At 54.3% G+C, this 57,671-nt stretch carries 44 protein-coding genes and 3 pseudogenes; 22 read left to right on the top strand and 25 right to left on the bottom strand.

Translation table 11 applies throughout. The annotated features are described in order from the left end of the window. Positions 1-33: 33 nt before the first annotated feature. From GOB86_RS08350 to GOB86_RS08340, 3 genes are read right to left on the bottom strand one after another with little or no spacing between them, the layout of a single operon-like run. Entirely contained in the window at positions 34-1,101 is a 1,068-nt protein-coding gene (locus GOB86_RS08350; RefSeq protein WP_165991886.1) for a tartrate dehydrogenase, read from the bottom strand. A 46-nt stretch (positions 1,102-1,147) separates the two neighbouring features. Then, the gene (locus GOB86_RS08345; protein ID WP_165991885.1) at positions 1,148-2,317 is read right to left on the bottom strand and encodes an amidohydrolase; all 1,170 of its coding nucleotides are present in this window, start codon (positions 2,315-2,317) and stop codon (positions 1,148-1,150) included. Between the two features lie 7 nt (positions 2,318-2,324). Further along, positions 2,325-3,803, bottom strand: coding sequence for an aldehyde dehydrogenase family protein (locus GOB86_RS08340; protein WP_165991884.1), 1,479 nt, complete (start codon positions 3,801-3,803; stop codon positions 2,325-2,327). 245 nt (positions 3,804-4,048) lie between these two features. Between GOB86_RS08340 and GOB86_RS08335 the strand changes: the two genes are divergently transcribed. From GOB86_RS08335 to GOB86_RS08275, 13 genes are all read left to right on the top strand, one after another. Further along, entirely contained in the window at positions 4,049-5,428 is a 1,380-nt protein-coding gene (locus GOB86_RS08335; RefSeq protein ID WP_165991883.1) for an aminotransferase class III-fold pyridoxal phosphate-dependent enzyme, read from the top strand. A 55-nt stretch (positions 5,429-5,483) separates the two neighbouring features. Next, a complete protein-coding gene (locus GOB86_RS08330) occupies positions 5,484-5,783 on the top strand; it encodes a (2Fe-2S)-binding protein (RefSeq protein ID WP_165991882.1) in 300 nt (99 codons plus the stop codon). After that, on the top strand, positions 5,768-7,153 hold the full coding sequence (locus GOB86_RS08325) for an FAD/NAD(P)-dependent oxidoreductase (protein ID WP_165991881.1): 1,386 nt from the start codon (positions 5,768-5,770) through the stop codon (positions 7,151-7,153). Before GOB86_RS08330 ends, GOB86_RS08325 begins: the two co-directional genes overlap by 16 nt. Next, positions 7,150-8,316 (top strand): NAD(P)/FAD-dependent oxidoreductase, encoded by a 1,167-nt coding sequence (locus GOB86_RS08320; RefSeq protein WP_165991880.1) that lies wholly within the window; start codon positions 7,150-7,152, stop codon positions 8,314-8,316. Before GOB86_RS08325 ends, GOB86_RS08320 begins: the two co-directional genes overlap by 4 nt. 182 nt (positions 8,317-8,498) lie before the next feature. Further along, the gene (locus GOB86_RS08315) at positions 8,499-9,167 is read left to right on the top strand and encodes a haloacid dehalogenase type II (RefSeq protein ID WP_165991879.1); all 669 of its coding nucleotides are present in this window, start codon (positions 8,499-8,501) and stop codon (positions 9,165-9,167) included. Between the two features lie 106 nt (positions 9,168-9,273). After that, on the top strand, positions 9,274-10,875 hold the full coding sequence (locus tag GOB86_RS08310) for an ABC transporter substrate-binding protein (RefSeq protein ID WP_165991878.1): 1,602 nt from the start codon (positions 9,274-9,276) through the stop codon (positions 10,873-10,875). A gap of 2 nt (positions 10,876-10,877) precedes the next feature. Then, positions 10,878-11,834, top strand: a complete 957-nt coding sequence (locus tag GOB86_RS08305) for an ABC transporter permease (RefSeq protein WP_165991877.1) — start codon at positions 10,878-10,880, stop codon at positions 11,832-11,834. Beyond that, positions 11,831-12,643, top strand: a complete 813-nt coding sequence (locus GOB86_RS08300; RefSeq protein WP_165991876.1) for an ABC transporter permease — start codon at positions 11,831-11,833, stop codon at positions 12,641-12,643. Before GOB86_RS08305 ends, GOB86_RS08300 begins: the two co-directional genes overlap by 4 nt. Further along, complete coding sequence (locus GOB86_RS08295; protein ID WP_165991875.1) at positions 12,640-14,442, top strand: ABC transporter ATP-binding protein; 1,803 nt, start codon at positions 12,640-12,642, stop codon at positions 14,440-14,442. Before GOB86_RS08300 ends, GOB86_RS08295 begins: the two co-directional genes overlap by 4 nt. Positions 14,443-14,466: 24 nt before the next feature. Next, positions 14,467-15,927, top strand: coding sequence for an NAD-dependent succinate-semialdehyde dehydrogenase (locus GOB86_RS08290; RefSeq protein ID WP_165991874.1), 1,461 nt, complete (start codon positions 14,467-14,469; stop codon positions 15,925-15,927). A gap of 78 nt (positions 15,928-16,005) precedes the next feature. Next, positions 16,006-16,503 carry an Lrp/AsnC family transcriptional regulator gene (locus GOB86_RS08285; protein ID WP_086646813.1) on the top strand — a complete coding sequence of 166 codons (498 nt, stop codon included), beginning with the start codon at positions 16,006-16,008 and terminating at the stop codon, positions 16,501-16,503. Beyond that, entirely contained in the window at positions 16,500-17,384 is an 885-nt protein-coding gene (locus tag GOB86_RS08280) for a GNAT family N-acetyltransferase (RefSeq protein ID WP_242012562.1), read from the top strand. The genes GOB86_RS08285 and GOB86_RS08280 overlap by 4 nt, the downstream gene beginning before the upstream one ends. A gap of 41 nt (positions 17,385-17,425) precedes the next feature. Continuing rightward, positions 17,426-18,355 carry a 2-hydroxyacid dehydrogenase gene (locus GOB86_RS08275; protein ID WP_165991873.1) on the top strand — a complete coding sequence of 310 codons (930 nt, stop codon included), beginning with the start codon at positions 17,426-17,428 and terminating at the stop codon, positions 18,353-18,355. A 136-nt stretch (positions 18,356-18,491) separates the two neighbouring features. Here the strand turns inward: GOB86_RS08275 and GOB86_RS08270 are convergent, their stop codons facing one another. The 16 genes and pseudogenes from GOB86_RS08270 to GOB86_RS08195 form a co-directional block, all read right to left on the bottom strand. Further along, positions 18,492-19,775, bottom strand: a complete 1,284-nt coding sequence (locus tag GOB86_RS08270) for an NAD(P)/FAD-dependent oxidoreductase (RefSeq protein WP_165991872.1) — start codon at positions 19,773-19,775, stop codon at positions 18,492-18,494. Positions 19,776-19,796: 21 nt separating this feature from the next. Continuing rightward, positions 19,797-21,125: an MFS transporter gene (locus GOB86_RS08265; RefSeq protein ID WP_165991871.1), complete on the bottom strand. Its 1,329-nt coding sequence runs from the start codon at positions 21,123-21,125 to the stop codon at positions 19,797-19,799. A gap of 12 nt (positions 21,126-21,137) precedes the next feature. Next, entirely contained in the window at positions 21,138-21,848 is a 711-nt protein-coding gene (locus tag GOB86_RS08260) for an HAD-IA family hydrolase (protein ID WP_165991870.1), read from the bottom strand. Positions 21,849-21,872: 24 nt separating this feature from the next. Continuing rightward, positions 21,873-24,413: a TonB-dependent receptor gene (locus GOB86_RS08255; RefSeq protein WP_242012561.1), complete on the bottom strand. Its 2,541-nt coding sequence runs from the start codon at positions 24,411-24,413 to the stop codon at positions 21,873-21,875. A 382-nt stretch (positions 24,414-24,795) separates the two neighbouring features. Beyond that, entirely contained in the window at positions 24,796-25,485 is a 690-nt protein-coding gene (locus GOB86_RS08250; RefSeq protein WP_165991869.1) for a cupin domain-containing protein, read from the bottom strand. A gap of 222 nt (positions 25,486-25,707) precedes the next feature. Next, positions 25,708-26,884 (bottom strand): annotated as a pseudogene (locus GOB86_RS08245) (MFS transporter). Between the two features lie 1,438 nt (positions 26,885-28,322). Continuing rightward, on the bottom strand, positions 28,323-29,594 hold the full coding sequence (locus tag GOB86_RS08240) for a tryptophan 7-halogenase (protein WP_165991868.1): 1,272 nt from the start codon (positions 29,592-29,594) through the stop codon (positions 28,323-28,325). Next, positions 29,591-30,310 carry a 3-oxoacyl-ACP reductase FabG gene (fabG, locus tag GOB86_RS08235; RefSeq protein WP_165991867.1) on the bottom strand — a complete coding sequence of 240 codons (720 nt, stop codon included), beginning with the start codon at positions 30,308-30,310 and terminating at the stop codon, positions 29,591-29,593. Before fabG ends, GOB86_RS08240 begins: the two co-directional genes overlap by 4 nt. Next, positions 30,310-30,762 carry a phosphotransferase gene (locus GOB86_RS08230; protein ID WP_165991866.1) on the bottom strand — a complete coding sequence of 151 codons (453 nt, stop codon included), beginning with the start codon at positions 30,760-30,762 and terminating at the stop codon, positions 30,310-30,312. Before GOB86_RS08230 ends, fabG begins: the two co-directional genes overlap by 1 nt. Next, on the bottom strand, positions 30,756-31,442 hold the full coding sequence (locus tag GOB86_RS08225; RefSeq protein ID WP_253544030.1) for a beta-ketoacyl synthase chain length factor: 687 nt from the start codon (positions 31,440-31,442) through the stop codon (positions 30,756-30,758). Before GOB86_RS08225 ends, GOB86_RS08230 begins: the two co-directional genes overlap by 7 nt. Positions 31,443-31,546: 104 nt before the next feature. Further along, entirely contained in the window at positions 31,547-32,737 is a 1,191-nt protein-coding gene (locus tag GOB86_RS08220; protein ID WP_165991865.1) for a beta-ketoacyl-[acyl-carrier-protein] synthase family protein, read from the bottom strand. After that, complete coding sequence (locus GOB86_RS08215; RefSeq protein ID WP_253544028.1) at positions 32,734-35,070, bottom strand: MMPL family transporter; 2,337 nt, start codon at positions 35,068-35,070, stop codon at positions 32,734-32,736. Before GOB86_RS08215 ends, GOB86_RS08220 begins: the two co-directional genes overlap by 4 nt. Beyond that, positions 35,067-35,642, bottom strand: a complete 576-nt coding sequence (locus GOB86_RS08210; RefSeq protein ID WP_165991864.1) for a LolA-related protein — start codon at positions 35,640-35,642, stop codon at positions 35,067-35,069. The genes GOB86_RS08215 and GOB86_RS08210 overlap by 4 nt, the downstream gene beginning before the upstream one ends. Next, positions 35,639-36,541 (bottom strand): LpxL/LpxP family acyltransferase, encoded by a 903-nt coding sequence (locus GOB86_RS08205; RefSeq protein WP_165991863.1) that lies wholly within the window; start codon positions 36,539-36,541, stop codon positions 35,639-35,641. The genes GOB86_RS08210 and GOB86_RS08205 overlap by 4 nt, the downstream gene beginning before the upstream one ends. Next, entirely contained in the window at positions 36,525-38,183 is a 1,659-nt protein-coding gene (locus GOB86_RS08200) for an AMP-binding protein (protein WP_165991862.1), read from the bottom strand. The genes GOB86_RS08205 and GOB86_RS08200 overlap by 17 nt, the downstream gene beginning before the upstream one ends. Positions 38,184-38,188: 5 nt before the next feature. Beyond that, positions 38,189-38,476, bottom strand: coding sequence for a phosphopantetheine-binding protein (locus GOB86_RS08195; RefSeq protein ID WP_338421520.1), 288 nt, complete (start codon positions 38,474-38,476; stop codon positions 38,189-38,191). A 28-nt stretch (positions 38,477-38,504) separates the two neighbouring features. Here GOB86_RS08195 and GOB86_RS08190 point away from each other — a divergent pair, with 28 nt between their 5' ends. After that, positions 38,505-39,170, top strand: a complete 666-nt coding sequence (locus tag GOB86_RS08190) for a COG4648 family protein (protein ID WP_165991860.1) — start codon at positions 38,505-38,507, stop codon at positions 39,168-39,170. Here the strand turns inward: GOB86_RS08190 and GOB86_RS08185 are convergent. Then, the gene (locus GOB86_RS08185; RefSeq protein WP_165991859.1) at positions 39,121-39,861 is read right to left on the bottom strand and encodes a glycosyltransferase family 2 protein; all 741 of its coding nucleotides are present in this window, start codon (positions 39,859-39,861) and stop codon (positions 39,121-39,123) included. The two genes, GOB86_RS08190 and GOB86_RS08185, sit on opposite strands and share 50 nt — an antisense overlap. A gap of 108 nt (positions 39,862-39,969) precedes the next feature. Here GOB86_RS08185 and GOB86_RS08180 point away from each other — a divergent pair, with 108 nt between their 5' ends. Further along, positions 39,970-40,713 (top strand): class I SAM-dependent methyltransferase, encoded by a 744-nt coding sequence (locus tag GOB86_RS08180; protein WP_165991858.1) that lies wholly within the window; start codon positions 39,970-39,972, stop codon positions 40,711-40,713. Positions 40,714-40,797: 84 nt separating this feature from the next. On the opposite strand, the gene GOB86_RS08175 is transcribed toward GOB86_RS08180, so the two are convergent. Then, positions 40,798-41,112 carry a hypothetical protein gene (locus tag GOB86_RS08175; RefSeq protein ID WP_165991857.1) on the bottom strand — a complete coding sequence of 105 codons (315 nt, stop codon included), beginning with the start codon at positions 41,110-41,112 and terminating at the stop codon, positions 40,798-40,800. A gap of 221 nt (positions 41,113-41,333) precedes the next feature. Here GOB86_RS08175 and GOB86_RS08170 point away from each other — a divergent pair, with 221 nt between their 5' ends. Further along, positions 41,334-41,810: a YaiI/YqxD family protein gene (locus GOB86_RS08170; protein ID WP_165991856.1), complete on the top strand. Its 477-nt coding sequence runs from the start codon at positions 41,334-41,336 to the stop codon at positions 41,808-41,810. Positions 41,811-41,921: 111 nt separating this feature from the next. Here the strand turns inward: GOB86_RS08170 and glsA are convergent, their stop codons facing one another. Next, entirely contained in the window at positions 41,922-42,983 is a 1,062-nt protein-coding gene (gene glsA / locus GOB86_RS08165) for a glutaminase A (RefSeq protein WP_198912031.1), read from the bottom strand. Between the two features lie 1,262 nt (positions 42,984-44,245). On the opposite strand from glsA, the gene GOB86_RS08160 reads away from it, so the two are divergent. Both GOB86_RS08160 and GOB86_RS08155 read left to right on the top strand, forming a co-directional pair. Continuing rightward, entirely contained in the window at positions 44,246-47,452 is a 3,207-nt protein-coding gene (locus tag GOB86_RS08160; RefSeq protein WP_165991855.1) for a cellobiose phosphorylase, read from the top strand. Next, positions 47,400-48,332 (top strand): IS5 family transposase, encoded by a 933-nt coding sequence (locus tag GOB86_RS08155; protein WP_070324350.1) that lies wholly within the window; start codon positions 47,400-47,402, stop codon positions 48,330-48,332. The genes GOB86_RS08160 and GOB86_RS08155 overlap by 53 nt, the downstream gene beginning before the upstream one ends. Before the next feature lie 28 nt (positions 48,333-48,360). Here GOB86_RS08155 and GOB86_RS08150 read toward each other — a convergent pair. Next, positions 48,361-49,269 (bottom strand): annotated as a pseudogene (locus GOB86_RS08150) (oleate hydratase); the annotation flags it as partial. A gap of 443 nt (positions 49,270-49,712) precedes the next feature. After that, positions 49,713-51,587 carry a methyl-accepting chemotaxis protein gene (locus GOB86_RS08145; RefSeq protein ID WP_165991854.1) on the bottom strand — a complete coding sequence of 625 codons (1,875 nt, stop codon included), beginning with the start codon at positions 51,585-51,587 and terminating at the stop codon, positions 49,713-49,715. 934 nt (positions 51,588-52,521) lie between these two features. On the opposite strand from GOB86_RS08145, the gene GOB86_RS08140 reads away from it, so the two are divergent. The 4 genes from GOB86_RS08140 to GOB86_RS08125 all read left to right on the top strand — a co-directional run bounded on the left by GOB86_RS08140 (position 52,522) and on the right by GOB86_RS08125 (position 57,587). Further along, positions 52,522-53,736: a multidrug efflux MFS transporter gene (locus tag GOB86_RS08140; RefSeq protein WP_165991853.1), complete on the top strand. Its 1,215-nt coding sequence runs from the start codon at positions 52,522-52,524 to the stop codon at positions 53,734-53,736. 262 nt (positions 53,737-53,998) lie between these two features. Then, positions 53,999-54,907 (top strand): haloacid dehalogenase type II, encoded by a 909-nt coding sequence (locus GOB86_RS08135; RefSeq protein WP_242012559.1) that lies wholly within the window; start codon positions 53,999-54,001, stop codon positions 54,905-54,907. Between the two features lie 50 nt (positions 54,908-54,957). Continuing rightward, positions 54,958-56,958: an NAD(P)-binding protein gene (locus GOB86_RS08130; RefSeq protein WP_165991852.1), complete on the top strand. Its 2,001-nt coding sequence runs from the start codon at positions 54,958-54,960 to the stop codon at positions 56,956-56,958. An 83-nt stretch (positions 56,959-57,041) separates the two neighbouring features. Then, positions 57,042-57,587, top strand: a complete 546-nt coding sequence (locus GOB86_RS08125) for a lipocalin/fatty acid-binding family protein (protein ID WP_165991851.1) — start codon at positions 57,042-57,044, stop codon at positions 57,585-57,587. On the opposite strand, the pseudogene GOB86_RS08120 reads toward GOB86_RS08125, so the two are convergent. Further along, positions 57,578-57,671: pseudogene (locus tag GOB86_RS08120) on the bottom strand (IS5/IS1182 family transposase); the annotation flags it as partial. The gene GOB86_RS08125 and the pseudogene GOB86_RS08120 overlap by 10 nt on opposite strands.

Raw genomic sequence — 57,671 nt, 5'->3', positions numbered from 1 at the left:
TGCCTGTGGGAGTGAGCCGAGCGTTTGCGCTCCTTAGCCGGGAATGCTCTGCATGATGGCTGCGCCAAGTTCACGCGTTCCGGCTGTGCCGCCCATATCTGGTGTGCGAGGCGTTTCCGGGTTTTCCAACGTTTTTTCAATGGCCTGCATTACCAGACCAGCAGCTTCTGGTTCTCCCAGATGCTCGAGCATCATGGCTGCAGCCCATATCTGCCCAACAGGATTAGCTATAAACCTGCCAGCAATATCGGGCGCGGAACCATGCACCGGCTCAAACATGGAGGGATAGGCACGTTCGGGATTAATATTGGCCGATGGTGCCACGGCAATGGTGCCTGTAATGCCTGGTCCAAGGTCGGACAGAATATCGCCAAACAGGTTACTACCGACGACCACATCAAATCGTTCGGGAGACATGACAAACCGCGCGGCCAGAATATCAATATGGTACTGGTCCATCCGCACGTCCGGATAGTCCTTGCCAATTGCCTCAAACCGGGAATCCCAATAGGGCATGGAGTGGAACAGACCGTTCGATTTGGTAGCTGACGTTACATGCGGACGTCCCAGTTTACGCGCGTATTCGAATGCGTAACGTAGAATCCGGTCCGTGCCGTAACGGGTAAATACGGCTGTCTGCATTGCCCCTTCAGACGGAGTGCCCTCACCAAACACGCCTCCGATCTGGGAATACTCGCCTTCGCAGTTTTCACGTACAATCCAGAAGTCGATGTCTCCGGGTTTTTTGTTTGCCAAGGGGCAAGGAATACCCGGCAAAAGTCTGACCGGCCGCAGGTTGACGTATTGGTGGAATTCACGCCGGATAGGAATAAGCAGCCCCCAGAGCGAAATATGATCCGGCACGGATGGAAAACCGACAGCTCCCAGCAAAATGGAATCACTTTGCGAAAGTTGGTCTATGCCGTCCTTTGGCATCATCTGCCCGGTGCGCAACCATGTTTCACAATTCCAGTCATAATGCCGGAACTTTATTCCAAAATCACAGACTTCCGCCACACGTTCCAGCACGCTCAGGGCTTGTGGCATCACTTCCGTGCCAATGCCATCCCCCGGAATAACAGCGATATCATAAGTTTTCACGCGGATTTATCCTTACAACTAGAACCAAAAACGTATGATTTTTCAATCAGGCCGCATGCCCTGCTGCGGCACATGTATGGGCGAGTTGATGCCAGTAACGCACGCCACGGGTTATGATTGAATCATCAAAATCATAATCAGGTGAATGGAGTTTGTGGGACTCTCCATTGCCGATCATGGCATAGGCACCAGATTTTTTTTGCAGCATGAAGCCAAAATCCTCAGATGCCAGACTGGGAGCAATATCCATATCCGGTGCTGGACCACCCAATTGCACCTCAAGCGCCTGCATGGCCTGGCGTGCAATCTGGGTTGCGCGGTGTTCGTTAACAGTAACCGGATAGGGTTGATGAAAATTTACATCTATATCAACACCATGAGCCACCCCAAGCCCGTCGCACAGGCGTTGGAGGCCATCCTTGAGTTCATTCAGAACCAACGGGTCTAAGGCCCGCAGGGTACCCGCCAGCCTTGCGGTTTCTGGCAATATATTATCCGTCGTTCCTGCATCAAAAATACAGAACGATAACACCGCAGGAATAACCGGGTCCGTGCGACGGGCAACCAGTAACTGGGCCTCCTGCACCAAAGCCGCGCCTATGGTCAGTGGGTCCGTGCCCATATGCGGCTGGGCGGCATGTGAGCCTTTACCGGTAATCCGAATGGCAAAGCGCCAGCCCCCGGCCATGATCGGGCCTGTACGCACACCAAGCCGACCTGCCTCCAGACCCGGCCAGTTGTGCAGGCCAAAGCAGTAATCGGTGGGAAACAGGTCGAACAGACCTTCATCTATCATAACCTGCGCCCCTGCCCCGCCCTCTTCGGCAGGTTGGAACACAAAGTAGATTTTGCCGCACGGTGGTGGGTCTGCCTTAAGCAATGCGGCGGCCCCCAGCAGCATGGCCGTGTGTCCATCATGCCCACAGGCATGCATGACCCCGGGATTGCATGATGCCCACGGAACCTGCCCTGCTTCACTCACTGGTAGGGCGTCCATGTCGGCACGTAGCATAATGGCCGGGCCTGCACGGCCTGTGTCCAACGTGGCGACAACTCCTGTACGGGCAAGGCCGGTGTGTGGCATGTAACCAAAATTCTGCAAATGTTGTGCTACAACAGCGGCAGTTCTTTGCTCCTCGAACCTGAGCTCGGGGTGGGTATGTAAATCCCTGCGCAATTCGGCCAGAAAGGTCGTATCCACAGCCAATGGCTTCATTGCCACTTTACTCCGCTGCCATCAGAACACTTTTTAGGCGAAGGTTAGCCTCGAACGCCTGCCGCCCGAGGTCCTTGCCAATACCTGAACCGCCAAAACCGCCTGTTGGAATAACAAAATCCGAAGAACGGCCATAACGGTTGACCCAGACCGTGCCAGCCCTGAGCGTACGAATGGCACGCATGGCGCGAGAAAGTGAGGCGGTATGCACTCCAGAGGCCAGCCCGTAGACGGGGTGTTCAGCCAGAGCAAAGGCCTCATCATCCTCATCAAAAACCTGTATGGCCAGCACAGGGCCAAAGACTTCTTCCTGCCACAAAGCACATTCGACATTCTGGACCATCGCCATACCGGGGGAGAGAAAAACCCCACCTGTTGGCGCATCCATGCGCCTGCACGCGACAAGCTCTTGCGCTCCAGAGCTTACACTGCCCTGCACCAATGCAAGAATACGCTGCGCCTGTGTTTCCGAAATAATGGGCGAGTAAGAGGCTGCGGCATCCCATGGAGCCAGCGCCACAACCTCCCCACATCGGGCGGTCAGGGCTGCGATCAGGGCATCAGCAACACCCCGTTGCACAATAAGGCGGGAGCCGGTTACGCAAACCTGCCCGGCATTCCCCGTAAATGCACGAAAAATACGGTCCGCGACCTCATTCACGCAGGGAATATCATCAAAAACCAGTTGCGGGCTTTTGCCCCCCAGTTCCAGCGTTACGGGTTTTGGGCCACTTTCCGCAGCAGCTTTCATCACCGCAATGCCGGTGCGGGTGGAGCCGGTAAAACTCAGCTTGCCAATTGCGCCATGCCGGCAAATGGGTTCCCCCGTGGCAAGCCCGGTACCCTGCACAACATTGAACAGCCCTACGGGAATCCCGGCTTCCACCGCAAGTTCGGCCAGCCTGACGGCTGAAAACGGTGTCATCTCCGAGGGTTTGAGCACCGTGCCATTGCCTGCCGCCAGTGCAGGCACCACTTTCCAGCTTGCCATGACCAGAGGGAAATTCCACGGCGCAATTGCACCAGTAACCCCATAAGGTTCATACACGGTCATTCCCAGCAGATTGGTAGCCGTGGCTGCTACGTCCCCTCCGACTTTATCGCAGTATTCTGCAAAAAACCTTATTCCTTCGGCAAGGAAAGGAATGTCCCAACCAAGGGTCTGGGCTATGGGGCGGGTGGAGCACACAGTTTCCAGGCGCGCCAGTTCGGTTGCGTTGCGTTCAACCAGATCAGCCCAGCGGCGCATGACCCGGGCGCGCTCGCGGGGGGCACAGGTGGCCCACCCGCTCTGGCGCTGCACGCGGGCAGCAGTTTGTGCTGCCTCATCTACAATATCTGCTCCGGCTTCTGGCAAACCGGCTATGACGCGACCATTCCCAGGGCTGGTTACGGGAATATCCGCAGGGCCGGAAACAAGCCTGCCTGCCAGAAAATGCCCGACTGGCAACACCACATCTTCTGGACGGAAACCGAGATTGCTCACGCTCTACTCTCCCTGCATTATGCCTGTACAAACGCCAGTCAGGTCATTGCGGTATCGTAGTTTTTCTTATCCTTGCGCACGGCGCAAACACTAAAACGGGGCAAAGGGCAATTTAATGCTTTCTTACAGCACCCGCGTCCAGAACAGCATAATCCGCTATCGTAACGACTGGTTATGGCACCATATTTTCCGCCTGTACCAGCATAGGAAAAACAAGGCCAACAACACAACGGATATCAACAGCCATGACTCCAGAGACACTTGTATCACTCGATCGTGCCCACCTGATCCATCCCGTCTCCTCATGGCGTGATCAGGAAGAGCACGGACCGCGCATTCTGCAATCCGGTCAGGGCTCGTGGCTGACGGATATTCATGGCAACAAACTGCTCGACGGGTTTGCTGGTCTCTGGTGCGTTAATGTTGGTTACGGTCAACAAAGCGTTGTACAGGCCGCTGCCGAGCAGATGACCCGCCTGCCCTATGCCACCGGGTATTTTGGCTTTGCGAGCGAAAGCGCAATTACGCTGGCCTCCCGCCTTGCCGCAGTCACACCGGGGGACCTGAACCGGGTCTTTTTCTCGCAAGGTGGGTCGGATGCCGTGGATAGCGCCTTGCGCTTTATCCGTTTTTACCAGCATGCCCGTGGCACACCGGGTAAAAAGCATGTCATTGGTCTGGCCCGTGGTTACCATGGCAGCACCTATACCGGTGCCGGGCTTACTGCCCTTGCCGCATTCCACCGTAACGCTGACGTGCCTCTTTCATGGCAGCACCATATTCCAAGCCCAGACCCCTACCGCCACCCTAAAGGGCCGGATGCCGCAGCGATTATTGCCGCCTGCGTTGCCGATTTGCGCAGCAAGGTAGCGGAACTGGGTGGCCCCGAACATGTAGCTGCGTTCTTTTGCGAGCCTGTTCAGGGTTCCGGCGGTGTTGCCGTGCCACCTGTTGGCTGGCTGCGCGCCATGCGCGAGACCTGCCGTGAACTGGATATTCTGTTTGTGACCGACGAAGTGATTACAGGCTTTGGCCGCACCGGCCCCCTGTTTGCCTGTGAACACGAAAACGTTGTGCCTGACATGATGACCGTGGCCAAAGGCCTGACCTCAGGCTACGCCCCTATGGGGGCCGTGTTCATGAGCGAGGGCATGTATGCCACAATCCGTGATGCCACCCCGGCAGGTGTTGCGGTGGGCCATGGCATGACCTACAGCGCACACCCGGTTAGTGCTGCCATTGGCCTTGCCGTGCTGGATCTTTATCAGAACGGACTGCTTGAAAACGGTGTGCGTTCAGGCGTTCATCTGGCCGCCCGCCTTGCAGCAATGAAGGACCATCCTCTGGTGGGAGACACGCGCTCCATGGGCATGCTGGCTGCCATAGAACTGGTAACTGACAAAAAAGCCAAGACCAAACCTGCTCCCTCGCTCGGCATTTCTAAAAAAATGGCCAAAATTGGCTATGAAAACGGTGTGCTGTTCCGCGCCTTTGGCGATGATATTATCGGGCTTGCTCCTCCCCTGTGCATGACACTGGAAGAGACCGACATAATGTGCGATCGTATCGAAGCCGTATTGAATGCGTTACTGGATGACAAGGACATAGCCGCAGCAATTGCCTGAGACACAGAGCCGTGGCGCGTATAGCGCCACGGCACATGGCAGGAGGTTCGCCCTGATGAAGGGACTTTTCCGACGTGTGTCCGAAACACAGCGGTCACCCATTACCATAACAGTCGATGGACAGCCTGTAACAGCGCTTGAGGGGGACACTGTTCTAACCGCAGTTCTGCTAGCGGGCGGACAGCTACGTCATAATGAGTTTGACGGCAAACCCCGTGCAGGTTTCTGCCTTATGGGGGCCTGTCAGGACTGCCGCGTATGGACCGAAAACGGTGATGAACTTCGCGCCTGTTCCACTCCGGCCACACACGGCCTTCGTATAGTGACAGCAGAGGTGCCATGGACAAGCCAGTAGTTATTGTTGTCGGGGCGGGGCCTGCTGGCACGCGCGCGGCACAAACCCTTGTTCACGCTGGCCTGCGCCCGGTCGTGCTGGACGAAAACCGACAGCAGGGCGGCCAGATATACCGCAGGCAACCCGAAAACTTTGTACGCCCGGCCAAAAAGCTGTATGGCGCAGCAGCCCGCTCGGCCACCGCGTTGCACACGGCATTTGCTGAATTGCTGCCCCATATCGACTACCGGCCAGAAACACTGGCTTGGGGTGTTGTGGACCAGCAACTCCTGACCGAACATGCGCAGCGCGTTGAAGCCATTACCTATGATGCCCTGATTATTGCCACAGGGGCCACCGACCGCATTATGCCCTGTCCGGGCTGGACGTTGCCCGGCGTATTCACACTTGGTGGTGCGCAGATAGCGCTCAAGGCACAAGCCTGCGCCATTGGCAGCGCCCCTGTGTTCATGGGCACAGGACCGCTGCTCTATCTGGTTGCGTGGCAGTACCTCAAAGCAGGGGTAAAGCCATGTGCCGTGCTGGATACGTCGTCTCTCAAAACACGTATCAAGGGGCTGCGAGGGCTACGGCACCGGCCTGCCATACTCGCACAGGGTGTGCGTTACATGGCCGATCTTATGCGTTCTGGAGTGCCCCTGCATGCTGGCATCCAGCCTGTACGCATAGAAGAGCACGAAGATGATGATGGTCTAAGGGTAAGAGGCGTGACGTGGCGGAACAGCCGTGGCCAGTTACGCCATACGGTGGGAGACGCCGTTGGCATGGGTTACGGCCTGCGCTCCGAAACGCAACTGGCCGATCTGCTGAAATGTGACTTTGCGTTTGACGCCACCTCCCGCCAGTGGTTGCCCGTGACAGATGTGGACGGTGCCACATCCCAGCAGGGTATTTACATGGCTGGCGATGGCGCGGGCATACGCGGGGCTGACGGCGCGGAATATGCTGGTGCTCTGGCCGCCCTACGTTGCCTTGCGGATATGGGGCATAATGTTCCCGCACAGAATATGACCCGGCTGCGTAAGGCGCTGGAACCCATGAACGCCTTCCGCCACGGGTTGGAAACAGGATTCCCATGGCCATGGCGTAACGCTGCCTCTTTGCCCGATGAAACCGTGGTCTGCCGGTGCGAGAACGTGACCGCAGGGGATATCCGACGTGCCGCAGGCGCACTGGATGCCCCCGAAGTCAACCGGGCCAAAGCGTTTGTCCGTGTGGGCATGGGGCGCTGTCAGGGCCGTATGTGTGGACTTGCCGGGGCCGAAATTCTGGCCGCCGCCCGCCAAATGCCCATCGAGCAGGCAGGCCGCATCCGTAGTGCCGCCCCCATTAAACCCTTACCCGCTAAAATCCGGGGTATTATGATATGAGCCACCCTGCCCAACCCGTTACACGCACCACAGCACGGGCCGATGTTATTATTGTTGGCGGCGGCATTATGGGGGCGGCCACCGCTTTTTTTGCGCGCCAGCAAGGTCTATCTGTCATTTTGCTGGAGCGTGATCTGGTCGGCCAGTACGCATCGGGCACAAACTTTGGGAATGTGCGCCGTCAGGGTCGTTTTTTACCTCAACTCCCTCTCGCCAACAGGTCCCGGACCATATGGGGTGATCTGCCCAAACTGATCGGGGAAAATGTTGAGTTCCTGCCCAGTGGTCATGTACGCGTTGCGTTTAAGCCCGAGGATAGCGCACGGCTGGAAAAATATGCACAGGACTGCAAACCCTACGGATTAGATCTGGAACTTTATAGCGGACGCAAAGCGGTAGAGCGGTTTCCCATGCTTGACCCGGATGTGGATTGTGCCTCTTTTTCTCCGCTCGACGGGCATGCAAACCCTCGCCTTGCGGCCCCGGCGTTTGGCCGTGCGGCACGGCGTGCAGGTGCGACCGTGCTGGAAGGGACAGAAGTTAGCAACATTACGCGTTCTGCCGAGGACTTTGTGGTTGAAACAACCAAAGGCCAGCGCTTTACAGCGCCCCTGCTCCAGATTTCCAGCGGGGCATGGGGCCAAAAAATGGCCGCAGCCTTTGGCGAAGACCTTCCCCTGACCCCCAAAGCCCCGCAAATGGGGGTAACAGAACCCGTTCCCTATCGTATTCATCCTGTCATTGGTTATGCGTCATGGGTAGAAGAAGAGGGTGTTTATCTGCGGCAGGTAGAGCGTGGTAATATTGTTTTTGGTGGGGGACTACGCGGCACAGTGGACCTAGCCGCCAAACGTGCTTACCTGAACCCGCTCAACACCGTGCGGCAGATGCCGCATCTGCAACGTATTCTGCCCGATTTTGCCCGTCTGCGTGTTATTCGTACATGGACCGGGATTGAAGGCTACACCGATGATGACCTCCCTGTTATGGGGCCAAGTGCGCGGGTGCCGGGGCTTTACTATGCCTTTGGCTTCTGCGGGCATGGTTTTCAGCTAGGGCCGGGCGTGGGAGCAACCATGGCGGACCTGCTGGCGACAGGCAAAACAGAAATTCCTCTGGCCCCCTTTAGCATAGCCCGGTTTTTAAAGCCGCCTGCTTTGTAACATTACCGGCGCTGCCAGCTATTTTTCAGCAGGCGAGACCGGGCTGGTGCCTCCACGGCATTTTCTGTGGTCATTTTTCCAACATACAGAATGCTGTGCTGCATAAACAAAGAAAGCAGTAGCATTCTCCGTTCAGTTTATGTTGTCATATCGTAACGTTAATCAGACGGATAAAAAACATCATGACGACGTTCAGGCCCAAATTCGTAACATTCGACTGCTACGGCACCCTGACCCGCTTCCGCATGAGCGACATGGCGCGTGAGCTTTACGCCGATGTTGTTCCCCCCGAAGGAATGGAGCAGTTCTGCAAGGACTTTGCCGCCTACCGACTGGATGAGGTGCTTGGTCCGTGGCAGCCCTACCGCTACGTGCTGCTTAATGCCATGGAGCGGACCTGCAAAAAGTGGAATGTTCCCTTCGCTCCCGAAGTGGCGAACAAGTTTTATGAAGCTGTTCCCACATGGGGGCCGTGGGACGATGTGCCCGCAGGTCTGTCCAAGGTTGCCAAAGAAGTGCCGCTGGTCATTCTTTCCAACGCGTCCAACACACAGATCCATTCCAACGTGGCCAAGCTTGGCGCGCCTGTGCATGCCGTATTCACGGCGGAAGACGCGCAGGCCTACAAGCCGCACATGCGTGCGTTTGAATACATGCTGGACAAGCTGGGTTGCGGGCCTGAAGACATTCTGCACGTCTCGTCCTCCCTGCGCTACGACCTGATGACAGCGCATGATCTGGGCATTCGCAACAAGGTTTTTGTGGCCCGCGGCCATGAACCCTCCACCCCATATTATGGTTACACCGAAATCCCCGACATTGGTGGCCTACCCGGCGTTCTGGGTCTGTAAGACGACACTCCCTGAGCGGGGCAATTAGCCACAGCAGTACCTGCCCCGCTCTTTTTCACCCCTGTTTTCCTCTGGTTGGAGCGTGTTGATGCTGAACCGACGCAACATGATAAAACAGGGTACACGTATGGTTGCCGCCAGCATGTGTGCCACCCGACCTTGGTTGGGCGTCGCACGTGCCGCCGATGGTCGTGAAACCACGACCGGGCCAGTTGAAGCCGGGCAATGGGGCACACAACCCCGCACAGGCGGGCATGTGCGGGCCGCCTCCACATCCGGTTCCCTGAGCGACACGCTGGACCCGGCGCGCCAGTCCATGGCGACCGATTACCTGCGTGGCAATATGTTCTACGATGGTCTTGTGGCACTGGACGAGACCCTTACCCCACGCCCAGCCCTTGCCCAGAGTATTGAAAGCTCCGATTTTCAGACATGGCATATCCAGTTGCGCAGCGGTGTGTGCTTCCATGATGGAGCACCGCTGACATCGGCTGATGTTGTGTATTCCATCCTCCGCCATAAAGACCCTGCACTTGGTTCACAGGTGCACTATCAGGCTATGGCCATGCATGCCGTTCGCGCAGACGGACCATTGGGGGTGGTGATCGAACTGGCTGCGCCCAATATCGCTTTTCCCTCCGTTCTGGGGCTGACCAATTTTGCCATTATCCGCGATGGCACAACACGCTTTGAAACCGCCAACGGCACAGGCCCCTTTACCTGCGCCGTTTTCCAGCCCGGTGTGCGTTCGGTTGCCCTGCGTAACACCAACTTCTGGAACCCCGGCGGTGTGTGGGTGGACTCACTGGAACTGATCTCCATTAGTGATGATATGGCCCGGCACAACGCCCTGCTCTCGGGGGATGTGGATATTATTGCCGCAGTGGATCCCCGGCTTGTCGCTCTTGTTCGCAAACGCAACATTGCGGTTATGGAGAGCCCGACAGGCACCTACACCAATCTGGCTATCCGTCAGGACGTAGGACCGGGGGAAAATGCAGATTTTGTGCAGGCCATGAAGTTGCTGTTCAACCGCGAACAGATGCGCAATTCCATTTATCTGGGCTTTTGCCGTGCTGGCAATGACCAGCCCCTGCCCCCCGAACACCGCTTTTGTAACACCGATCTGCCCCAGACCGTTTATGACCCGGATAAAGCGCGGTTCTTGCTTAAAAAAAACGGTTTTCTCAACCAGAGCCTGCCGCCCCTCATCTGTTCGCCAGCAGCAAACGGGTCAGTGGAAATGGCGGTGCTCCTCCAGAATGCAGCACAAAATATTGGCCTGCGCCTGGACGTACGGCGCATGCCCGCGGATGGCTACTGGAGCCAGTCATGGATGCGGTTCCCCATGGGGTTTGGTAATGTCAATCCACGCGCATCTGCCGATATGACCTTCGCACTCAGCTTTGCCTCGACCGCCCCATGGAATGAGGCACATTGGCGCGACCCACGTTTTGATCAACTGCTGGTCCTTAGCCGCCAGGAACCGGACGAGACCAGGCGTCATGCCCTGTATAACGACATGCAGGCCATGATCCACGCGGGTTCAGGCGTGTGTATTCCCTCTTTCATTACCAGTCTGGATGGTTTTCACCCCCGGATACAGGGTTTACACCCGCATCAGGGCGGGCAGTTGATGGGGTATAATTTTGCCCGCCACATATGGGTCAATGACCAACCGGCCTCTGCCAAAACTGGGGGGCAATGACCATGACCGCAAAGCTCGGCATGGCGATTGCCCGCAGGCTTGGCGCATCCTGTGTCTCCCTGATTTTTGTGGTGGTGGCGGTCTTTTTTATTACCTCTGCCCTACCCGGAGATGTTGCCCAGTCCCTGCTGGGGCAGGCTGCAACATCTGATTCCGTGGCAGCCCTGCGCCACAGCCTGCGGCTGGACCAGCCCGTTATCCTGCGTTTTGCAAGCTGGGCTGGTGGGTTGCTCAGGGGGGATTTTGGCGTATCGCTGGTCAGCCACCAGTCCGTCATGAGCATGGTGCATGAACGCCTGATTCACTCGCTTTTACTCGCGGGCATTACAACCCTGTTTGCCGTTCCCATGGCTCTAGCGCTGGGCACTCTCTCTGCCATCTTCCGCAATACGATTTTTGATCGTGCTGTGTCCCTGCTGACCCTTTGCGTGGTTTCCGTGCCGGAGTTTTTGGTCGCTACACTGGCAGTTCTTGTTTTTGCTGTGCAACTACATCTGTTACCTGCTCTTGCCAGCATTAGTGACATTCACTCCATTGGGTCATTTCTGGCAGCGTTTTCCATGCCGGTTGCAACACTTGGCTGCGTGATTGTAGGCCAGATGGCACGCATGACCCGCGCGGTTATGGTGAACGTTCTCAGTTCATCATGGGTGGAAATGGCTGTGCTCAAGGGGGTCTCCCCCACGGCGATCATTCTACGCCATGTTTTACCCAATGTTATAGCGCCGTTGTTCAATGTCATGGCGCTCAGCCTTTCCTATCTTCTGGGAGGCGTGGTGATTGTGGAATCTGTTTTTCATTACCCCGGAATTGCCAGCCTGATGGTGGATAGCGTGGCCTCGCGCGATATTCCGCTGGTGCAGACCTGCGCGCTCATTTTTTGCGCTGCTTATCTGCTGCTGACCACTCTGGCCGATATTGTGGCCCTGTTCTCCACGCAGGAAAGGACCCGCGCATGACGCTTACCCTGCCCCTGCGCCGCCTGTCCCCTTTGTTGCAGGTGCCAGTCGTTATTACGCTCTTCTGGCTGGCTGTGGCTTTTGCAGGCCCTTTCATTGCTCCGTGCCTGCCCGGAGAGGTTGTCAGTTCAACAGTATTTGCCCCCATATCTGCCCAGCACCTGCTGGGGACAGACTATCTGGGGCGTGATGTGCTGACCCGCCTGCTCTACGGCACCAGCAGCACCGTGCTGCTCTGTGCGGCAGCCACGGTGCTGGCCTGTACCGCAGGAGCTTTTCTGGGCATGATGGCAGCCCTGCAGCAAGGCATGACCGACACCCTGCTTTCGCGCTTTATGGACGGGGTCATTTCCATTCCATCCCTGCTGAGCGGACTAGTGGCGGTGGCGACTTTTGGCTCATCTGTGCCGGTTCTGGTGCTGGCAATGGCTTGTATTTACATGCCTGGCTCCTACCGCACATGCCGGATGCTTGCCCTGTCCATTGTGCAGAAAGATTTTATTCTGGCTGCACGCATGCGGGGGGAAAAAACCGGATATCTGGTCGTGCGCGAAATTCTGCCCAACATGACCGGTCCCGTTCTGACCGATGTGGGGTTGCGGTTCATTTACGCCGTAAGGCTGCTGAGCAACCTGAGCTTTCTGGGAGTTGGATTGCAACCCCCACAGACGGACCTGGGTTCCCTCACGCGTGAGAACCTGCTGGGTCTTGTTTACGGCGCTCCTGCCGTTATTGCCCCCGCGCTGGCCATTGCATGCCTGACCGTGGGGCTCAACCTTGCTCTGGACGGCAAAGGACGCCGCCAATGACCCGGCAGAACCCCACATCCCCCCCGCCCCTGATCTCGGTGCAAAATCTGTGCCTGACCGGCCGCAGGGGCACGGGGCCAGAAACGCCTATTGTCTCCAATGTCAGCTTTGATGTGGCGGAAGGAGAGATGCTGGCCCTGATCGGTGAATCCGGCTCGGGCAAAACCAGCATAGCCCTTGCCCTGACCGGCTATGCCCGGGCGGGTTGCCGCATCGCGCAGGGCGAACTCCGGGTCGCCGGGCATGATGTGCGCACCATGAATGCAAGCGAATTACGCAGCTTTCGGGGCAAAACAATCGCCTATATTGCCCAGAACGCCGGTGCTGCCTTTAACCCCGCCCTGCCCCTTATGGAGCAGGTGATTGAGCCAGCCCTCGCGCACCATATTCTCCCACGCAAGGAGGCGGTGGAGCACGCAATAGCCCTGTTCGAGATGATGGCGCTGCCCACCCCCCATACCATTGGTGCGCGTTACCCACATGAATGTTCGGGAGGCCAACTCCAGCGGATCATGGCTGCCATGGCTCTGATAACCGAGCCTGAAGTGGTTATTTTTGACGAACCCACAACAGCACTCGATGTTACAACCCAGATAGAAGTGCTGGAGGCTTTTCGCGTAGCCATGCGGCAGTGTGGGTTTACTGGCGTTTACGTCACCCATGATCTGGCCATTGTCGCCCAGATGGCTGACCGCGCCGTCGTGCTCAAAAACGGCAATGTGCAGGAGGAAGGCACGACCCGGCAGATACTGAGCAAACCCGCACAGCCCTATACCCAGCAGCTTGTTGCCGCCAGCCAACCCCACCTGCGTAACCATGACTCCCCGCCCCTGAGCGCACCGCTGCTTGATATAAAAAATCTGGTCGTTGGCTATGGCCCCCCCATGGCCAATGGCCGCCCCACGCACACCATTGTGGATAATGTCAGCCTGCCGGTCTGTGCAGGAGAAACATTAGGCATTATCGGTGAATCCGGGTGCGGTAAAAGCACACTCATTCGGGCCATGGCAGGCATCCAGCCATGGGCAGATGGGAGCATGATGTTTGATGGCCAGCCCCTGCCGGCCAGAATTGAGGAACGCACTCCACAGCAGCGCCAGCACATGCAACTGGTCGCGCAGAACGCTGACCTTGTGCTCAACCCCGCCATGACCGTGGAAGCAACACTCCGCCGTGTGCTGACATTTTATAACGAAGATGCCTCTGACGCCGCCATAAAGCGGGTGTTGGATATGGTGCGCCTGCCTCAGGCTCTGGCCGGGCGTTACCCTCCCCAGCTTTCTGGCGGGCAAAAGCAGCGGGTAAACCTCGCCCGTGCACTGGCTGCACGCCCCCGCCTTGTCCTGTGCGACGAAATAACTGCCGCACTCGATACCGTGGTGGCTGCTGCCATTTTGGACCTGATGATGGAACTCAAGCGGGAACTCGGTCTTTCATGGCTGTTTGTCACGCATGATCTGCACGCGTTGCGGTCGGTCTGTGATCATGTGGCTGTTCTGTATGCGGGACATTGCGTGGAATTTTCCACGGCTGCCGCCCTGAACGTACCACCGCACCACCCCTATACCCGCAAGCTAGAAAACTCAGTGCCCGAGATGCAACCCGGTTGGCTGGACGGGGTTATCCAGCACAACGGTCTTAGGCAGAGCGGAGCGGAACGCGCACCGGCAACGGGGTGCAGCTACATGCCGCGTTGCCCGGTTGCGGTGGCAGAGTGTGCGCAGGCTCCCCCCCACACATGGCAGGCCCCTTCGGGCGCACACATCGCCTGCCACTTACATGCTCAAGATTTATCCTGACCCCTTTATTATTAGGAGAACACCATGGCGCTACTCGATCTTCATGATTCCACACTCTTCCGCCAGCAGGCCTTTATTGCAGGTACGTGGTGCAATGCGGCGGATGGTCAATGCATTGATGTGGACAACCCCGCAACGGGGGAAATTATTGGCTCCGTACCAGCCTGCACAGCAGAAGATACTCAAAGAGCGGTTGAGGCCGCCCGCGTTGCGCAACTGACGTGGCGCAGCAAAACTGGCACACAGCGGGCGGAAGCGCTGGCCACATGGTACCAGCTTGTTATGGACAATGTGGAGGACCTTGCCAAAATTATGACCACCGAGCAGGGCAAGGTTCTGGCCGAAGCGCGGGGTGAGGTCCGCTATGCAGCCTCTTTTCTCAAATGGTACGCCGAGGAAGCGCGCCGGAGCGAAGGCAGTATTCTGAGCACGGCAGACCCGGCCCGGCGCGTATTGGTGCTTAAGCAACCCATAGGTGTTACAGCCGCCATTACGCCATGGAACTTTCCTCTGGCCATGATCACCCGCAAATGTGGGCCTGCCATTGCCGCAGGGTGCAGCATGGTGATCAAACCATCCGAACTGACGCCCTTTTCTGCTCTGGCTCTTACCGTCCTTGCAGAACGCGCGGGCCTGCCCGCAGGTTTGCTAAGCGTTATTACGGGTCTGCCCGCAGCCGTGGGCAAAGTGCTGACCGAAAGCCCGGTTGTGCGCAAGCTCACATTTACCGGCTCTACTGGCGTGGGTAAAATTCTACTCGAACAATCCGCTGCTACCGTAAAAAAATGCAGTATGGAACTGGGTGGCAATGCGCCTTTCCTGGTGTTTGATGATGCGGATGTGGACGCTGCGGCCGAAGGGATTATGCAAAGCAAATTCCGCAATGCCGGACAGACTTGTGTTTGTGCCAACCGCGTACTGGTGCAGGACGGCATATGGGACCGCCTGCTCCTTGCCGTTATGGCCAAGGTTGAGGCTCTGCAGGTTGGTGCGGGCATGGAACCCGGGAGCACAATTGGACCACTAATCAACGATGCTGCCGTGGCCAAGGTGCGTGCCCATGTGGAAGATGCCTTGAGCAAAGGTGCCCGCTACGTGGGGGCTCCCCTGCGCACGGAAGGCCGCTTTGTATGGCCGGTTGTGCTTGAAGGTGTCACCACCGACATGCGCGTTGCACACGAGGAAACATTTGGCCCCGTGCTGCCCCTGTTCCGCTTTAAAACCGAGGAAGAGGCCGTAACAATTGCCAACAACACACCTTTTGGACTGGCAAGCTATTTTTTCACCAACGACATCCGCCGTCTGTGGCGCGTGGGAGAAGCGCTGGAATTTGGCATGATTGGCCACAATACCGGTGCAATTTCCATGGAAAGCGTGCCTTTTGGCGGGGTCAAGGAATCCGGCCTTGGGCGTGAAGGCGGACATGCTGGTATGGAAGAGTTCATGGAAACGAAGAGTCTGCACCTCGGCGGGCTTGACGTTTGACATCCGGAACATTCTGATCAGTGTTTATCAGCCCCGCCGCGGGGCTGACCCATCCTTGCTCTGGAGATCGTCTCTGCCATGCAGCCCACCCCAAAGCTGGACAGAATTGACCTTAAAATTCTCACGCAGTTGCAACGCAATGGTCGGCTGACCAATGTTGAACTTGCCAACAGGGTTGGTCTTTCGGCCAGCCCCTGCCTCATCCGCGTCAAGCGGCTGGAGGCTGCGGGCTACATAACAGGCTACGGCGCGCAGATTGATATCCGTAAGATTACGTCCATTCTGACGGTTTTTACGGAAATCACCCTCTCTGACCACAGACGCCATGACTTTGCACGCTTTGAAAGCCACGTCAGCAAGCTTGATACCGTTGTGGAATGCCACCTTATTAGCGGGGGGTATGACTATCTGGTCAAATTCATTACCCGCGATGTGGAGCATTACCAGATTATTATGGAAAACCTTCTTGAGCTGAACATCGGGATCGAGAAGTACTTCAGTTATATCGTGATAAAATCCCCTATCGTAAAAGAATCTTTTCCGATTCAGGACTTTTTCCCGGAGCAGAAAATTTGACCCAGACCGCCACCTCTCCCCCTGTCCTGCATACCCAGATCACATTCCGCTCCATGCAGCCCGAAGACCTTGCGCAGGCTTGGCAGCTCTCCAAAGACCTAGCATGGCCCCACAGGCTGGAAGACTGGGAGCAAATGCTTGCTCTGGGCAACGGCTTTGTTGCCACAACGGCTGATGGCTCTGTGGTGGGCACACTCCTGTGGTGGCAGTGGGGCACACAGGCTGCCAGCATGGGCATGATTATTGTCAGCCCAGCGTGGCAGGGCCATGGCGTGGGCAAGCACCTTATGGCCTTGGCGCGGCAGGCTTTGCCGGGTTATCGGCTCCACCTCAACGCGACATCCGCCGGAGTGCCTCTCTACGAAAAAAGTGGCTTTCACTCCACGGGCGTCGTCATGCAGCATCAGGGTAATGTTTCCACCGTGCCACTGATCCCCCTGCCCGAAGGTTGTCGCATGCGCCCGATGGGAGCGGCCGACCTTGGTGCAATCTGCGCCATGGACCAGGCCGCCCTCAAGCTTGACCGCTCCGCCCTGCTCCTGCGGCTTATGGAGGATGGACGCGGCATTCTGGTGGATTCAGAAAAAGGAATCCTGGGTTTTTCCTTCTGCCGTAAATTCGGCTGGGGGCAGGCCACAGGCCCTATTGTTGCGCTGGATCAGACTTTTGCCCTGCCCATGCTGGCCTATTGGGCGGGCACATGTGCTGGGCAGTTCCTACGGGTCGATATTCCTCAGGACGAAACCGTAGCCGGGTTGCTGGACCAATGGGGCCTGCTGCGCGTGGGCTCTGTTGTATCCATGGTGACCGAAGAAACCGAGAACGATACCTCAGCCCAGTCCCCCACCTGCTTTGCCCTTTGCAGCCAGGCCCTTTGCTAATCAAACGCGCGATTACCCTTTATTCTGTAGGAAACTACACTATGTCTTTTCTGCTCAAATCCACCCGTGAACGCGCAGAGGTCTGGAAGCCACTTTTCAACAAGGCGTTGCCTGACCTTGCCTTCCATGTATGGCCAGAAACAGGGGCTCCCGAAGACGTGCGGTTTATGGCCGCATGGGAACCTCCAGCGGACCTGCTGAAGCGCTTTCCCAACCTTGAGGTTCTGTTTTCCGTTGGGGCGGGTGTTGACCAGTTCGATATGAACACAATTCCCGAGCATGTTACCATTATCCGTATGATCGAACCCGGTCTGACGGACGGCATGGTTGACTACGTTCTATGGGCGACCCTGACATTACACCGCGAGATCCCGACATACCTTGTGCAGCAGAAGCAGCATGTCTGGAAAACAAGGCACAACAAAATAGCTGCGCAACGCCGGGTGGGTGTTATGGGGCTGGGCACGCTGGGCTCACCAGTCGTGCAGGCTCTGGCCCATGCGGGGTTTGACTGTAGCGGCTGGTCACGCTCGCGCCACACGCTTGCCAATGTAACCTGCTATGCAGGCTCAGATGAACTGGATGCATTTTTGGCATCATCCGATATTCTGGTCTGCCTGTTGCCCCTTACGGATGCCACACGGGGCATGCTCAATGCCGACCTGTTTGCCAGATTGCCCAAAGGTGCCCAGATTATCAATGTCGCACGTGGTGCGCATCTTGTTACAGCGGACCTGCTGGCAGCACTGGATAGCGGGCAGATTGGCGCGGCCATTCTGGACGTAACGGACCCCGAGCCCCTCCCTGCTGACAGCCCCTTGTGGGACCACCCCAATGTCATGGTGACCCCCCATGTTGCGAGCAATAGCCAGACCGAAACCGCAGGGTGCGTGCTGCTTGATACTGTGCAACGCTACCTCGCGGGAGAGCGGGACTTTCCCTCCAAAGTGGATCGGAGCCAAGGCTACTGAGCCTTATCGGTTTTTCCACAAAAAAGGCAGGGAATATATCCCTGCCTTTTTTGTGTCTGTCCTATAAGCCAACCTGTAAACGCTGGCACGGATCATGCCATTTTTTACAAACTGTTGGAGCACAAGATCAACACGGTTATGGCTCAAGATTCTGCACATAATCCTTGGCCCGGTAGTAAGCGCCGACCACAGGCAGGAAGTGGGAGGCCAAACCATAAAATGGAATTTTGGGCCACGACCGCCCTGCAAGCGGGTTGGTGCCGGGCATGCCACTCATGGCTTCGGCCATACGTTGCCCCATGTAAACAGACATCTGGGTGCCATGTCCGCTATAACCCATGGTGTAGTAAATTCCGTTCCACTGACCCGCACGCGGCAGACGATCAACGGTCATATCCACATCCCCACCCCAGCAATAATCTATTTTAACATCTGGCAAGGCGGGTAGTGTGCGGCGCATGGCAGCAAGCAGCATGTGGCCACTTGCGATATCCGTTGTCGTGCGTGAGCGGGAAAAACTGGCCCGACCGCCAAAAATCAATCTGTTATCTGCTGTGGCCCGAAAATAATTGTGGATATTCTGCATGGTCACAACATTACGCCCACCGGGCAACACCTGCTCAAGACTGGATGCATCCATGGGTTCCGTTGCAACAATAAAGCTCCCCACAGGCATAATGCGCTGACGGAACCAGGATGGGCCATGCCGACTGGTCCCGGTGGCCATAAGCACGTTTTTTGCAAAGATGGGGCCATGGGGGGTGGCAACCTCAAACCCGCCTTTACCTGACTTTATCCCTGTCATGGGTGTATTTTCAAAAATGAACCCACCAGCTTTAAGCACCGACTGGGCCAGCCCTACGCCAAAACGCCCCATATGCATGCGTGCGCTATGGGGATAAATCAGGCCACTATTGAACAGGTCAGACGCCAACTCGCGGCGGATCTGCTGACCATCAATAAACTTTACGTCTGGATCGGCTTCTTTTTGCAACTGTTCATAATCAGCCAGCAAAGCAGCACGATGAGCCTGTAAATTACCAACCTTGAGCTTGCCGCATCGCACAAAATCACATTCAATGGCATTATCGCGCACAAGGGTTTCAACTGCATCAACAGCTTTATTAAAAACCTTGTACAGTGCCGTTGCTTTTTCCGTACCCATATTTTTGCATGCAACGGAAAAGCTGCCGGCAAGGCCATTGTTAACATGGCCACCATTCCTGCCCGAGGCCTCACCCACGACATGTTCGCGCTCAAGCAGAACAACGGAAGCCCCCAACTGGCGCAGCCGCAGGGCGGCGGAAAGGCCACTAAAACCGCCCCCCACCACCACGGCATCCACCTCGCCGGGCATGGCTGCAATGGGGCTGCCTATGAATGATGGTGCTGTTTCCAGCCAATAGGAGGTTAATTTCATAACGCGTTCCTCATAATCGTATCAGGAAAGGGTAATATGGCTGGCTTGGGAGAGACTAAGCCCGGCAGTTTCCGGCGCCCACCGCCATGATATAAGAGCTCCGAGGGCCAGCAGGCCAAAAGCCGCAAACAGAGTAGCCCGAACACCAAAATGGGCCACGCCGACAGGTAGCAAAAAAGTACCTACAGCCGCACCGAGCCTACTGGCAGAAGAGGCAAATCCTACAGCGGTCCCGCGTATTTCTGTTGGGAACAGTTCGTTAGGATACACGAATTGCAGGCCGCTCCCCGCGGCTTCCACCGCAGAATACACAATAAATGCGACCAGAATTGCCCACCCCGCCTGCCCTGGCCAGACAACGATAAACAGCAAGGATAATGCTGCCAGCACGAACGACCAGATAAGGAGTGTTCTACGCCCGATTTTGTTGATTAGCCCGAATGTAACAGGCAAAATCCCCAAAAACGTAAAGCATGTGACAACGCAAGCTGCCAGAATAGGATTGGTCAGGTGCATTTGCGCCAGAATTTGCGCTTGTAGAGTATGGATCGAAAATGCGGGCGCACTTTGCAGTATCCAGAACGCACACACAAACAGCAGTAATCCTCGGTAACGTGGGCTCCACAACAGGCCCATGGCCTGCCGCATCCCCCCAGCGGATGGAGCTGTGGAAGAAGCGTCAAACGCGATATCCATTTTCAGGAATGTTTTGACGATCTGCCGCGCCTCCGCAGCACGCCCGACACTAAGCAGCCAGAGCGGAGATTCCGGCATGCCAGCACGGCACAGGAGCAAAAGCAGGGACGGCACAAAGCTAGAGCCAAGAATAAGCTGCCAGTTATCGGGAAAAAACGAAAGCAGCGCATACCCTATAATAAAGCTGCACACATACCCCAGCCACCAGAAGGTGATCAGCCCGCTCAGTGCCGGTCCACGCCAACGTCTGGGCATGAACTCGGTCACGTAGGCCGTGGCAATAGGGTAATCCGCACCAATGGCAATGCCAATAAGGAAGCGCCAGACCAGCAAACCAGCAAAGCTTGCACAAAAAAACTGGGCGGCGGAAAAGACCGTGAACATAAGAATGTTCACGGTGTAAAGGATCTTGCGCCCGAACCGGTCAGAGGTCACACCACCGGCCAGACCTCCCACAAACACACCGGCCAGCGAAGCCGCCCCCACAAGCCCGGTGGCGTTGGCGCCCAGATGGAAACTGGAAACCAGAAGCGGCAACACAACGCCAATAATACCTAGAATGTAGCCATCACAAAAAGGCCCACCACCAGCAATAAGTGCCAGACGTAAATGAAAGGCCGATGCTGGTACGTCATCAAGGGTCCGGACTTCCATGCCTTTATCCCCTCAGGAGTATAACATCTGCAGGCCGCCCTGATCGGCCAGATCCGCCAGTTCCTTCAAGGTGGAAAAATGATAGTCCGGTTTGGTCAGGCTCTCGACCGCGATTGTACCGCCAAACCCGCCAATGGCTTTGCGCCGTTCAATCCAGCACACGGTGTAGCCCAGCTTACGCGCCACCCCAATATCATGGTACTGGCTTTGGGCTACGTGCAGAATGTCTCCTTGCAGAATTCCATCCCGGCTCAGGCGGCCACGCGCAAACCCGAAAAAAGCAGTATCCGGTTTTTCGCACAGCGCATCATCTGCCGTGATTGAATCATGGAAAGGCAACCCGAGTGTTTTTTCCATACCGGAAAAAGCCCAACGCTGTGTGTTGGTCATGGCCACCAGTTTGCAATACCGGCCCAACCGCTGCATGGCCTCCACACTGTCTTCAAACGCGGGCCAGTCTTTTGCTGCGTAGACAAAGGCATCGGCGTAGGCTTCTTTTTCCGGCAGGCCGAACTGCGCAGCGAGTTCCAGATAAATGGGTTTGAGATCCTGCGGAAAAGGAAGGGTCTGCGCGCGTGCGCGCATCCCCCGATAAGCACTCAAAAATGCCTCCCGCTCAATGGTGACCCCGCACAGATTTTGAAGCGCGTCTATCATTCCGCTTTCAAAATCGATCAGGGTACCAACAACATCAAAGGTCAACGCTTTGGGAAAACGGCCCACGTCAATATCTCCGTTACTTAGTGCTTAAAAACCTGTTGAGAAGGAAAGAACACCGGCAAAACCACCACCAACATAGTACTGTGGTGCACTTCCGGCCACAGTATGGCCATTCACCACCATGCTACGCGCATTGGTTTTGATGCTGCTTGTGCCAGACAAGTATCCGCTATTACCAATATTGAGAAGGTTCAGCTGGATCTGTGAGTGCTTTGCAAGCCACATATTCTTGAACCGATAGCCAATATTGACGTTAAACGTTTCATAACTTGGGATAGATTCATCGTTCATGAACGTCGAATACTGCTTTCCGATATAGTTCATGTTGAACCCACCAAAAATGGACCCATCGTCGTAGTTCAGGCCAATTGCCGCGGTGAATTCAGGTGTATTAACCGCCCGCTTACCTTTGGTCGGCAGATTGACTGTGGTATAGTCGGTTGTACCCGTACTCAGGTTGCTGTCGATCGTGGCGTGTTCATACTGCCCTGAAAAATAAGGGCTGAAGTTATGCCACCGCCGTAGCCCGACTTCCAACTGCACACCACGCATGGTCTGGCCACCTGCATCAATTGATTCAGAAATAGCCTGCGTGCCCTGATAGGTGGTTGTGCTCAACTGCCTGTGTGTAAAGTTGTAGTTGAAAAGAGAAACAGACACATTAGCAAAACCTGTGTGCCTAAAACCAATTTCCTCACCAATAGCAAACTCGGGGTTGATCTTGCTTGCATGCCTGGAGCTCAACTGACCACTGCTGATGCTGTAACGGTCAGCATAGGTCATGATGGAAGCAGGCATACGGAACGACGAGGTGCCGTTAATATAGATCTGGTCATGCGGCGTAATTTTAAAGCTGGCCATGAACTGTGGCAGCGGCTCCGCAGTGCTCTGCCCGGTCGCGTAGGTCACACCCGGCACATTGTTGGTTTCCGAGCGGGTGATCATAACTTCCTTGAACCCGGCCGTAACCGTCAACCTGTCATGAAACGCCTTGTATGTATCGTTGATGAACAGTGCGTTTGTCTGCTGGATAAGGTGGATGTCATACGTACGCAGCACACTGCCATTAGCGGTCAGAATGGGGTTGTTGCCCCACATGCTCGGCACGCCGCCATTCGCAGTGACTGCCTGATAGCTCTGCGGTTCCGACTGATCGAAATAGGAATACCACGCACCACCCGTGAGCGTATTATGCCCACGCGTCCAGGACAGGGCGGCATTAATACCGGAATAGGCCAATTTGTACGTATCGATCGACGCAGCCACAATGGGGTTTGACGTGCCAGCTACCTGGAGCGGGCCTGCCGGGTTGGGACCAAGGTAGCTGTTATTCCGGTCAAGCGTGGTGCCACCATTGTCATACCCCCAGGAGTAGGTGAAGTACGGTGTGACATCCAGCGCCAGTCCGTGATCAAACTTCATGTTGATCGGAGCGCCCAGAATAAACTTCTTCATCCTGTTTTCGGAATACTTGTAGTAGTTTGCGGGGGAAGATCCAAATGGCGTATCGTTGTAGTTAAAGTTGACACCCTGTGCATCCCACTGCGCCTTGGTTGGCGCACGCAGGTAATACTGCTGGGCATCGTTATAGCTCATGACAAAGGCGGCGTGGTTATCCTTGCCCCAGTCTTTTACAAACTTCATGTCCACATGGTAGCGCTGGGTTCCACCCACTCCGCGCCATTCATCCGCAACACGGTGAGAGAAGGAAACAAAACCACGCACACCGGTCTTGCCAATTTCACCCGTATCAACACGGATAAAATGACGTCGCAGACTGAAGGAACCGTAAGATGCGTCAATCAGCCCACCAAAATGGTGTGACGGATCATGCATGGTTTCAGACAGTTCCCCACCAACTGCGTTATACAGCGGGGAGCGCGTATCTGGCGATCCCTGAGTCAGGGTCAGGGACTGGATGTTTTCGTTATCTGCCGCAGCAGAGGTGTAGGGCAGCAAATATACAGGGGCCGCAGCAGGAATACCTTCAAACAGAAAGCCGATTTCCTGCTGGTTAAGGCCACGCACGGTCAGGCCCTGCTGATCATCATTGGTGCCCAGCGGGTCATTGCCTGCATAAACAACCCCAGGAAGACTGGCCACAAGGGCCGCCACGTTGCTTGTGGGGCTTTGTTTGGCAATATAATCGCGCGTAAGACCGCTACGGGATTTGGCAATGGTCTGCGGAGGCATCATACCCCCACCCGGAGTTCTGTTGGTAACCCCATTAGGCAGGGAAACGTGCCCGGTTACCCCGACTTCTTCCGTTTTGGCGGACACAACCGAATCAGTTTTCTGGTTGGTCGCAGCTTTTTGTGTGGAAGTTTTTGCCTGCGCGGCGCTTTTACGCGGCAGCGCCTTGGCGTTGCGTTTGACCGCCTGCGCAGGCTGGTCGGTTTCCGCCCATGCTGTTCCGACACCGGAACAATATAGTCCACCAAAACCAGTAAAAGATGAGACCGAGAGCAGCAGAGCAAGGGAGCGGGACATACCCCCCTGAGCCACATTACGCGGCAGCCGCGCGAACATGCCGTTACGCGCAACAAGAGAAGTTTGAGTGTTTGCCATGCCTATCCTCCGGAACACCCAAATAGGGCGATAAAGCGTGAGACAGCGCCAGTTGTCCGAATGATTATGTGCAGATCAGTACAGCGGAATACTCCGATTTCCTATGCTATACAGTACATCATATCGTTTTTATACCGGAATGAGTAAAATTCTCCCGAAGCCTACCATCCTTTCATAATCACGTAAGCCAGGCGGCATTTTTGCTGCGCGCCTTAATCCCGCAAAACGTCATTGCTCCTTAAAACACAGGATTGGGGCCATCACCCACCAGACATAAAAAAAAGCTGCCATCATGCAGGATGGCAGCTTTGATAACTATTTTTTCAGACCCTGTTACGTTGCCCTCAAAGCAGAGCCGCAAAAGCCAATGGTCATTTCCGCTTTAGGAGGCTGTTGGGCGAAAAATAACATATACCTTTTTTACCACGTCCCGGCTTTCCCACGAACAACTGGCTCCACGGCAGATCAGGAACGCATCTCCGGCTTTAAAGGTCTGCTCTTCTCCCGCCTCATTTACAAAAGACACGCTGCCTTCGAGCAGGTACATGAACTCATCATGCACATAAGGTACTTTTTTCCGGTAATAGGGCGTTGCGGACCAGATTCCACCGTAAAACTGCCCATCGCAGGAACGCCATGCAGGCGCGCTCTGGCACGCTGGGGTTGGCCCGGTCAGATATTCAACCGGGGGCGGTGAGGAGGGAGACATAGCGGCTGTGGGATCAATCCGCACCACTCCCGGTTCGGACATGTGTGGTTCCCTTACACGCATGGCAAACACTCTGGTGCCGGGCGTTGCAGACCAGTCGAACGCCGTGCCTGCAGTCACCTTGCTCCCCTGCCCCACGACCATACTGTGAGCATTGATGGAAAACTGACCATCCAGCACAAATACAAAAACGTCCTCATCCGTCGCATCAACATGCCCGCTCCCCTGCGGGGCAACCAGTTCCAGCCCAACCGCGCCATCGGCTACAGGCAACGCATAGCGCGCAGTCTGGTAATCACCCGGCGCAACGGGGCACGTTGCGGCCAGCGCCTTAAGGTCCAGAGCGCGTTTCATGTCGAGCATCTTTCTCAACTCCTGTTTTGCAGCGGTTCAAATCAAGCAGGCCGAGCAAAGGCCATTCCCACGAGGATAGACGCATCCTTTCCACATGAATGGCGGTTTTGAGCTGAAAAATTGCCTATTGCTCCTTATTGGACAGGCATATCCAATGCATCAGCACTGTTTGAATGCCACCTATCGGCGCCACGAGACCGCAACAAAGAAGGGATTACAAACCCAACCAAATTAGGGAGCAAGCCTGCCTTTGCGGGAGATAAGAACCATAAAGGCCCCCAGCAGGCCCAAACCCAACCCTGCGACCGAGACCATCGGATACCCAAAGCCAAGCGAGAGGACGGTCCCACCCAATGCAGCTCCCAAGGCATTGCCCAGATTAAAGGCCCCGATATTGACTGCGGAGGCCAGTGCTGGTGCATCGTGCGCTGCGGTCATGGTGCGGATCTGCAAGGCGGGCGTAAGAGCAAAACTGGCTGTCCCCCAAACAAACACACCAATCAGCGCCCCGGTGGGAGTTTGTGCAGCAAAGGGAAAAACCAGCATGATCAGCCCCAGTAATGGAAAGACGGTCAACAATGTTCCCACCAGAGAGCGGTCAGCCGCCCGCCCACCAATAATGTTACCAAGACTGAACCCCACACCAATCAGCATCAGTGCTGCGGTCGTCAGGGTTGGGCCTGCTTTGGTAATATGCTCCATCATGGGTACAATATATGTGTAAAGTTCGAACATGGCCCCCGCACCAACAACCGTAACACCTAGCGCCATAAGGGTATTGGGGCGTAAAATGGCTTTCAGTTCTGCCCGCACGTCTGGCCGTGGTCCGGCCTCGGCTAAAGGAAGCGCGCAGATCAATGCAACATCTGCGACGAGCCCAAGTGAGGAAATAGCGGCAAAAGCCGTGCGCCATCCCAGCGTATCGCCCAACCATGTTGCGGCGGGCACGCCAAAAATATTGGCTACCGTCAGCCCCATAAACATGCTGGCCACAGCACTGGCCTGCCGGTTGGGAGCCACAAGACTTGCGGCCTCTACGGCTCCAAGCCCAAAAAACGCACCGTGGGCCAGACTGGTCAGCACTCGTGCCACAAGCAACTGAGTGTATGTGGCACTCATAGCGGATGTCAGATTGCCAACGGCATAGAGCAGCATCAGACCGATCAAGGCATATTTGCGCGGATAACGGGCGAGGAACAGCGTAATAACCGGAGCCCCCCCCCATAACCCCAAATGCATAGGCACTCACCAGCCCGCCAGCTTTGGGAACACTCACATGCACACCATCCGCCAAAACAGGCAAAAGCCCCATGGGGGTGAACTCAGTTACCCCTATGGCAAAAGCCCCACATGACAGAGCAAGCAGAGCCAAAGCCGCCGACTTATGTTCTGGCGTCTGTTCACAGATCGTCTTTTTCACGCAAATTTCCTTACAGGGTCAGCATCAGCGCACATGCTTAAAGCAAAATGGCACAGCATGTGAACAATTTAAGGCTTTCCACCACATACCCACCCTAACACGGCATGGTTTTTATTTGATGACGCCACACCTTGCCTTACCTCACAGAAACAGCCACTTTACGCGGGTTAGTACGTTTCCTTCCATTTGATTTCGAGAATTTGTGTGCCCTCTTACAAAGCATCCTACGCGGTATTGATTGCAGGTTTTTTACTCGCAGGCTGCACTCCACCGAATTTTCATACCCCCGGCCCCCTGCCGCAGGAAAATGCGTATAATGCCCTGTTCCCCCAATGGGCCGAACTGTGCGCTGTTTCCCAAATTTCTAAAAAACCCGGTTATGGCGCGGATATCGCCGGTGGGCCTGGTGGGCACGCTGTTCTGTTTTTGCATGGGGCATGTCTGGACCCCACATCCGCCTACCCCGTGCTTAAAACCTGCCCACAGGGCGAAACCGGCGTGAGCATGAACGCCCATTTTGTCAATGCAAACTGGGTTGGCGTGCCCGGGCGCACATTTTTTTACGATGGCATTCTCAAACCCGGAGCAGGCCTTACGCGCGACACGTATCAGGCAACCAAAAGCGCCGCCCGGCAACACGGGCTTTATAGCGCCATTACTTTCCGCGACTGGGCATTGGCCGACAAACCAGCCAATGCTACAGCCGAGGACTGGAAGTATGAAGTTTCTATCGGCACGGATTATGCCGTAAGCTATGGTCGGGCGCGCTACTGTGCCCGCCTGCCTGTGACTGCGGACCAGATGACGCAGGTTGTAGACTTTCTGAACAGCCGGAACGCCCTGTATCATTATGGCCCCAAGACGTTTGACACCAATGTCATGCAGGATAACTGCAACCACCTGATCCATAATGCACTGGCCGCAACAGACTTCTGGCATGACCTACCCGTCCATCAGTTCATTCTTAAAGCGGCCCTGACCTTCCCTGTTCCCAAAAACGAGGTGGTCAACCTGCTTGACCGGGCCACACGCCACGATCCGGGCGACCTACATGCCCTGTTCCACGACCTGTTAACCCGCCAGACGCTGCTCAAAAACCAATGGCTCCCCGGTGAACCTGGCGTTATTCTGGATTCCAACCCGGTGCGTGACCCAAACGCGGTCTACAATACCAATCTGTCACTCATTTTTTATGATGACCCACTGCTTGGCCATTATAACCGGGCATTCAAGCGCTACCTCGCGCAGCCACGCTACCATGACCTGCATGCCAACCTGGTTTGGTATCAAGCGCTCTATGCGCGCATAGCCAAGGATCGCCAGCCTCTTGTGTGGTGGTTGAAAAAAGAGCCTGCCGACTTTGCTGCCTTTTACAATGCCTATTACGTATGGCTTGGCAAGCAGCAGGCCTTAGTAGACAGGGGGCTCAGTTTGTTGTCTGCTTCTTACTCGCCCATTTCCAGCGCATGGTCTGCAATACCGCACGGAATGCCAGTAGAGGAACCTGCACCCGCAGGCGGCCAACAAAATCCCCTGCCAGAAGCGAAATAATGGCATCCCGCATGCGTAGGACATTGCGGGGGTTCAAAAAAAGTTCGCGCTGAACCGGGTCATTAATCCCGTAAATCAGCCATGCCACACGGCGCATTTCGGCCCTTGTGCATTGTTCCTCATGCCGGGCAACCTTGCGCCCCTCCGCCGGGTTGCGTAGCCATGCCTGCGCCACTCTGGCCCCACGGTAAGCGCTCTTCATAGCCAGCAGCACACCGGATGAAAAAACAGGGTCAAGGAACGCAAAAGCATCCCCGATCATGTAGTAGCCTTCGCCCCAGGTCTTGTCTGCGCAATAGGAATAATTGCCGGTTGTCGTTAATTCCCCCAACTGTTCAGCGGGGGCCAGACGTTCGGCAACACTTGGACTTTCTGCTACTTTTTTCCAGAACAGGTCTGTTTTGGGGCCAGTTTGACCACTAAAGGCATTTTTATCCCCTACAAAGCCAACACTCATGATGTTGTCACGCAAAGGAATCATCCAGAACCACCCATCATCAACCAGATGGATGGAAATATACCCCTCCATATCCGCCTCTCGGCGCACAACATTTCGGAAATGCGCAAAAATGGCGGCAGTGGAGTTGTTTTTATCCGCATGCCGGGTGTGAAAGCGACGAGCCAGAAAGCCATCACGCCCCGAGGCATCCAGCACAAACCGGGGCGTAAAGGTATGGGTCTGCCCTGCCTCATCCTGCGCAACAACATGTGTGGGCTGGCGGGGAGCAAAACGGGCTTCGGTTACACGCAAGCCCTCAAGCGTTTCCACTCCATGCGCCTGAGCGTTACGGAACAGGATTTCGTCAAACTCGGAACGTCTGACCTGATAGGCGTGTGTGTCCCGCGGGCTGATGGCATGGCGGAAAGGAAATGCCAGTCGCCCTTCCCCCCGGTCAGACACAAACTCCGCACCGGGTTTGAACACTCCTATATCGCGCACCTTGTCCAGCACGCCAAGGTCACGGAGCAGCGCCATGTTGCAGGGCAACAGGGATTCACCAATATGGAAACGGGGATGCGGGTCTTTTTCCAGCATAATAACCGACACGCCCTGCCGCGCCAGCAACGTGGCCGCCGTACTGCCCGCCGGACCTCCACCAATAACCAGAACATCACACGCGCGTGGAGAAGTGTCCGAACCGTTCATGCCATACCTCCATTGATCCCGATGGTCTGCCCCGAAATATAGGCAGCCTGAGCTGAAGCCAGAAAACCCACCAGATCAGCCACTTCCTCTGGTTGTCCTGCACGTCGGGCGGGAACAACGGCGGCAATATCTGCCTCACTCAACACCACTTCCGTGGCGGGGGATGCAATAATTCCCGGCGCAACTGCGTTAACCGTAATGCCCCGACTACCGACCTCGCGCGCAAGGGAGCGTACCGCCCCCTCCAGTCCGGCTTTTGCCGCAGCGTAGTTCACCTGCCCTCTGTTACCCATTTGCGCGGTAATGGAGGACAGGGCAATGATCCGCCCCCATCGGGTACGGGTAAGGGGTAGAAGCAACGGCTGCACCACGTTAAAAAAACCATCCAGCGAGACCGAAAGAACGTCCCGCCACTGCGCAACACTCATGCCCGCCATGGTCACGTCATCATGCGTTCCGGCATTATGGACAATAACCTGCGGAACGCCTGCTTCCAGCACTGGAGCGAGAGCCTGCCTTGCTCCCTCAGCACTGGCCAGATCACAGCACCATAGCTCGGCGGAACCACCTCCGGCACGTATACGCTCCACAACGCCTCGCGCCTTGTCTACCGAATGATGAGCATGGACCAGAACATGCAGGTTGTCTGCGGCCAGCCTGTGGCAAATGGCCGCACCTATTGGGCTACTGCCACCTGTAACAAGAGCGCGCTTCATTACAAACTCTCTCCGCTACCAGTGCTGCGGTGGAACATGACCGTGCCACGCCCTTGCAGGAGTGTATCCCCCGGCTGGGACCGAATGGTAAAACCATACACCATGCCCGCACTGTCCATCTGTTCGCGCACCACATCAACCTGCAACAGGCCATAATTTGCGCAATCCAGCCGCTCTGCGCCAGCCAGCAGATCACGCAGGGCAGCCAGATAACCAGCCGTGCGCACCATAGTCTGCCCCGTGAGCGCGCCATGAAGGGCTGCTGCCTGCATGGCCATTTCCGCCCCTACCAGCACGCTCAGCCGCCCTGCGTTGCGCAGGGGGTTATCCGGGCGCAAATGGGCAGTTGTGAGCGCACACAATGCAATATCCGACCAGGATGAACATGTATCCAGCAGGCAACTAGCACCCTGATGGGGAATGCGGGCCAGAATATCTTCACGTTCTAACATGGCAGCACCTCAACCCGAATGGTTCCCGGCTGGCTGGCCAGATGCACAGCACCTGCCTGAACGCTGGCAATCCGTTGGAGCAATGCCAGCCCACCCGCTGCCGGATTGGTGCGTGCAAGTTCCGCCAATTGGGGGGAGGAGACCTCATCATACGTCATGGTTTTGGCCGTATGGGTTATATCCAGTGTGCAGATCGCGTTTTGCCCGGCCTGCGGCAACAGCACAAAGGCGCAGCCAAATGTATTGCGGGTCACGCGGACTTTGCCAATTGGCCCCGGTATGGGCAGGTCATACGCCACAAACAGCACTGGTGCATTTTCCACCACGCATTCTGCCGCAGCCTTGAGCAACCCTTGTGCAAAGGACCAGTCATAACTCCCCAATGCGACAACAGGCGACAGAATAGCATGGCCGATTGTCCAATAACCCGCCGCAGCGTTATGCACCGAATTATGGAACTGGGTCGGTGAGACCTCCCCCCCGGGCGTGGTCAGAGCGGACAGAATACCATCCACCACTGCGCCATCACCATTGGAACTGGCGAACACCCCCCTGACATCCTCCAGCCGAACTTCGGCCTGTGCACAGGCTTCGTCTGCCAGAGCAATGGCCAAGCGTGTCAGCGGGCCGCAACGCCGCCGCTCATTGGCAGGTAGGCAGGCCGCAGGAGGCACCTGCACGGGAGCAGGCTCCCAGCTTTCCTGCCCCCGTAGCACACGCGCGGCATGTGACCACCCCGATAAGCCTGGCCCCCAGACGGAAACCCCTTGCAAGACAACCCGCATCACATGGCCTCAAAAATCAGGCTACAATTGGTACCGCCAAAACCAAAAGCATTACTCATGACCCGCCGGACCGGCTTATTGAGCGTATCTGTTAGTATCTGGCTCTTAAACGTAGGATCAACACGGTCCACATTCAGGCAGCCCGGCACAAATCCCGCACGCATCATCACGATCGCGAACATAGCCTCTATAATACCCGAAGCACCCAGAGTATGGCCCGTCCACCCCTTGGTGGAAGAACATGGAACGGCACTCCCAAACAGAGACTGCACGGCATGATCCTCCATTGCGTCGTTCACGACCGTACCAGTCCCGTGCAGGTTGATATAGTCAATCTGCTCGGCTTCCAGTCCAGCTCGCACCAACGCCTCGCGCATGGCGGCCACGGCACCGCGCGCAAGCGGGTCGGGGGAGGACATATGGTGGCCATCGCTACTCACACCGTACCCTACCCAGCGGGCCATGGGCACGGCGGCGGGGCGTGCACCTTCACGCTCCAGCAGGGCAAAGCCCGCCCCCTCCCCAACGGAAATCCCTGAACGCTCCACGTCACACGGACGGGTTGGGGTGTCACTGATCAGTCCTAAAGAAGCAAAACCCCGTAATGTCATGCGGCACAGGCTATCCGCTCCCCCCACCACCACGGCATCGCACAGCCCGGCCTCCAGCCAATGGCGCGCATCCACAAAGGCGCGGGATGAGGATGCACAGGCGTTGGACACACTCAGTAATGGTCCCTCAAGCCCCAGACGGGCGGCTACAAAGCGAGGGAGCGAGAACATATCCTGCGTGTGAGACTGGTCAAACGTGCTCGGAGGGAAACCCGTGACGGGGTCGCTCGTCCTATAGGCCTCCTCAGCGGAGAGAATGCCTGAAGTGGACGTCCCCAGCACCACAGCAACCCGCTCGGGTCCATAAAACTGCCGGGCGTCGGCCACAGCGTGTAAAAAATCGGGCTGCGCGCAGGCCATATCCGCCAACTGGTTGTTACGGCAGGAAAAACCGGGGTGGACACCCTCCAGCGTATGGTTTTCCACCTGCGGGACACGCCCGACATAACCTGTTGTTATTCCGGCAAAGTCGCACGGCGTTAACCCGGAGCGGCGGGCTTGCAGAGCGTCCTGCGTAGCGGCCAGCCCCTGTCCAATTGCGCTCAGGACTGTTCCGGCGGTAATGGCGAGTGGTTTCATGGTGAGTTTGGTGGTCCAATATGCGGGCGTTGTCCAGCCAGAAGAAAGCCATAGATCATGGCCAGTGCAACACCAAACGCAACAGTTATACCAATTTCGCGCAGGAGCGGAGTATGGCATGCGGCCAGAAGGCCAAAAGTCAGAACAGTCATGGCGTTACAGGTCAGCAATGTACGCATGGTTCTTGCCCGTTCCTCCGCATCCAGTTGTGGCCGCGCAAAAAACAGGGCGTAGTCCAGACTGACCCCGAGCACAAACTGCAACGCAATCAGGTGGATAAGGGTTAAATGCTGGCCCAGCAGGGCGAACACCCCCAATACAGTTATCTGCACGGCCCCCACCGCCCCGATTACGCGCAGAATACGCCCAGCATTGCGCAACCCAAACACCAGCACGGCAAATGCCAACATACACCCAACCGCCATCCAGCGGAGGGTCCGCCCGGTATGGTAGGCGGACAGGCTATCCACCTCCTTGTGCATGTCCATGACCAGAACATCAGGCTGCCCCACAAGCGCCTGTTCCACAGACTGGTGGTCCTGAACCGATTCTGGAAAAACAAGACCAAACCATTGTCCGCCACGTTCAAATAGCAGTGGAGCCACTGCCGCGCCGACCGGTGTGCCCTGCAGGTCCTGCGGCAGTAAGGGGGGCATCTGCCGTGCAGCAGCTACATCGCTCACAAAAGCATCGAACGCCGTAGGGCGGAATGGCAGTTCCTCCCTCGCTTGCGCAATAGCGGCCTGCAACACTGCGGGCGGTGGCAACTGCTCCACCCGCTTATGTTGCATCCTCACTGATGGCAGAAAGCGCGCGGCATCCTGCACACCCGCCAAACGGCCCTGCTGGCGCAATTGCCCCCACAGAGGAACCAAAGCCTCCTCCCGCTCCAGCACGGCCTGCGTCGTCCCGCCGGAAACAGCAATCATGAGCGAGGAATCCGGCACTCCAAGGTCCTTGCGGAGTGCTTCATCCATACGCAGGGTTTTTTCGGGCAATGGGCTCAGGGCTGCCAGGCGCGTATCTATAATTGGGGGAGACCACCATAATGCTATGGCGCAAACCATAACGGGAATGACAAGTAACCCTCTGTAACACCGCCAGCCTTCTGCCAGAGCCAAAGGTGCTGATGGCCCACTAATATAAGGCGCCAGATCCGCCGCCACCACCAGACGCGGCATAACGTGCAGGGTAACAATGGCCGCCACCACCAACCCCACGGCAGCAAACGTGCCAAGCTGGGCCAACCCCGGTAGCCCGCAAAAAACCATACCTGTCAGGCCCAGCTCGGCAGTTGTCACTCCCAGGCGCAAACTATGGCCAATACGGTGCAGTGTGGCCTGCGGACCTTCCCCATGATCACGGTGCCCGATCAGCAGGACCGGGTAGTCTAGTGCTACCCCCAGCATGGTCATGCCAAAGCCGAATGCTATGCCATGCACAAAGCCAAATACCAGCCGGACAACCAGCATGGCGATACTGAGCGAGAGTAAAAACGGCACACCAATCGCCGTCAGCACCCACAGGGACCGAAAGCGCCAGTAAAGTATACTCACAACAAGCACAAAGGAGCACAGCGCCATCATATCCACATCACGGCGCATACCTGCGGCACTGGAGACAGCAAAAACCGACGGACCGCTTATCAGCAGTTTTGCAGTGCCGGGGTGTAAAGCCGTGAACGCAGCGGAAATTGTCTGTTCCACCTGTGCCTGCCGGACAAGATCCATGCCCGGGGCCTTGGTCCGCAGCAATAACAGGGCACGCGTTCGGTCCGGTGCAAACCACACACCATGAAGAAGCCTAACATGCACATCTGGCTCAAGCGCACGCACAGTCTGGACAAATGCGTTTGTAGGGTCCCGCAAAAGCGTATCGGAAAAAACCGGACCAGCAGCGGAAGCCAGCCCGTCCAGAACATTGGCAAATGCCTGTTCCAGCGCCTGCGCGCCCAGATTGCGCACACCATCATCAGAGGCAAGTTGATAACGGTGTTTGAACAGAAGTGCTCGCAGCGCCTCGGCCTGATCGGTTGCAAATACACCATTCAGAACAGATACAAACTGCGGGTCTTTGGCCAGTGCGGCATGCAGGCCTAAGCTCAGGCGCGCCAGTTCCGGCTCAGGCGCACCTTCAAGCCCCAGCATAATAACCGTACCGGCAACGCCTCCCTGCACCTCCCTGAGCAAAAAACGTGTGCCATCGTCATGCCCACGGGGCAAAAAGCCCGCCATGTCCAGCCGCAACGGAATGCTCACGAACACCAGAGCCGCAAACAGGGCCGATACCGCCAGCGTGATAGCCAGAACCCACGGTTTTCTGCGCGGTTTCACGGATCAAGAGTCAGTGTTTGTACATCACCATTGGCCTGCATGATCTTTAGGCTCTCTATGACGTTATTGCGCCCTTTCAGCACGACCAGATGCACCAGTCGCATAGCCTGTGGCGAAACGGGGGTCATGCTAAGCGTCCATGCACCGAGGTTGCCCTGTGCACTCAAGGTATAATCCTGCGTCAGAGTTGCCATGTCTCCTTCCAGCGGGGCACGCATGGTTGTGACCAGCAACGCCAGTGCGGGGCTTTGCGCCAGAGGGACGTGGTGCACACTCCCCGTCCCACGCTGGATGGAGACCATGCCTCCATCAATAACCAGCCTTTCCTGCCGAGGAGCCTGCGTCATTTTCTCCAGATAGGCGGGGCGATGGAATCCCAGCACACCGGACGAAAACAGCGGGTGAGTCAGGGCTGCAATTTCCTTTTCCTCATGGAAAGGCTGGGTTCTCTGCACCACCTGCCCCAGACAGCCAATAATCTGCCTGCTCAGATCAACGTCGTTTTCCGCCGCCCCTGCCTGCCCCATGCCCGCCAGCAGACCTGATATTGCCAAAAGGGAGAAAACTTTCATGGCAGGTCTTTCCAGTAGTCGTAAAAATTGAACCATGAGAACGGGTGCCTGAGACACAGCCCCTCCATCCATTTTGCATAATGTTCGGCGGCCTGTTGCACAAAGGCTCCCCGTTCCTGCCGGGATGAGGGGTATGGCACATCAAAAGAGTCAAAGCTTACGTCATAAACCCCGTCGGCCGCACGGACTGCGTTAACAAGCACGATGGGTGCTCCCGTAGCCAAAGCCAGCCGGAATGGCCCTTCAGGAAGCTGAACCTCCCCCCCCAGCATGGTCACGCATACGCACCGGCCTGTATCGGGCGTTCTGTCGCCCAGCATACCTACAATTTCGCCCCGGCCCAGACTTTCGGCCACACGGAGCATGGTATCCACCTGACCGATAGGAATAATCGTCTGGGCGTATGTGGGGTCCAGTGTTTCCAGCACATCCGTAGCTCCCCCCAGATTGGAACGATACATGAGCATACGCAATGTCATGGCATGCTCGCGCCCCAAAGCCCGGAGAGCCTCGAACGATCCAATATGCGCGCCCAGCAGCAGGCACCCTTTCCCCGCAGCAAGAGCATGCAAAAATCTATCCCGCCCGACCACACGCACAGGTGGCATGTCTTTTGTGTTTTGCAGAAAAAAAATCCGGTCCAGCACAATCTGGGCAAAGGACCGCATGTGCCGCATTATGGAGACGGCTCCATGTGGGGCCTGCAAAACACGACGCAGATACGCGCGTGACGCCCGGCGGGCAGACCCGTTGTGCAGAAAAAAATATAAGGTAATGGGGCCAAGCAGCCACTCAAGCCGCCGCCGCCCGATCTTTCGGGTTAAGAACAGTGCAAGCCGCATGGCAAAACGATTACCACGTTCTGGCACAATCCATCGTTTATCAGTCGTGCCCGGCATGCTCTGGCTTTGCCTTTAGCACAGCCCGCATAACAGGCTGATCATTCACTCTGGCCACCAGACGTACAACGGAGCCAGAGTTCCGGGCGAGAAAGACCACGTTCTGGCCGGGAAGAACAGGATGCAGGAATTTGACCATATCCACGCACAGATCTGCCTGCCCCAGCAGATTCATTCCTGCATCAAGCAACAGCACACCGGGCACAACCGGGTGACCGGGGAAATGACCTGGCAGGCAAGAATGGTCATGTGGCAGCATGAATGCCCCCACCTCTTCCTCCCCCGAAATCTGCCCCGCCATGGTGCGCAAAGCCTGAAGGGTCAGCTTACCCACGGCATTACGGGGCAAAGCAGGCACAAGCCTGACACTGCGTGGCAGAAAAACCGGCTCGATCTGTTCTCGCAAAGCAAGCAGAATACTTTGTGCGGACTGCGTGGAGGATACCGCAAAAACCTGCATCCGCGCAAAAAAATTGGTTGCAGAGGATTCAGGCGGAAGAAAAGCACCATCTTCCACGCCGGGAATAGCATTCAACGTCGCATTCAGCGCGGCCAGAGACGTTCGTTTCCCCCCCAGCTTGACGACATCGTTAACGCGGCCAAGCAGTAGAAACTTCCCGTCATCGCGGGTTTGAATAAAATCAGCCAATACGTAGCTGAGCACGCCCGGTGCTGAAATTTCAACACCCTCGGCGGTCATGTTCAGCACAACCCCCTTGTACCATTGCCATTCAGGCCCACCAACCGTCCGCCGGATAGCCATGGAGCCGGTTTCTGTCGAACCATAAATTTCGGTCACTTCCGTTGCCAAGGCCACTTCTGCTTCCGCCGCCAGATCGGTCACCAGCGGTGCGGAGGCCGAGACCACACGCCGGATAGGCGGCAATGCCAGCCCCGACCGCAGCAGGGCCCGCAATTGCAAGGGAGTTGTGACCAGAATACGCGGCGCAAAAGCCCGGTTCAGGCTGGCCTGCCAGTCTGCTGGATAGCCACAACCTGCAGCCACCACCGCCACCCGCGTGTTCAGGCACTGGAGAACCAGAGCCTCAAACCCATACATGTGGTATGGAGGCACGGTACCGACCAGACAGGCCGGAGCGTCCTCCGGGTCCAGCAGAACGCGGGCAGTCACACTACGCGTAACCAGCCCTCCCCAATACTTACGATGCCCAACCGGTTGCCCCGTGCTGCCAGAAGTAAACACAAGTGCGACCAATGCGTCCGGCCTGATCACGGGGTTGGCGCACGCACCAACGGGAACGGCAGCAGGCAAGGCTGCCAGAGTATCCGGCACCATCAACCCGCCTAGAGGCAGGAGTTCGCTCTCAGCATCACCTTCAACACTCACGCACAGCGCATTATGTTCCCGGGCAAGATCGACCAGCCGTGTCGGATTCCGCTCGCTACTGAGCAGAACATACTGCCCCCGCAGCAATGTTGCGGCAAAGAGCAGGGTAAAATGGCTTATGCTGGAACACACAGGCACTACAGGCTGATCAGGCAACAGAGCAGCAATCTGATGCGCCGCGCGTAAAAACGCCCATCCGCTGATAACGGTATGATCAGTTAAAAAAAGCGGCCGGTCGGGAGCATAAACAAGAGAAAGATCTGGCCATTGCTGGTCAAACATACTGCCTGACATACATGTCACCCAGCAGTACGATTTGCCTGCACATACGCGCACAAGGACCGCAAAGAGCTAAAAATCTCTTGGTTATCCGGGTCTTCCGAGCGCAGGGTTACCCCATAATCACGCCCGACAAGCAGGGCAATTTCCAAAGCATCAATGGAATCAAGCCCCAACCCTTCCCCAAACAGAGGGGCGAGCGGGACGATTTCTTCAGCCGTTACTTCAAGCTGAAGTGCCGCAACAAGCCGTTCTGCAACTTCATGCTCAAAAGGCGTTTGTATTGTTGTTGAACGGGTCGTATTCACAGCATGTCTCATGTTAAATGCAGATATCATGAGTGAGCTAACACAAACGGACATTCGCGCAAAGCCAAGCTGGTTGAAAAAACACCCTCGTTTCCGGCGTGGGTCAGGCGTAATGCTTGTCTCTTTATCAATTCTTCTTGGGCATATGCCTCATACATTCCATGCAATAAAGCTGATTAGTGTGCTCGCCCCCCTCATGCAGTGCATGGCGCTTGCCCTGCTGACCCAGTATGTCAAATTGAGCACGGTTCTGGCGATAGTCCTGACTCCCCTGACCATATACTGGCCCCATCAGGTCATGGTTGTTGATGCCTGCGCCCTTTACGCTGCGTCTTTGGGTATGATGCTGTTTGTGTTTGGTCGATCTCTTCTGCCATCACAGCAGCCCCTTGTCTCTGTAATGGCCGGTCGCGTTCATGGCCCCTTACGTGCGGATATTGCCCGCTACACACATATACTGACTGCTGTCTGGACGACATTTTTTGCAGCAGCCCTGGCCACACCGCCCTTGCTGTTCTGGCTGGGGCCAAAAGGCACATGGCAATGGCCGCTGACCGGCGGTACATTTGCCGCAGCCTTGATGATGATGGTTGTGGAGGCTGGCGTAAGACGGCTTGTCATACGCAACTTCCAACACGTATCGCTTAGAGCGACCGTGGCGGCTTTCCGCAACACGCGCGCCACACCCATGTAAACAGCAACCTTAAATGCATAAAAATCAGCCGTGCATTATCCCGCACATAATGGAAGTGTGAAATTCCCCCCTGTTCAACATTAAAATACTGAACGGCAGCTGGTTTGTTGAGCGCAGGAACACCCTGCCAGACCATGCAAAGAGCAACCTCGGGGTCGAAATCAAAGCCACGCATGAAGCGTGATGCTTCAAGCACCGCTATCATGGCCTTCGCAGGATAAACCCTGAATCCAAACAGGCAGTCCTCAATGGCACCATGTGTTTCCATACCGATCAGGAGGTTAGAAAGCTTGCGCCCCCATACGCGCAGCGCAGGAGCTTCTGGCCCGAACACGGGCACCCCCAGCACCAGAGAACCGGGATTACGCTGGGCTACCGATATAAAATCGGGCACGGATTGCGCCGGGTGTTGGCCATCGGCATCCATGGTTAGGACATGTGTATAGCCCGCCCGCATGGCCCACTGCGCACCATGCAGAACAGCCTGCCCTTTGCCACCATTATGTGCCAGATGCAGGACTTTTAACCCCGGATGCAGCGGTAACATATCCTCCAGCGTCTGATCGCTTCCATCCGTACTGCCATCTGTTACCACCACAATATCCGGCCACACCGCCAGAACGCTGGCAACCGTCCTGCGCAACAACGCTCCCGAATTATAGGATGGAATAAGAACAATACAGCGGAACATGGCAGATATACCTGTAAAGCCAAAATCAGATAAAACGCGGCAAGACTGGTCCACATACCTCAATTACGATAAGAACCGAATACCCAGATCATTGAACCGGAAATGGTAATGTCCGAGCGCAGCCCCTGCCCACCTCACCCTGTCCTGCCCGACTATTACCTTACAAAGGGCGAGCACAGGCAATTTGTACGCTCTATCTTTGATCGGACGGCCTGTTACTATGACCGGATCAACTCGGTTTTCTCGCTTGGGTCGGGCAAGTGGTACCGGCGCTGGATGCTGCGCATGGCGGGGCTTCGTGCTGGGCAGACACTGCTTGATGTTGCAACTGGCACGGGTCTGGTTGCGCGTGAAGCGGCAACAATAACAGACATGAGCAATATTATCGGGCTGGATATGAGTGCCGGCATGCTCAGGCAATGCCGGAGTAAATTACCTATTCAGGCTGTTCTGGCGGATGCCCAGCTTCTACCCATCGCCCCAGCAAGCGTTGATATGCTGAGCATGGGTTACGCCTTACGGCATGTGCAGGACCTGCGGGCCACATTCTCCGGCTACCTTAAGGCCCTCAAACCCGGAGGGCACGTGCTGATCCTCGAAATTGGGCGGGCTGATAACCGTATTGTCCAGTTTTTGCTGCGATTTTATCTTGGTCGGGTGGTGCCTCTGCTATCTGGCGTTGCTGCCTCGCAGGAAAGCCGAACGCTCATGGCCTATTACTGGGACACGATTGAAGAGTGCGTGCCGCCTGCCCGTATTCTGGATACCTTGCAATCTGTTGGGTTTAGCAACGTACGCAAACATACCTCATTTGGCGTGTTCCATGCCTATATGGGCGAACGGCCGCTTTAAAACGACCGCCTACACCATAGCTACAACGCGTAAACCCTACAGGTTTGGAGATACTCTATGTGTAAAGAAGCTAAAAATCGCGCGTTATGAGGCACCCGATGGCAGGCAGGCCCCATGGAATTCACGGCGAGGGTGCTCCTGCTGTTCACGGAAAAAATTCAATGCTTCCTCGCAGGCTGCTCGTGTATAAAAATATGCTGTGATCATGGCATCTTCGTTATCCGGGCCACGCTGCGCCACCAGCACCCATAGCGGACGCATGGACTGCCCAGTTTCCCCATTCGGCGTTCCTGCAGAATATGGCGGAGTTGCTGCCATGCTGGGGGACGCAACAGCCACGCCCGCCACCACAAAACAGCCCAGCACAAAGCGCATGGTGCGCATAATATTTTTCTTCATCCGTGATGCTCCCGCAACTTAAATTCTTACAGAGCATCCATACTATGCTTATCGAAATATGAGGCCCCTGTTATCGCCTTATCTGGAATACAGAATTATCAATACAGCCCTTAATTAAACCAACAACGATTATGGACACTACTATTGATCTGGGGCAGCAGCAGCTCCAGAAATATCTCCCCCGTCTTGTCCCATAACTCCGGCTGCGGCAGATTATGGGAATGACACGTATTTTTATCGATTCTGATGCCTGCCCAGTTAAAGATGAAGTGTACCGTGTTGCCGGGCGTTATGGTTTGCACGTTTTTGTTGTTTCCAACCGGATGATCGCTGTGCCAGATACTCCGTTAATCGAGCGCATTGTGGTGGATGCTGGACCAGACGTGGCGGATGACTGGATTGCCGAACGCACCAAGGAGAAAGATGTCGTCATTACTGCCGATATCCCCTTAGCCGCGCGTTGCGTGGAAAAGGGAGCCTATGTTCTTGAACCCAAAGGCAGACTGCTCGATCGCGATGCAATAGGTATGGCGTTGGCCATGCGCAACCTTATGACAGACCTGCGCTCGGCAGGAATGATCACGCCCGGCAGCGCGGCGTTTGGAAGAGCCGACCGCTCCCGTTTTCTTTCCGAACTTGACACTTTGGTGGTGAAGGTTCGCAAACCCAGCATCCGGTTGGTCCCTCCACCAATGTAACCGACTACCAAAGAGTTGCCCTATGGTAACCGTCACAAAAATATTCTTTAACGCGCGGGCTATAAACACACCCCATACAAGCGATTGTATAAAAATCTCACCTTCGCATTGTTACTGTGATTGAGCAGAAAATATATTAGCGCCCAAAGATTCGGCAATAAACTGCACCGCCAGTTGCCCACGTACACTGTTCCCTGCGTCATCAAGGCGTGATGAGTAAACGCCAATAGCCAGCTTACCGGGAACAACGGCAACAATACCGCCCCCAACCCCGCTTTTTCCGGGTAGCCCAACTTTGAACAGCCATTCACCAGACGTATTATACAAACCCGCCGTTGCCATAACAGCTAGCACACGCGCACTCGTTGGAGCATCCACGACAGTTTGATGAGTCCGCGGATTTGTTCCGCCATTAGCCAATGTGGCCCCCATGGTTGCCAGATCAACCGCATCCACATCGTAAGAACATTCACGCGTATACAGATCAACCGTTTCCGAAGGGTCTGCATAGAGATGACCATAACTTTGCAGGAGCACGGCAATAGCCTGATTATGCTGGTTGCTGGCCATCTCTGACTGGTAAACATCATCATTAAGATGCAACTGGTGCCCCGCAAATGCGGATGCGGTATCAAGCACACTTTTCCACCGCATATCCAGCGTTTTGCCCTGAACGAGACTGGCAGTTGCAATTGCCCCAGCATTGACCAACGGATTGCCGGGAGGGGGGCTTCCCCCTAGCTTGTCGTTATTCAGTTCCACGGCGAGCACAGAGTTAAACGGCAACCCGGTTGCGTTAACACCGACTTTACCCAGAATATTCTGCGCGCCCTGCTTGTGCAGCACGTCTGCCAAAGTAAAAATTTTAGAAACCGATTCCACGGGGAACGGGTGCCCGGCATCCCCAACCCTGAAGATTCGTCCATCAACTGTTACAATAGCAATGCCATAAAGTTTACTATCCGCCTTGGCGAGATAAGGAATATAATTAGCGTTCTTTCCTTCTGTTACAGACCTATATTTATCATAAGCCTGCTCGATCGTTTTTTGAATAACAGTCGAAGACATCGACTGAGGTTTTTCCTTGGCATCAGCACTCCCCAAGGGCAATAATAAAAAACAGCTTATCAATATTGAAGAAGAACATATTTTTATAAAAAAATTGCCTCGCATTCGATACATCTTTCCAAAATAAATTATGTAGCTTTTATCAGTATGCCTATTGATAATTTAATAAAAAATAAATTCCAATCATTTTCCAAAATTATATTAATTCATACAAAAATCAGACTGTTAGAGCCCGATTTAAGCCTATATCACCCGATAATATAAATTGTGGACATCAATCAAATAACCTCCCCATCAAGTGAATTTCTTAAAGGAAAGACGTATTTCCCAAGAAACTCCAAAACCATTACGCCAACAGTGTAGGATACATCCCCCGGAAGTGAAATACATGCCAATACAAGCGCCTTATTACAGTATGGCAGCTAAGTGATTGCTCGTTATTGAAGTTCATATTTTGTTATGCTTTATAAAACATGGACATAAGTTTGGAATGACGTTCCAAAAATTTCATTCCAGCCTCCTGAGGCTTCGACCGGCAATAAGTGCGGAATGGGTGCGTATGTGGCGAATTCATTAAAAACCAAAGCCATTTCCAGACTAAAAAATGGTAACTGGCTGTCTATCGTGTCTACAGAAGAGCAGCATGATAACGGATATGCACATATCGTTCGTGTTGTAGAGACGACCGATGGCTGTTTTTACAATACGACAGAAGAAAACGTGGTAGCAATCCACTCCACGCATAGACGTTGCATCACCCCCCGCAAGGGATGCCAGTGCTGTTCAGACTGCCATCAATACGTAGTCTCACAAAACAGAGCACAAGAAATATTCAACCGGATTGCCACCCTAATCCGATTTTTATCGGAGGCCGATATCCTCTCAAAAATGCAAGAGGAAATATTAAATCATGAACGTAAGAGGTATAGCATAGTCATACAACGCGCTAGCAGACAGCGTATCTTAACCTCCTTGTGCAGTATGCACGTTAATTATAGCCAACCACTCCCAGATAACCTCATAGTTCGCAGCTAAGCGTTTTATCCTGATCTTCATTCCAATAAAAATTCTTAAAATAATTTCAAGTGCATAACTATAATGCAAATTATAATTTAATTAACATAGTTGCGTGGAAATTAATATTAAAAACCCTTCGTTATCAGCATAACAGAATAATGTTTAAATTCTTCCATGCCCACCTTAGACGGCACGAAACTTTCTCTTTTAATGCGCGTTTAGAATAATTATAATTCATAAGTTAACATAATTTCACACATACGATAAAGACAACGCCCGGATCAGTACAATGCTTTTTTCTTATTAAAGTCAACAATCAGAGGAAATTGTGCCCGTGAAGGAAGTCAAAAATGGTTCTTTTTTTCAAAAAACACACTTTCTTCCCCTTGTTATGGCAGGATGACAAAATTATTCGATCTGATCTATTTGGATCAGACCGACTTTACCTTCATGCAAAAAACTTAGCCGAAGCCCATAAGGATTTGCTCCCTGCGCAGCGGGATAATGCCCTGACTGAACGGCTCAAAGACAATGCCCGAATTTTATTAAGTTCCAATATTCGTCTGTCTCAAGCCTCTCTGGCGGGAGAGGAAATCACGCCAGCGGCAGAATGGTTTATTGACAATTATTATTTTATAGATGCACAGATACAAAATATAAAATTAGATTTTTCATATAAATCCTACAAAGAACTTCCCAAACTTTCTACGGGTACATTTACACCTCTACCTCGTATTTTTGAAATAGCCTGGGCTGTAGTTGCTCATACAGACAGCCATATTGATGCAAAAACCCTCTGTCTTTTTTTAAATACGTATCAGACAAAGAGACCCCTGCTCATCAGGGAAATATGGGCTGTTCCCATCCAGATTAAGATGATCCTGATCGAAAACCTTCGACGTATTGCCGAAAAAATTTGTCAGAACCTGAGTGACCGAGAACAAGCGGACCAACTGGCCAATATTGTTCTAGCCAGTTCACGCCCTAGTACAACCAGAATACTGAAAATTCTTGCCAGAACTCAGGTCGAAAAATTGAATTCTACATTCCTGCTACAATTTGCGCATCGACTGAGGGGCAGAGAACCACAAAAAGACTCTGCTTTTTTGTGGTTGGAAAATTTACTTCAGGAAAAAGGCACTGATATTGACCGAATAGTGCATGATGAATTGCAGGAGCAGAGCGCTCTCAATGCTACAATTCGCAATATTATCACAAGCATGCGGCTAATGATAACACTCGACTGGAGTGAAATCACAGAAAAAACAAGTTCTGTTAGTAAAATACTTTACCAATATGATAATTTTTCACAGATGGATATTTCCACTAGAAATCTGTATAGCCAATCCATAGAAATCCTCGCCAAAGGATGCCGACATACTGAATGTGATATCGCGCAAAAAGTTGTCGGGCTTGCTGCCAGAACAAGCGCGCAAAACTTGTTGGGCCTCCGACGGGCAGATCCCGGTTATTATCTTCTGGCCGAAGGTCGCCACGACCTTGAAGTCGAGCTTGAATACCGCGCCCCACTACGAGTAAAACTCGCGCAGCTATGCCGCATTGGCGGCATAGCTGGATACAGTATTATCATCACAGCATTATCTTTTTCTATTATTTTCATGTCACTTTTTTTATTACACCACCACTTATCGACATATAATTTATTATTCCTTTTTATTCTTGGTTTTATCCCTACAACAGATGCCGTCGTTGCCGGTGTAAACCGCTTTCTGCTCTGGGCGCTCAAAGTATCCGAGCTTCCGGCTCTGGAACTCAAGCATGGTGTGCCTGCAAATTTACGCACTCTGGTTGTGGTGCCAACACTGCTGACAAGACGCTCATCCATACAGGAAATGATCAAACGGCTTGAAAAACACTATCTGGCAAGCCGTGATGGCGAAATCTATTTTGCACTCCTGACAGATTGGACCGATGCATCCACACAGTTCCGCCAAGGTGATTGGGACATTCTTGACGTTGCCACACAAGAAATAGCGCGCCTGAACCAGACCTATCCCCCCGGGACCGCCGGAGTCCGCTTCCTTATCCTCCATCGCAAACGGCAGTGGAGCACTTGCGAGGGCAAATGGATCGGGTGGGAGCGCAAACGTGGGAAGCTACATGAACTCAACCGTTTGTTACGGGGCGCCACAGACACCAGTTTTATAAACCTTTCCGAGCAGACTGTCCCCCAGAATGTAAAATATGTCGTGACGGTAGATTCCGATACACGCGTACCACACGAGGTCGTCAGGCGTTTGGTTGGTAAGCTTGCCCACCCTCTTAACCGCGCATATTTTGACCCCATAAAAGGGCGTGTCACGGAAGGATATGCAATTCTCCAGCCCCGTGTGACCCCATCCTTACCGGAAGCATGGAAAAGTACACTCTTTCAAAGAGTGTTTTCAAGCCCGAACGGTATAGAACCTTATACTGCCGCCGTATCCGATTTATATCAGGATATGTTCGCGGAAGGGTCTTTTGCTGGAAAAGGCATTTACGAAATTGATTCATTCGAAGCCGCTCTGGCTGGCAGGGTTCCCGAAGGCACTCTGTTAAGCCACGATCTTTTTGAAGGTGTTTTTGCCCGCGCCGGTCTAGTCAGTGATATTGAAGTTATAGAAGATTTTCCAACAGATTATCTTGTTTCCGTCTCCCGCCTTCATCGCTGGGTGCGGGGGGATTGGCAACTTCTTCCATGGATATTTTCTTGGATGGGATACTGCCCGACCATTCGATTAAAAACCCAACCTCTTGCCGGCATTTCGCGCTGGAAGATGCTGGATAACCTACGCCGCAGCCTGTCCGCCCCCATGGCAATCGCGGCTCTTTTTACCGGGTGGTTTCTTGATTTTCGGAGCGCGTTAATCTGGAGCCTCTATATTTTCTCAGCCCTTGCCATTCCGGCACTCCTACCACTTCTGATTGATATTCTGCGGCATAGGCGAGGGGAAACGGTTCTAAGTTACCTGTCACTCTTCACACTCAATGCCAGACGCGCGATCCTTACGATCGGTCTCAACTTCACATTCCTTGCCGATCAGGCCTGCCTGATGGGGGATGCTATTATCCGCACATTAGGACGTGTGTTCATAACCCGTAGGAACATGCTGCAATGGATAACAGCCGCACAGGCAGCCAATGCACCAAAGGAACAAATTCCAGGCTACTTCCATCATATGAGTGGGGCTGTTTTGCTTAGCCTTGCCGCGTTGGGAACAATGTTTGTGGCACCCCACCTGGTCTGGCTTGTCATTCTTCCTTTTGCTTTAAGTTGGTGTCTGTCCCCGGTTATTGCATGGAAGGCAAGCCAGTACAGTGCCTCTGCGCGCAGACTGGAAGCAACCGAAAGCGAAAGTCTTTTCCTGCGGATGCAGGCCCGAAAAACATGGTGTTATTTTGAGACCTTTGTCTCCGCCACAAACCATGACCTCCCTCCGGCTTTGTTGCAGAATTTATGGTGGCAGGATTCACCGAGTGAATCCTATCTGGTAACGGGAAGGCATGAGCAAGCCGCAGCCTGTGACCTATCGAACGACGAACTGGCCTTCCTATAACGCGGCGCTGAAGAAGCGTGGGTCTCTAATGGTGTGGTTTGATCCGGCGATGACCTGGGGAGGCCTGTCAACGGGGCGGCGGGGACGGCGACGGAGTTACAGCGATGCCGCGATCCAGACCTGTCTGACGCTGAAGGTTCTCTTCGGCATGGCCCTGAGGCAGGCGACCGGTTTCGTCGAAAGCCTGCTTCGCCTGGCTGGACTGGCGTGGCATGTACCGGATTTCAGCACGCTGAGCCGGCGGCAGAAATCCCTGACAGTCGATATTCCCTATGGTGGCTCGGGCGGACCGCTTCATCTCCTGATCGACAGCACCGGGATCAAGGTCGAGGGAGAAGGCGAATGGCACAGGCGTAAGCATGGCGGCTCGAAACGTAGGATCTGGCGTAAACTCCACATCGGGATTGACGAAGGATCACTGGAAATCCGGGCCGTCGAGATCACGGGCAACGAGGTCGGTGATGCCCCGGTTCTGCCGGGACTTCTGGCCCAGATCCCTGATGACGAGACCATCGCGAGCGTCATCGCCGATGGCGCGTATGATACCAGGCAATCCCATGAAACCATCGCCGACCGTGGCGCCCAGGCTATCATTCCGCCTCGGAAGAACGCAAAACCATGGAGCCCCACATCACCGGGGGCCATCGCCCGCAATGAAGCTCTGCGGGCCTGTGGGCATCTCGGTCGGGCCATCTGGAAACGATGGAGCGGTTATCATCGAAGAAGCCGTGTCGAGACGAAAATGCATTGCATCAAACTTCTCGGTCAGCGCCTGACGGCACGGGACTTCGACCGTCAGGTCACGGAAGTTCACGTCCGTATCGCCATACTCAATCGCTTCACAGCGCTCGGAATCCCCCTCACGCAGGCCGTCCGGTAAAGAACAGAACATCAAAGGACTCATCACGACCGCATGCCGAATTCTGCAACAAAGCCACCATGGAACCGTTAGTTACAAAAACCAGCTCTTCGGGAGTTAGATCAACCCCGGCCACAACACCGTTTTCCAACCAATCTATATGCGTAGCGACCTTTTTTCCGCTCAATGTGTCCACGACAACATTCGTCACCCGCACCCCATGCCGAAACACCACCCCCTGACCAGCCAGCCATGTAGCTAGCGGCAGACTTAAGGATTCCTGCTGGTTGTATTTTGTGAATTTAAGCGTACGCAGGTCTTTCAAACCGAGGATCTGGTGTACAAAACGCGCTAGATAGCGTTTCATTTCCACTGCACTGTGCCACGTCTCAAAAGCAAACATCGAGCGCCAGAATAGCCAGAAATTGGACGCCATAAAATCACCGGACAGCACATCACTAATGGTTTTGCCCGCAAGCTTGTCCTCATCAGCTAGAATAAGTGCGATAATCTCCCGCCGGGCCTTGCCAGTCAGCGTCAGACTGTGGCGGTCGGGCACAGGCTGCCCCTGTCCGCACATGGCCCGCAGGGGACTGCTGCTGGGGTCCAAACGATTGAGGTAATAAAACTCATCAAGCACCGTGCCATCTGGCATCTCCAGCGAGGGAATGGAGCGATACAGGTCCCACAGACACTGGAACTGCTCCTCCATTTCCCGCCCTCCCCGGATCAGCCAGCCGGTCTGGGCATTGCCCGCACCATCCAGCGCTCCACCATTCTCATCCGATGCCTCGAGAATGGTAATCATGGATGGAGCCATACCCGCATCCCGGATAAGGAAAGCCGCAGCCGCCATACCTCCCAGCCCGCCACCAACAATCCATGCTGCTTTTTTTTCCACACCTTCAGGTTTTAAGGGGCGGACAAAAGCTTCAAAATTACCATGGGCGTATCTCATGGCACATTCTGTCTTTCAGAGCCGGGAACGGCCTGCGGTAATGCCACACCCGACCAAAACCTGCTTGGTTCCCGCATGATCCTGTTGCGCGTATTCCCTTCGCACAACCGACAGACTACCCGAACGATCACCAGCATGCGCTCTCAGCAAAAACGCATGCTGATAATGCACTCTTGCGAACGAATATTTCTGATTAATATCTATCGCCCGCCTCTCCCCCAAAGTGTGTATTCATGTTAGTCCTATCACTTGGCCCACCTCTATCCCTATCGCGTCGATGGTCATGATGATGCCGGTGTGTGCATGCCGCTAACATCAATCCCGTCAAAAGCAGCACAGTGACCTGAGAGAGAGTTTTCATGCTTACCTCCTTTATTGCCGCTTGTTTTCGACCGTAGGGCCACTATCCAAGAGTTTGCCTCTCCAATACCTTCCAAGGCAGTTCATTCCGCAACAAGCTGAAGAGACACCGGCCGACTGGACAATTGCCCCGCTTTTTTATCCAGTCGCATCATGTTACCCAGCTCAAAACGACCAACAAGTTTCTGCAATTCACCGGACATGATCGCCAGATTATGGCTAGCCGCAGCACTTTGTTCCGCCACGGCTGCATTCTGTTGCGTTGTCTGCTCCATACTGGTTATCGCAACGTTTAACTGCATGATGCTGGTCGCCTGATCCTGCGCTGCCGTTGCAATATTCGAAACCAGTTCGCTAATCTCACCCACCTGCCCCACAATTCGGTGTAGAACGGTCCCGGTTTCCTTTACGGACAGAACCCCGGCTTTGACCTGTTCGGTTGAACCGTTGATCAGAGACGATATCTCCTTCACAGCCTCTGCCGAACGATGTGCCAGTTGGCGCACCTCAGACGCGACAACAGCAAAACCGCGCCCGGAATCACCTGCCCGCGCGGCTTCCACGCTGGCATTCAAGGCCAGAATATTGGTTTGGAACGCCACATCGTTGATCAGCCCGATAATTGTGGAGATTGCTTTTGATGATTCGTCAATTCTGGACATGGCATCAATAGCTTGCCCCACCACAACTCCAGCATGGTCAACATCTTTACGGGAGGTGTTAACAACTTTATGGGCGTGCTGGGTTTCCTCTGTGGTCTTCTGCACGCGTTGTGTGATCTGCGTCAGTGCGACAGATGTCTCTTCCAGAGTAGCAGCCTGCTGCTCTGTTCGACGGGAAAGATTATCCGCAGCCGTTGCCAGTTCCTGCGTACTGTTGCCAATACTATGCGCCGAGCCAGAAACACCCATAAAGGCGCCAGCCAGTTGTTCGATGGACTGATTAAAATTTTCTCGAAGAGGTTCAAGATCGGGGGCAAATCTTGTCCTAATCTGAACGGACAGGTCTCCCCCCGCCATTTTCTGTAGTCCATCAGCCAGACTGTCCGTTGCAACCTTCAGTTGTCGCGCCGCTTCCTCAGTTCTTTCCTGCGCAACCCGACGCTCAGATTCCTGCCTGCGACGTGCATCTGCTGCTTCACTCTCCAGACGAGCCTTGTCAATTGCTGCCTGCCGGAACACTTCAACTGCTCCGGCCATCGTCCCGATTTCATCGCGGCGCTCTATATACGAAACCGGCGTCGCTGTATCTCCCTCAGCTAGAACCCGCATAGACTGGGTGATCACAGGCAAAGGTCGCAGCAACCATGCCGTGACCACACCCATGCCAACGGTGGCCACAAGCATCACTCCAGCCGAGACCAGTGTGAGAGTCCATAAAAACCCACTAATTACGGCGTCAGCCTCGTCGCCTCTGATCGCAACGTTGAGCACGCCCTTAACCTTGCCTTCAGGGGAAAAAATAGGCTGATATACCGTGTAAAAATTGCTACCGAGAAGCACCATAGGCCCTTCGTAAGAGTCCCCTTTCACGATAGCTTTATAAGACGAAGCATTGTGATCAAGCGGCGTATCAAGAGAACGCTGGTCCCTCTCACTTCCATTCATCATACGGCGTATAAAATCGGTTCCGTTACTATCCGTGACAAACAGAACGGTTCTTCCGCCTGTTACGCGTGAAATGTCGTCAGCCATACCGTGACCATTGACCGGCAATGGCACGGTATCGGCCGTTATTCTCTGTATCGTGCCATCAGCATTCCATGTCACATGGATTCCGGGCATATCCCGTTGCAAAAGGCTCACCGCTGCCCGCATTCCGGCATGCAACTTGCCCAGCAAGGCCTGCTGCATCTCATCGCGCACGAGATGCGTCACTTCCGCAACCACACATATTGCAGAGACAAAAAGAAAAATAGTTGTAGCTAAAACAATTTTCTGAACAAGACCGAATTTCATAGTGCGGAAACCCACTGAGTTTTTACGTGTTATAGCGAGGAAAAACGACCTTCATTTCCGCATCTAATAGCATATGTATCTTAACCAGCCTCTACAATTCACTCCGGAAAATACATACGAATTTTTTATAAAAACTTGTTATTATAACTCATGAAAATTACTTTTATGCATTAATTTACCCAAACAATCTCTTCAAAAATCACATGAATGTGTAGAGGCTGGACATGAGGCGGCATAAACGCCCGTTCCCATTAACATTGTGCCCAAACTGATCTGCGCAGATCGTCTCCTGCGCCCCAAAAATAATAAGCGCTTTCGGTAGAGATGAAATTGGATATTTAGAGATAAAGTAACCGTATATCGACGCTGTACCCATTGAATATAACCAGTATCGATGGAGATGTTTTTTACCCACGATGATCGGGGAATGTTTGTGATTTCTATTTCACATAAAATCTTACTTTACATTCCTGTCATGGTTTACCCCCAATACAGGACATGCCAATCGATGAGTTCGGTTGTAAAGAAACAGTAAAGTAGCAGGCCCCTCGAACAAGGTCCAAAGAACGCCTTCGCACCCACGCCAGCTCCTTATCTGGAAGAGCGGGGACATACCCCGGATAGAATATATGATTGAAGGGCGAGATACGGTACGCTTCCTCGCACAGTAAAAATCTCATGCGTTATTTGCTCAGGTCAAACGAAAAACATCTCAACAAACCTGATGCAACTTAGTTTTCTGAACATACAATAACTTAACAATCCAAAAACTTGTCGAGACATGGAGCCATGTCAATGGCAAAAGCACTATCCCCCGAGGGCTGCCCATGCACTCAAACTATTTTTTTCTTGACCCTTGATTAGCCCATCTTCTAGAAAAATTTTTCTTTCATTCCATAAAAACTGTGAATCTTTTAAAAATTGACTGGGCCGTATGCATCATAACACTCAGTCTGAATATCAGAAACCCTACTGGCGGCATAATCTGGTTGTTTGCTTATTTGGTTCTTTCGCAACCTTGATCGCCATGACACTGATATTGCCGTTCCTGCCATTATATGTGGAACAACTTGGCATCGATGGGCAGGCAGACATTGCCCAGTGGTCAGGCATTGCTTATGGAGCAACTTACCTAACTGCCGGGGTGGTCGCACCCGTATGGGGACGACTGGGGGATCTGTACGGACGCAAATCCATGCTTGTGCGGGCCAGTTTGGGAATGGCCATTACCATAACGCTCATGGGTTGCGCCACCACGATCTGGCAACTGGTCGGATTGCGACTTCTGGCAGGCATCGCCGGAGGCTACTCATCTGGCGCCATGATTTTGGTGGCATCACAAGCACCTCGCAGTCAGTCAGCCTGGGCGTTGGGGCTCCTATCCTCGGGAGTAATGGCGGGCAATCTGATCGGCCCTCTAGTAGGAGGGTTCTTACCGCCACTTGTCGGTATCCGCATGACATTTATTGGCGCAGGCAGTCTGATTTTTATAGCGTTTCTTGCGACCCTTTTCCTGATAAGGGAGACGCAGCCACCGCCCAGAAAACATTTACAAACCAGAATCCACTGGTCAGATATTCCAAACAAACCGCTCATGATCACCATGCTTGGAACAGGCTTACTCCTGATGGTGGCCAATATGTCGATCGAGCCAATCATTACACTCTATATAAGATCTTTGACTATCGACCCAACCCGTGTGACGCTTATTGCCGCACTGGTTATGTCCGCAGCAGCGTTAGGCAGTGTTCTGTCAGCCTCTTACCTTGGCCGTGTAGCCGACAAAAAGGGCCATAGCGTCATTATTGTAAGTGCCCTTGCCGTCGCCAGTTTACTGCTGATACCGCAAGCCTTTGTGACGGCAGGATGGCAGCTTATTGGATTGCGGTTTTTGATGGGGCTTTCGTTAGGAGGATTAATGCCCTGCGTTACGGCAGTTATCCGGCATAACGTACCAGACCATTCTGTCGGTGTTGTTCTGGGTTATGCCGTGTCTGCGCAATTTGTCGGGCAAGTTGTGGGGCCATTGCTCGGTGGCTTCATCGGGGGGCAGATTAGTATGCGTTTTGCTTTTCTGGGAACCAGCCTCCTGCTGTTTTTGGGCGCAATTAGCAACTGGCGTGTTCTGCACATGCCACAAAAACGTTAAAGTCCGACAAATTACGCAGGGAGTTTCAGCCTCCCTGAAAATAATGCACAAACCGGCATCTCAGCATGGATTATGGGCATAACCGTCAAGCATACGGTCCGCCACATAACGTGCTCAGCCATTCAGTCATTCCGTAAATTTAGGAATCGCCTCCTCCATCAGCAGGCGGGAATCCCCACATTCTGCCGTTTACGGTACATGAACGATATTATATTTCGTTTCTTTATCGGAATATAATAGAACGAAGCGAACGGCTGATGCCATGCTTTGCAAAGAAATACCCAGTGGTTTTGTTATGAAGAGATTGTCTGATGCGGAACACTCAATCCTCAACGTAGCGTATCAGAAAAAACGCACTATGCCGCAGACCAAGAAAACATCCTTTTTCTTTCCTGGTCATCATCAGAAAAGAAAAAGGATGTTTTCCAACGAGATGGAGCACATGATGAAATTAAAAGACTTTAAGGTCCTGACTTTTGATTGTTACGGAACTCTAATCGACTGGGAAACAGGCATTATCAATGCCTTAACGCCATTGACATCGCGGTTGAAAACACCCCTCAGCCGTGACGAAATCCTGCAAGCCCACGCAAAATATGAATCCCGCCAGCAAAAGTGGACCCCCGGCCGCCCCTACCCTGCCATTTTATCCAGCGTCTATCGTCGCCTTGCGGAGGAATGGGGAGTTTCTCATACAGTATCCGAGGCTCAGGATTACGGAAACTCTGTTCCAAACTGGCCTGCTTTTCCAGATTCCACCGAGGCGCTAACGTATCTGAAGCAGCATTTCAAGCTGGTTATCCTTTCCAATGTCGATGCCCGCTCTTTCAGCGGCAGTAATGCCCGGCTGAATATTGCATTTGACGGCATTTACACTGCTGAGGATATTGGTTCGTATAAACCATCCATGCGTAATTTTGAATATATGCTGGAATATCTGGCCGACATCGGACTAGCTCCCTCCGATGTGCTCCACACGGCAGAAAGCCTGTTCCACGACCATCAGCCTGCCAACAAAGCAGGGCTTACATCTTGCTGGATCTACCGCCGCCACGCGCAGAACGGATTTGGGGCGACAATGGACCCGGGGGCAATGCCCAAAATTGATTTCCGCTTTAATTCCATGATGGAACTTGCCAAGGCACATCAAAAAGAAATGATGGAAGGCTGATTTTCTTTTTCCTCTCCCCCCCTTTGATATCCATGGTGTTGAGATCATAAATGAAAAATAGCGATAAAAAGCTGGGCATGGGTGTCGCAATTTCACGTCGTGATATGATCCACGGCGTGACCGCAGCAGCACTTGGAGCGTCTCTGGCGCGATCACATATGGCTCAAGCGGCGAAGGAGACCGCAAAGCCGTCTCCTCTCACCAATCATGCCACGCAAACTCCGGTTTCTGCCACGACCTACCCCCCCTTACGCAATGGCATGCGTGGCGCGCATCCCGGAGCATTCGAGGCGGCACATGCACGCCGAGACGGCGCCCCATACCCAGCCCCCCTGCCAACAGGCGAGACCTATGACCTCGTTGTGGTGGGCGGTGGCCTGAGCGGTCTGGCTGCGGCATGCCTCTACCGTCGGCGTTTTGGCGCGGATACACGGGTTCTGGTGCTAGACAACCATGATGATTTTGGGGGGCACGCCAAACGCAACGAATTCGTCAGCGATGGGCGTACTCTTATGACCACCGGGGGATCGGCTTATTTTGTCGCACCTGACCAGTGGACAGAAAATACCAAGGCATTTGTCAAAAGTCTTGGCGCGGACTTTACGATAAAACGTAAGGAAACCAATCCTTTTGCCCAGTTAGGGCTGCGACCAGCCAGCTTTCTCCCGCATGAGAGTGGGGGCGATGGAAAACTTTACCCACATGTTCGGTTTACCGATCCGACATTGGAGTTCCTGCAAACAGCGCAACTGCCACCGCGCGTAAGGCAGGATCTGATCGCTGTCTACCATGGCACGGTTGACTATATGGCAGGCATGACAAAGGAGCAGAAAATCCAGCGCCTGCAAACCATCACTTACAAGCAGTATCTACTGGATTATGTAAAAGTCGCGCCAGAAACCCTGCCATGGCTACCTGGTGTGTGGTGCCTGAGCAAAACAGCTTCCAGCGCATGGTTTGCCTATTTCCGCTATGCTCCCGGTTTTTCAACACTGGGAGTGGAACGCGCCCCCTATTCGCCTGAATCCCCCCAGAGTGCGGCAGCAGACTTTCATTTGCCCGCAGGCAATTCTGATCTGGCGCGCCTTATGGTGCGTGAACTGGTGCCACAGGCCTTACCACAGGGAACATGGCAATCACTGGAAACAACACGGGTTCTCTACGACACGCTTGACCGCCCCACGGCACCCGCCCGCATCCGGCTGAGCAGTATTGCTGTGCGGGTTCAACATGTTGGCCCAGAACCTGTGGGACTATTCGAGCCCGATACACGTCAGGTTGCAGTTGATTACATCCGGGATGGCAAGTGCCTTCGCGTTATGGGCAAGAATGTTATTCTTGCTGGCAACAACAACATGATCCCCTATTTGTGCCCGGAAATGCCCGAGGAACAAAAAACCGCCCAGCACAAAGCCGTCCGAGCCGCCAACCAGATTACCACTGTTCTGATACGGAATTGGGAAGCCTTCCAAAAAGCTGGCGTCAACCGCGTGGATACACCAACACGGTTCTTTGCCAGTTTTGCGCTGGATGTTCCGTGGGCAAAGAATGATGGCATCCCCGATATGGACCCAAAGAAAGGTGTTCTTGTAACATTTATGACCGGCACCAACTCGGGTATTCTAAATAACGAAACCATGACCCGAACTATTCTGGGGTATGACATGCCGGACAAGCTGAGCATGCAAGAACAGTTCAGAATGGTACGAATGGGGCTACTGCAAACACCATTTGCAACATTTGAACGCGCCGTCCGCAGCCAGATGAACGACGCTCTTGGGCCTTATGGTTTTGACGCCGCACGCGACATTATGGGCATTACCGTTAACCGTTGGCCGCACGGTTTTGCCATGGCGCAGAACTCTCTGTTTGATCCCCCCAGCCCTACTGGCGAGCAACCCTGCGAAATAGCCCGCCGACGGTTTGGCCGGATTTCCATCGCTAATAGTGACGCATCTGGTCAGGACTTATGTAATACCGCCATTGATCAGGCATTCCGTGCTGTAGAAGAGATCGTCCCTCATAATTACGGTTATTATAACAGGATATAGCATTGCCGCTAAAGGCTGACACTTCGCCACGGCATCTGAGCCGTCGTGGAGCATGCTACGATCCGCAATAACCTGGAGCCATAATGGATATGAACACGAAAGCTTCCATATTCCGCTTTTTGTCACCCAAGGTTGGGGTGGCCATGTTTTTGGCTCTTGCCATGGCGCATGTTACCCCCACTGCCCACGCGGCAGAGGAACCGTGGCATGGTACAGATGCGCTCCAGCAGGTGCCAAACGCTTTGCTTGGGCCGTGGAAGGCAGACATTGCGGCGTCTCATTATACAGACCCGCCACCGCGCAAAGCGTTGCGCTTTTTTTCCTATACCGAAGGAGGAAAAGTCCTCGTTTCTTTCATGACGCTGAATGCAAAAGGTCAATTCAGCTCTGGCCACTGGGCTGCACAGGTGGATGGGACACCCGCAGTTGAATACCATAGCCAAGGAGGTTCAATTCCGTTCAATGTCGTGTATTTTACAAAAACTGATGACTATAATTACCATCTTGTAGTTAAACGGAATGGTAAACTGGAAATAACTGCCGATTACAGCCTGTCCAAAGATGGTAAGACTCTGTCATACCGTTATGGCGGCACAGAGGTAAGAGCCCTTTTGGAAATTCACGGATGAGCGTTTCGGCGTAGCATGAGGCTTCCCATGGCGATGTGGATCATGGCCTCTGCGACGTCGATCCGCTGTTCGTAGTCCTTCACA

Source organism: Acetobacter lambici, assembly GCF_011516885.1.
GTDB classification, from domain to species: Bacteria; Pseudomonadota; Alphaproteobacteria; order Acetobacterales; family Acetobacteraceae; genus Acetobacter; species Acetobacter lambici.
This window is presented reverse-complemented; position numbering and strand designations above follow the sequence as displayed.

Bases quoted from the DNA above. Each gene is read 5' to 3' on its own strand.
- GOB86_RS08345 (WP_165991885.1), bottom strand. From the start codon at position 2,317: ATGAAGCCATTGGCTGTGGATACGACCTTTCTGGCCGAATTGCGCAGG.
- GOB86_RS08335 (WP_165991883.1), top strand. From the start codon at position 4,049: ATGACTCCAGAGACACTTGTATCACTCGATCGTGCCCACCTGATCCAT.
- GOB86_RS08330 (WP_165991882.1), top strand. From the start codon at position 5,484: ATGAAGGGACTTTTCCGACGTGTGTCCGAAACACAGCGGTCACCCATT.
- GOB86_RS08325 (WP_165991881.1), top strand. From the start codon at position 5,768: ATGGACAAGCCAGTAGTTATTGTTGTCGGGGCGGGGCCTGCTGGCACG.
- GOB86_RS08320 (WP_165991880.1), top strand. From the start codon at position 7,150: ATGAGCCACCCTGCCCAACCCGTTACACGCACCACAGCACGGGCCGAT.
- GOB86_RS08315 (WP_165991879.1), top strand. From the start codon at position 8,499: ATGACGACGTTCAGGCCCAAATTCGTAACATTCGACTGCTACGGCACC.
- GOB86_RS08310 (WP_165991878.1), top strand. From the start codon at position 9,274: ATGATAAAACAGGGTACACGTATGGTTGCCGCCAGCATGTGTGCCACC.
- GOB86_RS08305 (WP_165991877.1), top strand. From the start codon at position 10,878: ATGACCGCAAAGCTCGGCATGGCGATTGCCCGCAGGCTTGGCGCATCC.
- GOB86_RS08300 (WP_165991876.1), top strand. From the start codon at position 11,831: ATGACGCTTACCCTGCCCCTGCGCCGCCTGTCCCCTTTGTTGCAGGTG.
- GOB86_RS08295 (WP_165991875.1), top strand. From the start codon at position 12,640: ATGACCCGGCAGAACCCCACATCCCCCCCGCCCCTGATCTCGGTGCAA.
- GOB86_RS08290 (WP_165991874.1), top strand. From the start codon at position 14,467: ATGGCGCTACTCGATCTTCATGATTCCACACTCTTCCGCCAGCAGGCC.
- GOB86_RS08285 (WP_086646813.1), top strand. From the start codon at position 16,006: ATGCAGCCCACCCCAAAGCTGGACAGAATTGACCTTAAAATTCTCACG.
- GOB86_RS08275 (WP_165991873.1), top strand. From the start codon at position 17,426: ATGTCTTTTCTGCTCAAATCCACCCGTGAACGCGCAGAGGTCTGGAAG.
- GOB86_RS08270 (WP_165991872.1), bottom strand. From the start codon at position 19,775: ATGAAATTAACCTCCTATTGGCTGGAAACAGCACCATCATTCATAGGC.
- GOB86_RS08265 (WP_165991871.1), bottom strand. From the start codon at position 21,125: ATGGAAGTCCGGACCCTTGATGACGTACCAGCATCGGCCTTTCATTTA.
- GOB86_RS08255 (WP_242012561.1), bottom strand. From the start codon at position 24,413: ATGGCAAACACTCAAACTTCTCTTGTTGCGCGTAACGGCATGTTCGCG.
- GOB86_RS08250 (WP_165991869.1), bottom strand. From the start codon at position 25,485: ATGCTCGACATGAAACGCGCTCTGGACCTTAAGGCGCTGGCCGCAACG.
- GOB86_RS08240 (WP_165991868.1), bottom strand. From the start codon at position 29,594: ATGAACGGTTCGGACACTTCTCCACGCGCGTGTGATGTTCTGGTTATT.
- fabG (WP_165991867.1), bottom strand. From the start codon at position 30,310: ATGAAGCGCGCTCTTGTTACAGGTGGCAGTAGCCCAATAGGTGCGGCC.
- GOB86_RS08230 (WP_165991866.1), bottom strand. From the start codon at position 30,762: ATGTTAGAACGTGAAGATATTCTGGCCCGCATTCCCCATCAGGGTGCT.
- GOB86_RS08220 (WP_165991865.1), bottom strand. From the start codon at position 32,737: ATGAAACCACTCGCCATTACCGCCGGAACAGTCCTGAGCGCAATTGGA.
- GOB86_RS08210 (WP_165991864.1), bottom strand. From the start codon at position 35,642: ATGAAAGTTTTCTCCCTTTTGGCAATATCAGGTCTGCTGGCGGGCATG.
- GOB86_RS08205 (WP_165991863.1), bottom strand. From the start codon at position 36,541: ATGCCGGGCACGACTGATAAACGATGGATTGTGCCAGAACGTGGTAAT.
- GOB86_RS08200 (WP_165991862.1), bottom strand. From the start codon at position 38,183: ATGTCAGGCAGTATGTTTGACCAGCAATGGCCAGATCTTTCTCTTGTT.
- GOB86_RS08190 (WP_165991860.1), top strand. From the start codon at position 38,505: ATGAGTGAGCTAACACAAACGGACATTCGCGCAAAGCCAAGCTGGTTG.
- GOB86_RS08185 (WP_165991859.1), bottom strand. From the start codon at position 39,861: ATGTTCCGCTGTATTGTTCTTATTCCATCCTATAATTCGGGAGCGTTG.
- GOB86_RS08180 (WP_165991858.1), top strand. From the start codon at position 39,970: ATGTCCGAGCGCAGCCCCTGCCCACCTCACCCTGTCCTGCCCGACTAT.
- GOB86_RS08175 (WP_165991857.1), bottom strand. From the start codon at position 41,112: ATGAAGAAAAATATTATGCGCACCATGCGCTTTGTGCTGGGCTGTTTT.
- GOB86_RS08170 (WP_165991856.1), top strand. From the start codon at position 41,334: ATGACACGTATTTTTATCGATTCTGATGCCTGCCCAGTTAAAGATGAA.
- glsA (WP_198912031.1), bottom strand. From the start codon at position 42,983: ATGCGAGGCAATTTTTTTATAAAAATATGTTCTTCTTCAATATTGATA.
- GOB86_RS08160 (WP_165991855.1), top strand. From the start codon at position 44,246: ATGGTTCTTTTTTTCAAAAAACACACTTTCTTCCCCTTGTTATGGCAG.
- GOB86_RS08155 (WP_070324350.1), top strand. From the start codon at position 47,400: ATGAGCAAGCCGCAGCCTGTGACCTATCGAACGACGAACTGGCCTTCC.
- GOB86_RS08145 (WP_165991854.1), bottom strand. From the start codon at position 51,587: ATGAAATTCGGTCTTGTTCAGAAAATTGTTTTAGCTACAACTATTTTT.
- GOB86_RS08140 (WP_165991853.1), top strand. From the start codon at position 52,522: ATGCATCATAACACTCAGTCTGAATATCAGAAACCCTACTGGCGGCAT.
- GOB86_RS08135 (WP_242012559.1), top strand. From the start codon at position 53,999: ATGCTTTGCAAAGAAATACCCAGTGGTTTTGTTATGAAGAGATTGTCT.
- GOB86_RS08130 (WP_165991852.1), top strand. From the start codon at position 54,958: ATGAAAAATAGCGATAAAAAGCTGGGCATGGGTGTCGCAATTTCACGT.
- GOB86_RS08125 (WP_165991851.1), top strand. From the start codon at position 57,042: ATGGATATGAACACGAAAGCTTCCATATTCCGCTTTTTGTCACCCAAG.